This is a genomic window from Marivirga sericea (assembly GCF_900177665.1).
Lineage (GTDB): Bacteria > Bacteroidota > Bacteroidia > Cytophagales > Cyclobacteriaceae > Marivirga > Marivirga sericea.
The window spans coordinates 1-57,671 of sequence record NZ_FXAW01000005.1; the positions used below are offsets into that span (position 1 = coordinate 1).

Annotated in this window: 42 protein-coding genes (1 of these 42 running past the window's edge); 31 read left to right on the forward strand and 11 right to left on the reverse strand. The window is 35.8% G+C overall.

All coding sequences use genetic code 11. The features are described 5' to 3' along the window. From B9Y84_RS11905 to B9Y84_RS11935, 7 genes are all read left to right on the forward strand, one after another. Positions 1-4,743, forward strand: a 4,743-nt coding sequence (locus tag B9Y84_RS11905) for a PKD domain-containing protein (protein WP_139828023.1), incomplete at its 5' end; no start/stop codon positions are given. Between the two features lie 196 nt (positions 4,744-4,939). Then, positions 4,940-6,226: a citrate synthase gene (locus B9Y84_RS11910; RefSeq protein ID WP_085517534.1), complete on the forward strand. Its 1,287-nt coding sequence runs from the start codon at positions 4,940-4,942 to the stop codon at positions 6,224-6,226. Positions 6,227-6,312: 86 nt separating this feature from the next. Then, positions 6,313-6,573 (forward strand): acyl-CoA-binding protein, encoded by a 261-nt coding sequence (locus B9Y84_RS11915; RefSeq protein ID WP_085517536.1) that lies wholly within the window; start codon positions 6,313-6,315, stop codon positions 6,571-6,573. A gap of 10 nt (positions 6,574-6,583) precedes the next feature. After that, positions 6,584-7,777, forward strand: coding sequence for an aspartate aminotransferase family protein (locus tag B9Y84_RS11920; protein ID WP_085517539.1), 1,194 nt, complete (start codon positions 6,584-6,586; stop codon positions 7,775-7,777). A gap of 44 nt (positions 7,778-7,821) precedes the next feature. Further along, on the forward strand, positions 7,822-8,493 hold the full coding sequence (locus B9Y84_RS11925; protein ID WP_085517541.1) for a hypothetical protein: 672 nt from the start codon (positions 7,822-7,824) through the stop codon (positions 8,491-8,493). Next, positions 8,486-9,058 carry a TlpA family protein disulfide reductase gene (locus tag B9Y84_RS11930; protein WP_085517544.1) on the forward strand — a complete coding sequence of 191 codons (573 nt, stop codon included), beginning with the start codon at positions 8,486-8,488 and terminating at the stop codon, positions 9,056-9,058. Before B9Y84_RS11925 ends, B9Y84_RS11930 begins: the two co-directional genes overlap by 8 nt. A 101-nt stretch (positions 9,059-9,159) precedes the next feature. Then, positions 9,160-10,239, forward strand: a complete 1,080-nt coding sequence (locus B9Y84_RS11935; RefSeq protein WP_085517546.1) for an alkane 1-monooxygenase — start codon at positions 9,160-9,162, stop codon at positions 10,237-10,239. A gap of 2 nt (positions 10,240-10,241) precedes the next feature. Here the strand turns inward: B9Y84_RS11935 and B9Y84_RS11940 are convergent, their stop codons facing one another. Further along, the gene (locus B9Y84_RS11940) at positions 10,242-11,399 is read right to left on the reverse strand and encodes an MFS transporter (RefSeq protein ID WP_085517549.1); all 1,158 of its coding nucleotides are present in this window, start codon (positions 11,397-11,399) and stop codon (positions 10,242-10,244) included. 45 nt (positions 11,400-11,444) lie between these two features. Next, positions 11,445-11,660, reverse strand: a complete 216-nt coding sequence (locus B9Y84_RS11945; protein ID WP_085517551.1) for a PspC domain-containing protein — start codon at positions 11,658-11,660, stop codon at positions 11,445-11,447. Between the two features lie 154 nt (positions 11,661-11,814). On the opposite strand from B9Y84_RS11945, the gene B9Y84_RS11950 reads away from it, so the two are divergent. From B9Y84_RS11950 to B9Y84_RS11970, 5 genes are all read left to right on the forward strand, one after another. Continuing rightward, a complete protein-coding gene (locus B9Y84_RS11950; protein WP_085517965.1) occupies positions 11,815-13,611 on the forward strand; it encodes a tetratricopeptide repeat protein in 1,797 nt (598 codons plus the stop codon). Positions 13,612-13,788: 177 nt separating this feature from the next. Next, positions 13,789-14,769 (forward strand): pyruvate dehydrogenase complex E1 component subunit beta, encoded by a 981-nt coding sequence (locus B9Y84_RS11955; RefSeq protein ID WP_085517553.1) that lies wholly within the window; start codon positions 13,789-13,791, stop codon positions 14,767-14,769. Positions 14,770-14,990: 221 nt separating this feature from the next. Further along, entirely contained in the window at positions 14,991-15,620 is a 630-nt protein-coding gene (locus tag B9Y84_RS11960) for an RNA polymerase sigma factor (RefSeq protein ID WP_245830860.1), read from the forward strand. Continuing rightward, complete coding sequence (locus B9Y84_RS11965; protein ID WP_085517555.1) at positions 15,577-16,125, forward strand: hypothetical protein; 549 nt, start codon at positions 15,577-15,579, stop codon at positions 16,123-16,125. The genes B9Y84_RS11960 and B9Y84_RS11965 overlap by 44 nt, the downstream gene beginning before the upstream one ends. Beyond that, positions 16,109-17,167 carry a hypothetical protein gene (locus tag B9Y84_RS11970; protein WP_085517557.1) on the forward strand — a complete coding sequence of 353 codons (1,059 nt, stop codon included), beginning with the start codon at positions 16,109-16,111 and terminating at the stop codon, positions 17,165-17,167. The genes B9Y84_RS11965 and B9Y84_RS11970 overlap by 17 nt, the downstream gene beginning before the upstream one ends. 73 nt (positions 17,168-17,240) lie before the next feature. Here the strand turns inward: B9Y84_RS11970 and B9Y84_RS11975 are convergent, their stop codons facing one another. From B9Y84_RS11975 to B9Y84_RS11985, 3 genes are all read right to left on the reverse strand, one after another. Next, positions 17,241-17,639, reverse strand: a complete 399-nt coding sequence (locus B9Y84_RS11975) for a DUF1573 domain-containing protein (RefSeq protein WP_085517558.1) — start codon at positions 17,637-17,639, stop codon at positions 17,241-17,243. Between the two features lie 104 nt (positions 17,640-17,743). Next, complete coding sequence (locus B9Y84_RS11980; RefSeq protein WP_085517560.1) at positions 17,744-19,147, reverse strand: ATP-dependent DNA helicase; 1,404 nt, start codon at positions 19,145-19,147, stop codon at positions 17,744-17,746. Beyond that, positions 19,140-19,601 (reverse strand): PaaI family thioesterase, encoded by a 462-nt coding sequence (locus tag B9Y84_RS11985; protein ID WP_085517967.1) that lies wholly within the window; start codon positions 19,599-19,601, stop codon positions 19,140-19,142. The genes B9Y84_RS11980 and B9Y84_RS11985 overlap by 8 nt, the downstream gene beginning before the upstream one ends. Before the next feature lie 40 nt (positions 19,602-19,641). Between B9Y84_RS11985 and B9Y84_RS11990 the strand changes: the two genes are divergently transcribed. From B9Y84_RS11990 to B9Y84_RS12010, 5 genes are all read left to right on the forward strand, one after another. Continuing rightward, positions 19,642-20,148: an NUDIX domain-containing protein gene (locus B9Y84_RS11990; protein WP_085517562.1), complete on the forward strand. Its 507-nt coding sequence runs from the start codon at positions 19,642-19,644 to the stop codon at positions 20,146-20,148. Between the two features lie 40 nt (positions 20,149-20,188). Then, positions 20,189-20,761: a hypothetical protein gene (locus B9Y84_RS11995; protein WP_085517564.1), complete on the forward strand. Its 573-nt coding sequence runs from the start codon at positions 20,189-20,191 to the stop codon at positions 20,759-20,761. Positions 20,762-20,765: 4 nt separating this feature from the next. Continuing rightward, the gene (locus tag B9Y84_RS12000) at positions 20,766-21,653 is read left to right on the forward strand and encodes a DUF3822 family protein (RefSeq protein ID WP_176223788.1); all 888 of its coding nucleotides are present in this window, start codon (positions 20,766-20,768) and stop codon (positions 21,651-21,653) included. A 2-nt stretch (positions 21,654-21,655) separates the two neighbouring features. After that, positions 21,656-22,120, forward strand: a complete 465-nt coding sequence (gene coaD / locus B9Y84_RS12005) for a pantetheine-phosphate adenylyltransferase (protein ID WP_085517567.1) — start codon at positions 21,656-21,658, stop codon at positions 22,118-22,120. A gap of 215 nt (positions 22,121-22,335) precedes the next feature. Next, positions 22,336-22,569 carry a hypothetical protein gene (locus B9Y84_RS12010; RefSeq protein ID WP_085517569.1) on the forward strand — a complete coding sequence of 78 codons (234 nt, stop codon included), beginning with the start codon at positions 22,336-22,338 and terminating at the stop codon, positions 22,567-22,569. Positions 22,570-22,811: 242 nt separating this feature from the next. Here the strand turns inward: B9Y84_RS12010 and B9Y84_RS12020 are convergent, their stop codons facing one another. Beyond that, the gene (locus B9Y84_RS12020) at positions 22,812-23,684 is read right to left on the reverse strand and encodes a hydroxymethylglutaryl-CoA lyase (RefSeq protein ID WP_085517572.1); all 873 of its coding nucleotides are present in this window, start codon (positions 23,682-23,684) and stop codon (positions 22,812-22,814) included. Positions 23,685-23,824: 140 nt separating this feature from the next. Here B9Y84_RS12020 and B9Y84_RS12025 point away from each other — a divergent pair, with 140 nt between their 5' ends. Then, positions 23,825-25,309, forward strand: a complete 1,485-nt coding sequence (locus tag B9Y84_RS12025) for a lipopolysaccharide biosynthesis protein (protein WP_085517574.1) — start codon at positions 23,825-23,827, stop codon at positions 25,307-25,309. Here B9Y84_RS12025 and B9Y84_RS12030 read toward each other — a convergent pair. Beyond that, entirely contained in the window at positions 25,299-26,384 is a 1,086-nt protein-coding gene (locus tag B9Y84_RS12030) for a DegT/DnrJ/EryC1/StrS family aminotransferase (protein ID WP_085517576.1), read from the reverse strand. The genes B9Y84_RS12025 and B9Y84_RS12030 overlap by 11 nt on opposite strands. Positions 26,385-26,561: 177 nt before the next feature. Between B9Y84_RS12030 and pfkA the strand changes: the two genes are divergently transcribed. The 4 genes from pfkA to priA all read left to right on the forward strand — a co-directional run bounded on the left by pfkA (position 26,562) and on the right by priA (position 33,154). Next, positions 26,562-27,533 (forward strand): 6-phosphofructokinase, encoded by a 972-nt coding sequence (pfkA, locus tag B9Y84_RS12035; protein ID WP_085517577.1) that lies wholly within the window; start codon positions 26,562-26,564, stop codon positions 27,531-27,533. A gap of 101 nt (positions 27,534-27,634) precedes the next feature. Then, positions 27,635-28,624: a GSCFA domain-containing protein gene (locus B9Y84_RS12040; RefSeq protein WP_085517578.1), complete on the forward strand. Its 990-nt coding sequence runs from the start codon at positions 27,635-27,637 to the stop codon at positions 28,622-28,624. Beyond that, positions 28,605-30,635, forward strand: coding sequence for a thioredoxin domain-containing protein (locus B9Y84_RS12045; protein ID WP_245830861.1), 2,031 nt, complete (start codon positions 28,605-28,607; stop codon positions 30,633-30,635). Before B9Y84_RS12040 ends, B9Y84_RS12045 begins: the two co-directional genes overlap by 20 nt. Further along, complete coding sequence (priA, locus tag B9Y84_RS12050) at positions 30,632-33,154, forward strand: replication restart helicase PriA (RefSeq protein WP_085517583.1); 2,523 nt, start codon at positions 30,632-30,634, stop codon at positions 33,152-33,154. The genes B9Y84_RS12045 and priA overlap by 4 nt, the downstream gene beginning before the upstream one ends. A 135-nt stretch (positions 33,155-33,289) precedes the next feature. Here the strand turns inward: priA and B9Y84_RS12055 are convergent, their stop codons facing one another. Then, entirely contained in the window at positions 33,290-33,478 is a 189-nt protein-coding gene (locus B9Y84_RS12055) for a hypothetical protein (protein ID WP_085517585.1), read from the reverse strand. A 34-nt stretch (positions 33,479-33,512) separates the two neighbouring features. Further along, positions 33,513-38,153: a T9SS type A sorting domain-containing protein gene (locus B9Y84_RS12060; protein ID WP_085517587.1), complete on the reverse strand. Its 4,641-nt coding sequence runs from the start codon at positions 38,151-38,153 to the stop codon at positions 33,513-33,515. A gap of 515 nt (positions 38,154-38,668) precedes the next feature. Between B9Y84_RS12060 and fahA the strand changes: the two genes are divergently transcribed. The 7 genes from fahA (at position 38,669) to B9Y84_RS12095 (ending at position 49,662) form a co-directional block, all read left to right on the forward strand. Next, on the forward strand, positions 38,669-39,943 hold the full coding sequence (gene fahA, locus B9Y84_RS12065; RefSeq protein ID WP_085517589.1) for a fumarylacetoacetase: 1,275 nt from the start codon (positions 38,669-38,671) through the stop codon (positions 39,941-39,943). Between the two features lie 120 nt (positions 39,944-40,063). After that, a complete protein-coding gene (locus B9Y84_RS12070; protein WP_085517592.1) occupies positions 40,064-40,363 on the forward strand; it encodes a DUF6922 domain-containing protein in 300 nt (99 codons plus the stop codon). Continuing rightward, on the forward strand, positions 40,318-40,932 hold the full coding sequence (locus B9Y84_RS12075) for a nucleotidyl transferase AbiEii/AbiGii toxin family protein (protein WP_085517594.1): 615 nt from the start codon (positions 40,318-40,320) through the stop codon (positions 40,930-40,932). Before B9Y84_RS12070 ends, B9Y84_RS12075 begins: the two co-directional genes overlap by 46 nt. Positions 40,933-41,042: 110 nt before the next feature. After that, the gene (locus B9Y84_RS12080; protein WP_085517596.1) at positions 41,043-43,670 is read left to right on the forward strand and encodes a valine--tRNA ligase; all 2,628 of its coding nucleotides are present in this window, start codon (positions 41,043-41,045) and stop codon (positions 43,668-43,670) included. Between the two features lie 126 nt (positions 43,671-43,796). Then, complete coding sequence (locus B9Y84_RS12085) at positions 43,797-44,201, forward strand: hypothetical protein (RefSeq protein WP_085517598.1); 405 nt, start codon at positions 43,797-43,799, stop codon at positions 44,199-44,201. 47 nt (positions 44,202-44,248) lie between these two features. Beyond that, positions 44,249-48,568: a CusA/CzcA family heavy metal efflux RND transporter gene (locus B9Y84_RS12090; protein WP_085517599.1), complete on the forward strand. Its 4,320-nt coding sequence runs from the start codon at positions 44,249-44,251 to the stop codon at positions 48,566-48,568. Further along, the gene (locus B9Y84_RS12095; protein ID WP_085517601.1) at positions 48,565-49,662 is read left to right on the forward strand and encodes an efflux RND transporter periplasmic adaptor subunit; all 1,098 of its coding nucleotides are present in this window, start codon (positions 48,565-48,567) and stop codon (positions 49,660-49,662) included. Before B9Y84_RS12090 ends, B9Y84_RS12095 begins: the two co-directional genes overlap by 4 nt. Before the next feature lie 275 nt (positions 49,663-49,937). On the opposite strand, the gene rlmF is transcribed toward B9Y84_RS12095, so the two are convergent. After that, positions 49,938-50,852 carry a 23S rRNA (adenine(1618)-N(6))-methyltransferase RlmF gene (gene rlmF / locus B9Y84_RS12100; protein WP_085517602.1) on the reverse strand — a complete coding sequence of 305 codons (915 nt, stop codon included), beginning with the start codon at positions 50,850-50,852 and terminating at the stop codon, positions 49,938-49,940. Between the two features lie 387 nt (positions 50,853-51,239). On the opposite strand from rlmF, the gene B9Y84_RS12105 reads away from it, so the two are divergent. Continuing rightward, positions 51,240-52,499, forward strand: coding sequence for an erythromycin esterase family protein (locus tag B9Y84_RS12105; protein WP_085517604.1), 1,260 nt, complete (start codon positions 51,240-51,242; stop codon positions 52,497-52,499). 198 nt (positions 52,500-52,697) lie between these two features. On the opposite strand, the gene B9Y84_RS12110 is transcribed toward B9Y84_RS12105, so the two are convergent. Next, on the reverse strand, positions 52,698-56,087 hold the full coding sequence (locus B9Y84_RS12110; protein WP_085517606.1) for a methylmalonyl-CoA mutase family protein: 3,390 nt from the start codon (positions 56,085-56,087) through the stop codon (positions 52,698-52,700). A 549-nt stretch (positions 56,088-56,636) separates the two neighbouring features. Here B9Y84_RS12110 and B9Y84_RS12115 point away from each other — a divergent pair. Further along, positions 56,637-57,671 carry the beginning of a helix-turn-helix domain-containing protein gene (locus B9Y84_RS12115; protein ID WP_085517608.1) on the forward strand. It continues 1,191 nt past the right edge of the window, so only the first 1,035 of its 2,226 coding nucleotides appear in the window; it begins with the start codon at positions 56,637-56,639; its stop codon lies off the right edge, out of view.

The window sequence follows — 57,671 nt, forward strand, 5'->3', positions numbered from 1 at the left end:
GGTACTACTGTAACTTTGACCATGACCGTCTCTGGTAATGGAAGCTGTGATCCTGCTGTGGATACGAAAGATTTGATTATTAATGCTTTGCCTACCGCTAATATCACCACAACAGCTACAGAGGTCTGCGAAGCTGACCCGTTTACTTTATCTGGTACAATTGGTGGTGGTGCTGATACCGGTGAGTGGAGGTTCAATTCAAGCCAATCCACGCAAGCTTTAAATTCAGGCACGCTTTCTTCAACTACAAATAATAGTGGAACTTGGGAAGCTGTATTCACCCCCAACAGTTCTCATACGGGAAATAATGTCATTTTTGAGTTTGTCGCATCGGGTTCTTTAACTTGTTCTGTTGATGTAAAAGATATCACATTAAATATCAGATCCCTACCAAGTACAATTGATCAATCATACTTCTTGTGTGAGGATGTTGCAGGGGACGGACTAACAAATGTAGACCTTACTGAATACAATGACGATGTTACAGTTGAACCAGCAGCAAACGTCACAATAGAATGGTATACTAACAGTACATTGACGAACATGGTGATTGATGAAACAGATGAAAATGTCAGCAATGGTTCAAGTTATTATGCTAAAATTACATTCTTATCAACCACTTGTTTTGACGTTGCAAAAGTTGATTTTGCAGTAAATCCACTTCCTTTAGTTAATGCTCTAACTAAGGCGTATTGCGAAGATGATTTTGAAGACAACCAAGCTACGGTAGATTTAACATTTTTAAATCCAGAAATCAATAATCAAGCAGGAAATTATTCGTTTGAATGGTTCACTTCTTCTGATCTAAGTTCAGCTAATCAGATAACTGGTATAGATTTATCTAATTATATCGTTACCAATGCATTGCAGCTTTATGTAAATGTAATTAATGATGATACAGGATGCGAAAATAATACCACAGTGGATTTTCAGGTGTTACCTGAACCTGATCTTGATACTCCATCTGATATCACTGTCTGCTCTTTCGAGAACATCTCAACGAATTTCTCAACATCAAACTTAACGGGAGTAACTTATTCTTGGACGAACGATAACGGTGCTACTGGAATACCTTTAAGCGGAACAGGTAACATCAATGCTACCGTTAATGAAAACGTTACAGGAGCAGATATCGTGAGTAATATTACAGTAACTGCCACCAAAGACGGGTGCGTTGGTGATATTAAATCTTTTATTGTAACTGTTAATCCAAAACCAGTAATTACTACTGAACTTTCAAGACAAATATGTTCAGGAGATGAAATTTTACCCATTGGCTTTTCTGATGATTCAGGAGGAAGTAGTACGATCACTTGGACTGCAACTAATGCTGCTGCCATCGGTCTACCTGCTAGCTCGGGCTCAGGTAATACACCTGCATTTACAGCAAACACTAATAACACAACTGCAACTATTATTTCCAATATCACAGTCACTAGCAATTGGAATGGTTGCGTCAGTGATCAAATGAATTTTCAAATACGCTTACTACCTACACCACTAATAAATGCTGTTTCAGATGAAGTGCTCTGTTCTGGGGAAAATTATATCGTTAATTTCACTAATAGTTTGCCAACTGGTACTACTTATGATTGGGTCAATGACAACACCAATATTGGATTAGCAGCTTCAGGATCAGGAGATATAAGCTTCACAGCTCCAACAAATACCACCGGCACTAGTATCGTTGCTAATATAATTGTTACTCCATTTAATAATTCATGCGAAGGTCCTCAAGAAACATTTACGCTAACATTAAACCCAACACCGGTTTTTGTGCCATTACCAAATGTAGAATATTGCTCCGAAGAATTTGTATCTATACCTATTTCAACAGATTTAACGGATGTAAATTTAAGTCTGAGTGTTTCAGACAATTCTATATTTTCAACAGGTCCCGTTTTAAATGCAGGTAATATTGAGTTTACGACTGCTGTAAACACTTCAGGAGCTGATATTAATTCGAATATTATTGTCACAGCGGAAAAAAATAGCTGTCAAAATAGTGAGGTTTTTGAAGTTAAATTGAAGTACCGACCTGTTGTAAGCAGTGAATCAGATCTGCTTGATTTATGCTCAGGAGATTTGCTGCCGGCCATTAACTTCTCTCACGATTCCGGAATAGGAAATTTTACATGGGAGCTTACCAATTCAGCTTTAATTGGTGATAATACACCAGCGTCAGGAGCTGGTAATTTCCCTGGCTTTCAACTTGCTGAGAACTTAACTGGTTCTGAAATTGATGGATACATAAAGTATTTCAGCACAAATAGAGGTTGTATTAGTAGTACCGACTCCTTCAAAATCACACTTAAACCCGCCCCTGTAGTCCTAAATGAGGATGTAGTTTTCTACGCTGGTGACCAAGCCAACGTTGAATTTCTATCAAACACTGAGGAAGATACTGACTTCTATTGGAGCAATAATCAAACCTCAATTGGGATTAATAATGTGCAAGGAAATACTGAAAATATTGAAAACAACACTATAACTCCGAATGGATTTATTGCTACTAATCCATTTACTTCTGATGATAATATAGCAGTTATCACAGTATACGGAATAACTAATGGATGTAAGGGTCCTGACAGACAATTTAGAATAATCGTAAAACCAAACCCAGTAATTGAAATAAGCTATCAAAACGTATGCGAAATAGATAATGCTGTAAAACTCGGTTTTAATACCAGTTTTAACGATTTAGAATCAGATAGTATAGTTGCGTATAGTTGGAGTGTTCCTGATAATCCTGAGCTCGAAATTCAAAACGATACCGTCCAGTTTAATTCACCTGGAAGGAAGAATGTCCGTTTGGAAGTCCAAACAGCATTAAATCGAACTTTTACGTCAAACTATACGGTAGAGGTCTGGAATGTTGAAAATATTAATTTCACAACCACTAATGTGTCTACCAGTACTGCTGGAGACTCTACTGGAACAAAGTTTTCCCCTACTGTACAACTAGACCCGTCAATTTCAAATGATATTGTAGAACTCAGTTATGAATGGGACTTTGGAGATCCGACAAGCGGAACTAGAAATGTTTCTTCTGACAGAGAGCCTATTCATAATTACGAAACTCCAGGGGTATACAGTGTCACATTGTCTGTTATTGCTGAAGGATTATCTGAGGGCGCAATTGATTCTTGTGTGATTACACAAGTTAACCTGATTAACATTGTAGAATCGGTGGATGTATTTCCTTATATTGAAGATTTTGAAGACGGACCTGCCGGCTGGGGTTCTAATCCTGGCAGCAGTATTGGATCCTCATGGACTTATATTCAAGATAATACGGCTAACTACTTTAGTAATAGCAAAAATAATAGTAGGGTTTGGGGAACAGTTTTGAATGAAAGACAAGCAGGGTTTTTCAGAGATGAAAATTCATATCTACAAACGCCTAACTTTGATTTTTCTGGATTGGATAAACCCATGATCGCTTTTGATATGTGGCTAGATGTTGAAGACCAAAATAGAGCGGGTGCAATAATAGAATATTCTACAGATGATGTCAATTGGCAAATTCTAGGTGATATTGGTGATCCGTTAAATTGGTATAATACAAATACCTTGAATGCTATTGGGGGTGAAATTTCTAATGAAGATCAAATTGCATGGTCTTACTACCAAGACGAAGAATGGCAATGGAAAAGAGTAGCATATCCTCTAGATCAATTAAAAACATTAGAAAGTACTATATTTTTTAGAATTAATTTCAAGGGCAACGATAATGAGAATTCAAGTGGTATAGCTATCGATAACTTCTATGTTGGAGAGAGACAGAAATTGGTAGTATTAGAAAACTTCACCAATTTAAATTCAGTAAATTACATTAATAATCGCAGCAATTTACAAAACTTAAGATCATCTGAATTAAATAAAGACATTCTTCCGCTTAATTTTCACATATCCATCCCATCACCAGATTCAGTCAATTTGAGAAATTCTGTTGAAATGGATGCTAGGGCAAGTTTATACAGTATTGAAGAAAGCCCGAAAATTCACATAGATGGAGAATTGTTTGAAGAGGAAATTTACTTGGTAGGTGGTGAATTAACAAATGAAGTAAAGAATGTTATTACTAGCAGATCATTACTAGAACCTACTAATTTAGTGGATTTAAAAATTGACACAAGTGCAAATACAAATAGTATAAGATTCAGCGCGACTTTGGATCCTCACGTAGACACCACCACACTAATGGCTTATTTCTTCATTATTGAAAAATCTACAACCCCAGTGAGTGAGTTGAATAATATCGTGAGAAAAATACTGCCGAGTATCAATGGCATTACACTAAACGATCTTTCTGAGAGAACTACTATGAATTTTGAATGGGAGGTAAATTCAATTTATACTAATGACGACTTAGCAATAGTATCAATTGTTCAAGAGAGAAATACAAACAGAATAGTTGAAGTTAAGGTTAATGACATTGAAGAAATTAAAATCCCTGATAATATACTAAGCATTGAAGATGGCTTTAATTCAATCGGCATCAGCCTATACCCTAATCCTAGTAGAGGCAATGTAAATTTGAAATTTAATAGACAGTTAGACTCTGAGCTTAAAGTAATTGTTTTTGACACTAATGGTAAAATAGTAAAAACGACCTCTATTCTTAAAGGAAGTATAGAAACAGAACTTAATCTAAACGGAATAGCATCAGGAGTTTATCATATCATTACCAAAACTTCAAAGGGCCAATTAAATAGACAAAAAGTAGTCATATTGGATTAAGTTCTGAATTTTAAAAATGACTATCAAAAATATTCAAAATTCTAAACTATATTTAAATAGTGGCGTTATTTGACTTAAACAATTTAATATAGCACTGATAGGTGATAATGCATTCACAGTTTTATTAAAGTATTTTTTTACTTATTTTCGTGAATTCTTAAACCATTGTTTCAAAATTAATATAATTAGATTATACATGTCAGATCACGCAAAATTATCATACGCAGGAAAAGATTACGACTTACCAGTTATTGAAGGTAGCGAAAAAGAGATAGCTGTCGATATTAGTAAACTCAGAGCGGATAGTGGCCTTATTACTATCGATCCAGGCTTTAAAAATACTGGGTCTACTAAAAGTGCGATAACCTTTTTGAACGGTGAAGAAGGAATCTTGCGATATAGGGGATACTCTATTGAAGAATTAGCAGAAAAATCTTCTTTTCTTGAAGTGTCATATTTATTGATTTACGGTGAACTACCTACTAAATCTGAATTAGAACATTTTCAAAATGAAATCACAACTCACACATTAGTTCATGAGGATATTAAAAAAATATTAGACGGTTTCCCATCTAATGCACATCCGATGGGTGTTTTATCTTCTTTAGTGTGTTCATTAACAGCATTTTATCCTGAATCGTTAGATCCAAACAGATCTTCTAAGGAAGTAGATTTAAGTATTATCAGAATACTCTCTAAAATGCCAACTTTTGCAGCTTGGGCTTTTAAAAATCAAATCGGTCATCCTGTTAATTACCCAGATAATGAATTAGATTATCAGTCTAATTTCCTTAAAATGATGTTCGCTTTACCAGCCGAGAAATATAAGGTGAATCCAGTTGTGGCGAAAGCACTTAATACTCTATTGATTCTACATGCTGATCACGAGCAAAATTGTTCTACCTCTACTGTAAGAGTTGTTGGTAGTTCACAGGCAAGTTTGTATGCTTCCATTTCTGCAGGAATCAACGCTCTTTGGGGACCATTACATGGTGGCGCCAATCAAGCTGTGCTAGAAATGTTAGAGCAAATCGAAGAAGCTGGTGGAGATACTGCTAAATTTATTGCTAAAGCCAAAGATAAAAATGATCCTTTCCGCTTGATGGGATTTGGGCACAGAGTTTATAAGAATTTTGATCCTAGAGCTAAAATTATTAAAAAAGCAGCTGATGATGTATTAGATCAACTTGGTGTTGATGATCCATTATTAAATATTGCTAAAGAGTTGGAACAAATCGCATTAAAAGATGAGTATTTCGTTGAGAAAAAACTTTATCCAAATGTTGATTTCTACTCAGGTATTATCTACCGCGCGATGGGAATACCTACCGAAATGTTTACCGTTATGTTTGCACTAGGTCGTCTACCAGGTTGGATTGCTCAATGGAAAGAAATGAGAGAAAATAATGAACCAATTGGAAGACCAAGACAGGTATACACTGGTGAAAATTTGAGATCTTATGTTGATCTAAGCAAAAGATAAATAAAATCATTTCAGATATTTTTAAAGTCAATCTATGAATATAGGTTGGCTTTTTTAATTTTACAGAAATTATAAAACAATTACTTATGAGCATACAAGAAGATTTCAAAAAAGCAGCCGAAAGGTCTAAATCCAATATTAAAGAAAAACCTTCTAATGAAGATCTTTTAAAGCTTTATGCTTTATATAAACAAGGTGAAGAGGGTGATGTAAAAGGAGAAAGACCAGGTGGGTTTGACTTTAAAGCTATTGCAAAATATAACGCTTGGGAAGAATTAAAAGGTAAATCAACCGAAGAATCCATGAAAGAATATATAGACTTAGTAAATAAACTTGCAGAGGAGTAAAAGAATAAACTTGCAGAAATCTGAAAAAGACATATTTTTAAATAACATAGCACAAACCACTCCCTTTCCATTTCTTTTGGAGGTAGAGACTGCTAATGGTATTTACTTGCACACCACTGACGGAAAATCCTATATGGACCTTATTTCAGGTGTTGCGGTCAGTAACTTAGGACATCAACATCCTAAAGTAATTGATGCAGTAAAAAAACAATTGGAGAAGCATATGCACATCATGGTTTATGGTGAGTATGTGCAGTCTTCAGTTAATGAATTAGCTAAAATTCTTACGGATCATTTACCTCAACATCTCAATAGTGTTTATTTTTGCAATAGTGGGGCCGAATCTATTGAAGGTGCTTTGAAACTAGCTAAACGTGTAACTGGTAGAACAGAATTACTTTCCTTTCGTGGTGCCTATCATGGAAGTACTCACGGAGCCCTCAGCATTTCATCTAACGAAAAGAAAAAGTATAGATTTAGACCGCTCTTGCCCGATGTAGGATTTTTAAGATTAAATAATTTTGAGGATCTAAACATAATTACTGATAAAACAGCTTGTATTGTAATTGAGACGATCCAAGGAGATGCTGGAATCAGAATTCCTGAAAAGCAATTTCTAGAAGCACTACGCAAAAAATGTGACGAGACTGGAGCAATGCTGATTATGGATGAAATCCAGTCTGGTATAGGCAGAACTGGAAAGTTATTCGCCTTGGAACATTTTGGAGTGGAACCAGACATTTTATGTACTGCAAAAGCACTGGGCGGTGGATTACCCCTAGGGGCTTTTATTTCTAAAAAAGACTATATGGATTTGTTTACTAAAAATCCGATGTTAGGTCATATCAATACTTTTGGCGGAAATCCTATGAGTTGCGCTGCAGCTGTTGCTACAATTAAAGTGATTTTAGAAGATGGTTTCCTTGACGAAGTAGAACGAAAAGGAGCTAAATTTGAACAGCTCATTAATCATTCTGCTATTGTGGAAATAAGAAGAAAAGGAATGATGTTCGCCTTTGAATTTGAGAATGAAGAAATTGTAAGCGAAATCGTCAAAGAATGCTTAAGCAATGGAGTAATCTGCTTTTGGTTTTTATCGTGCCCTAATAGTTTTAGAATAGCTCCTCCCCTTACCATAAAGGATGAAGAAATTGAGAATGCTTGTCTAATTATTAATGATGCTATCGAAAAAGTCGTTAATTGAACAGTCTTATTCTAACAATCTTAGTTAATCATTAATTTTACTAAATGACTGAACAAAAAGTTTTAAAGGCATATGACAAGGATCAACTTGAAAAGTTATTAGAAAATCTTGAGCTACAGTACGGAAGTTTGGAATATGATAGTTTAAAACACCAGCTTTCATTTCCAGATAAACAATCATTATCAATCCGTTTGCCCTTTAGCTTCAATTATCTTAATGAAAAAGTAGTTCATTCAAATTTCCTTATTATTTTAATTCACTCAGGAGAAGCTAGTTTGGCATATTCTGAGGAAGATCAGATAGCGGAGCATAAAATGGTAAAGGCGTACATGGTTCGTCAAAAGCAAGGCAAAAGTCAAATCAAACACCTTAAAACAAAAGGGAAATCAAAGGCGGGATCAAGAGTGAGACTTGCAGGGACAGATCACTTCTTCGAAGAAATCAATGAAAAAATTACTGAGTGGGACGAATATCATGAGATTGAAAAAATTGCAATTAGCTGCAATAAAACTTTACAACCTTACTTTTTCAACAGACCCGATGCTGCACTACTTAAGAATGATAGCAGACTATTTAAAATTCCAAAACATATACAAGAAGCCAACTATGATAATTTAACTTCCATACACAACTATCTTATTTCAACAGAGTTTAAGTTTGATGATTCTTATAAAGAATTCATCACTAAATTAATTTCTGAAATAGATAATGAGTAAAAAAATAAATTGGAAGAAAGAGGCTATAAGCTGGGGCCTAATGATTGCCATTTTTGGAACTTTATATCTTACTGGTTGGCATACTCCAGTGATGGGTAAAATTCAGTCGTGGTTTTTGGCTACCCATATATTTACCCCTTCAATTGAAGAAGAACATAAAACTCCCTTCAATTTTGATGGCATTTTGATCACTCCAGAAGGAGAAAGAATTGCTTATAGTGAACTCAAAGACAAAACAATCTTTATCAATTATTGGGCAACGTGGTGCCCACCTTGTTTAGGCGAAATGCCTCATATTGAGAAGCTTTACTTACAACTAAAAGACAACCCTGACGTGGTCTTTTTAATGGTTTCAAAAGACAGTGAATTTAATAAAGCTATTAAATTCAAGGCCAAAAAGGAGTATGAACTGCCCATTTTTCAAGAATTGAAAAGCCCAACTCAGTTACAATCACAAATATTACCCACAACCTTTGTCATTAAAAATGAAAAAATCGCTTTTAGAAAAGAAGGCATGAGTAACTTTAATACCGAAGATTTTAAGAACTTCTTGATAGAGAATTAGATTTTCAAAAAGTTCATAATTAATTCAAATCCAAATTGGTTTATAACGGTAAACCCATTATTTTAGAACGAATATTAAAAAATCATATAAATTAGTTTGAGATGAGTTGGCTAAAGAAAATCGGTTATTTTAGTGCATTTATAATTCCAGCTTTAACAATTCTTGGATTCTATTTAGGCGGAATAGCCAATTTATCTACCTTGATCTTTGTATATGCATTGATTCCCGCAATTGATGCTACCGTAGGTAGAGATCATAGTAATGTTCCTAAAGAGGCAGTAAAGTCAGTTGCTAATGATTTCTATTATAGATTTATCACCTATTGCTGGACATATTTTCAGTTGGCTTTTTTAATTTGGGCAGTTTGGGTAGCTTCTACGAATACATCAACACCCTTTGAATGGATTACATTTACTATTGCAGTTTCTCTTTCTACTGGAGGAATTGGAATTACCGTTGCGCATGAACTAGGTCATAAAAAATCCAAACTAGAACGATTTTACAGCAAAGTGTTACTCATGACGGTGAGTTACATGCATTTCTATATAGAGCATAATAAAGGTCATCATGTGCGTGTTTCCACTCCAGAAGACCCAGCTACTAGTCGCGAAAATGAAAGCTTCTATGCTTTTTGGTGGAGATCTATCACAAAAGGTTATTTGAGTGCTTGGGAGATAGAAAATAAAAGACTCGAAAGAAAGAATAAATCAATACTCTCTATCCATAACCAAATGATTTGGTTTACTCTCCTACCCTTTATTTTTGCTGCTGCCTTAACTTTAGGAGTAAGTTTAGTAATTGGTCAATTTACCTGGATTCCTTTCGCTTTCTTTTTTGCGCAAAGCTTTCTAGCTTTCTCACTTTTAGAAGCTGTTAATTACGTAGAACATTATGGTTTAAGAAGAAAGAAAATAGATGAAAACAGATATGAAAGAGTAGAGCCACATCATTCTTGGAATGCTAATCATATGGTGAGTAATTTCTTTTTATTTCAATTGCAAAGGCATTCAGACCATCATTTTAATGCAATAAAACGATATCAAGTTTTAGATGATTATGAAAATGCCCCTCAACTTCCTGCAGGATATCCAACCATGATTTTATTGGCACATTTTCCACCCTTGTGGTTTAAGGTAATGAATCCAAAACTTCACCAATGGAACAACCTTAAATCAGCTTAAACTTAGGAATTTGAGCTACTTTTGATCTGAGTAGCTAAAATAGTTACACATAGTGCCATAATTGCTATAAAGGAAAATGAAGCCTGGAGATTTAACCAAGCTGCCAAATAACCAATTAATGGAGGACCTAAAAGAAACCCAAAAAATCCCATAGTAGAAACAGCAGCAAGAGCAACACTGGAGCCCATGTTTTTTGATTTTCCTGCCAAACTAAATACTAAAGGGATTACAGATGAAACTCCCGCTCCAACTATAAAAAAACCAATTAATGAAATGATTTTGCCAGGAAATATTATTAAAATTAGAAGGCCCGTAAAATTTAGCACCCCACTAAAAAAGACAACCTTTTTAACGCCATACTTACCAGTAAAATAATCCGCTACAAATCTAGTCCCTGCCATACTCACCATAAAGAAAGTATAGGCAAGTCCTAAAATATCTTTTGGTGCATTTACTACCTTTTTATAATAAACTCCACTCCAGTCAAACATGGTACCCTCACACATCATTGAACAAAAAGCAATAACACCTAATAGCAATAAAGATTTGTCAGGAATCACAAAAATAGGTTTATCTTGATCTTCATCTAAATCTTGCTTAATGAGGAATTTAAAACTTATATAAGCAGCAATTATACTTGCTGAAAAGATAATAGTATAATGATACTGAAGTAAAATTTCTTCACTAATCATAAATGCACCTATAATGGCGCCAAAGAATCCTGCCAAACTCCACATTCCATGAAAACTTGCCATTATATTCTTTTCGTATTCCTTTTCCAGGCTCACTGCCTGCGTATTAATAGCAATATTTACCATGTTTCCCATCAGCCCGAAAAGAAATAATACTACCCCTAACAAATAAATATTTTCTGAAAGAGAAATGGCCACTAAAGAAACTAGATAAAGTACAATGGAAAGGCGGGTCACTAAAAAACTGTTCCACTTAGCTACCAATATACCGGCAATCGGTAAAGAGATAAAAGAACCAATTGGTAACATGAGCAGCAATGTGCCAAGTTCAGCCTCTGAAAGTGAAAATTTTTCCTGAATACTTGGGATTCTGGATGCCCAACTTGCAAAAGTTAGACCGTAGCAAAAAAAAATTGTACTAACTGCCACTCTTGCCTTGACCAAGGAGCTTTTAAAAAATTGAGTCATTAGGGAAGGTTAATGAAAATATTATCGATTCCAATTAAATATTGTCTAATAATACCACTTTGACCGACCTCTTCTCAACATTTTTCGTACATCACGTATAAAAGCTAAGGCTAGGTATAATAAAATTGGAGAGCCAAAAGCCAAAAACGAGGAATAAATAAAAAATATTCTAATATGAGAAGTAGGAATATCCATCATTTCACCCAGTCGGGTACAGACGCCAAAGGCTTTATTTTCGATGAATTGTTGAACTTTTTTCATAATATCCCTTAATTTTAAACAAATAAGGCAAAAGCCTCGTTGATAATTCGATAAATTTAGAATTCTTTTTTTAAATTTACTAAATACATTGGAATAGTTCCAATATAAATATAATTTCGCATTAACTTCCAAACATAATCAAATAATGAATCAAATGAGACAATTATTTTACGCAGCTGTTCTCTTAGGAACAATGACTTTTTCAGGTTGTGCATTAAACAAGATGATGCAGGCCGCTGAAGAACAGGCTATCGATGTAACTCCAAACCCTCTTGAGCTTCATGGCGGAGAGGTAGCATTTACTGTAGATTTTCAGTTACCTTCTAAAATGCTTAAAGATGGTATCACATACACGGTAAATCCTTATTACGTATATGGCGACAAAGAAATTGCGCTTGATGCAGTTGATTTTGTTTATGCTGACTTTCCAAATAGTGACACAGAGCCTGTGAAGTCTAGTCAAGAATTTACGTTCAACTACGAAGAAGATATGAATGTAAAAGGTGAGCTAGTGATGCAAGGAACTGCCACTATTGAAAAAAATGGCAAAACAGCATCTACTGATAGAAAAACTTATGCAACTGGTATTATTACTACTTCTCAAATGGTTATGCCATCATATCATGCTGCTTATGCTGATCATGGATATAACAACAAAGAAGAGTTATTACCAACGAATGTGAACTTCTATTTTGACCAAGGTAGATCTGTTCTTAAATCTTCTGAATTAAGAAGTGATAGAGGTCAGAAATTCAACGCATTTATAGCTGACAAAAACGTGACAAGAACTGTTACAATTACTGGTACACACTCTCCTGAGGGACCAGAAAGAATTAACAGTAATTTATCTGAAGACAGAGCGAAAGCAATTGAAAACTACTACACAAGACAAATGAGACGTTATGACTACAAAGGCATGGCGGACTCAATTGAATTTATCTTAAAGCCAGTAGTTGAAGATTGGACTGACTTCAAAAAAGCTTTAGCTGCTTATGACGGAATTACCGATGCTCAAAAAAGCGAGTATACTCAAATCGTTAATGGTGCTGGAAGCTTCGAAGAAAAAGAAGATAGACTACAGAATTTAGCTACTTATAAAAAAGTATTTAAGGATGTATATCCGGACTTAAGAGCTGCTAAAACAGAGGTTTTAACTGTTAAGGAGAAAAAATCTGATGCAGAAATCTCTGTTTTATCTAAGCAAGTTGCGGCTGGAACTGCTTCTGCAGACACTCTATCTTTAGAAGAATTAATGTACGCTGCAAGCATGACGCCTTCATTAGAAGAAAAAGCTTCAATTCTTAAAGCTGCTACTAAGAAAAATGACGATAGCCCAGTTGCCCATAACAATTATGGAGCCGTTCATTTAGAACTAGCAATGGATGCAGAAGGGAACAAAATGACAACTTTAGTTGAACAAGCGGTTACTCAATTCGAAATTTCTAATAAGAAATCTGAGAATGCAGAAGCTTATGCAAATCTAGCTACTGCTTATACTATGCAAGGTAACTATGAAAAAGCTTATGATGCAGCTTCAAAAGCGAATGAAATGACGCTTAGCAGCGAAAACGAAAGAGGTTTGATGGGCGTTAAAGGTGCTTTAGAAATTATGATGGGTGATTACAGTGAAGCTTCAACTTCATTGAAAAACACATCTGACTCTGAAGTAAACATGTTCAACAAAGGCTTAGCTTTGATTCTTCAAGGGAACTATGAGAATGCTGTTAGTACATTAGAAGAAGTTGCTGGAAAAACTTCAGGTAAAGGTGTACATGCCAAAGCTCATTATTTAGCTGCTGTTGCAAGCGCAAGATTAGGAAAAGAAGGTGATGTAATCAGTCATTTAAAAGATGCGGTTACGGCTGATGCTGATTTGAAATCAAAAGCATTATCTGATCTTGAATTTGCAAATTACTCTGCTAATGAAAATTTTAGAAACGCATTGAAGTAATAGTTAATAACTTAGATTGAAAAGCATCCGCTATTTGGCGGATGCTTTTTTTTTTGCTCTTTTATAATTAAAATCTTTTTAAACCTTCTATATCAAGAAAAGTTAAGGAACTATCACGATTGAGTTGGTAATTGACAGTTGAATAACTATTTTTACCCTGTAAAATTTTCAAGATAGATGAGAGAAATTCAGTTTAGAGAAGCACTAAATGAAGCAATGTCCGAAGAGATGAGACGCGATGAAAACGTTTTCATTATGGGTGAGGAAGTTGCTGAATACAATGGTGCATATAAAGTAACCCAGGGAATGTTAGATGAGTTCGGCCCAAAAAGAGTGATTGACACTCCTATTACCGAATTAGGATTCTCAGGTATAGGTGTAGGTGCCGCTATGAACGGAACCCGCCCCATAATCGAATTCATGACTTTTAACTTTTCACTAGTAGCCATAGATCAGATCATTAACTCCGCAGCGAAAATGATGAATATGTCTGGCGGACAGTTTAACGTCCCAATTGTTTTTAGAGGAGCAACCGGTAATGCAGGCCAATTGGCTTCACAGCATTCCCAAAACTTTGAAAATTGGTACGCTAATACTCCAGGACTAAAAGTCGTTGTGCCTTCTAATCCGTATGATGCCAAAGGCTTACTTAAGTCTGCTATCAGAGATGATGATCCGGTTATTTTTATGGAATCAGAGTTAATGTATGGTGATAAGGGAGAAGTGCCTGAATCAGAGTATTTGGAACCAATCGGAAAGGCCAAAATAACCAGAGAAGGAACCGATGCAACTTTAATTTCTTTTGGGAAAATGATGAAAGTAGCTCATGCTGCTGCTGAAGAAATGGAAAAAGACGGCTATTCAATAGAAGTAATTGATTTAAGAACTGTCAGACCAATAGATTATGCTACTATTTTCGAATCTGTTAAAAAAACTAATAGATGTGTAGTAGTGGAAGAGGCTTGGCCCCTTGCATCCATTTCTGGTGACCTAACCTTTAATATTCAGAAAACTGTATTTGACTTTCTGGATGCGCCAATATTGAGAGTAAACAGTTTAGATGTACCTGTTTCTTATGCTCCTACCCTATTAGAAGCTGTATTACCTAATAAAGAAAGAACAGTAAAAGCTTTAAGGAGTGTTATGTATTTAGATTAAAAATAATTTAATCTAAATATAGATAAAGAGGCTAACCATTTGATGGTTAGCCTCTTTTTGTTTATAAATCACCTATTCCAAGGCTTCCTCCAAGCTAGTGACCAATTTCAATCATATCAAAACTATTCACAAAAAATACAAACCGCTAGCAGCTATCATTTGGCAAACTACGCTGTCTCAGTCCATGGAAAAATCAAAAATCTAATTTATTTTAAAGAATCATGCAACTACTTCAGAATCTTGGAGTCTTTGGTATAGATTTGAAAAGATTGGAAGCGAACAGTATACACATTCATAAAGACTTAATCATCAGCTGTAAAACTGGTGACCAGAAGGCATTTAAGCAACTATATATGCTTTATGCAAAATCAATGTTCAATGTAGCCTTAAGAATAGTAAAGTATAAAGATGAAGCAGAGGATGTTACTCAAGAAGCCTTTATAAAAGCTTACTATAAAATCAATCAATTTGATTTTCAAGCAACATTTGGTGCATGGTTGAAAAAAATAGTGGTAAACCAAGCGCTCGATCTTCTAAGAAGGGAAAGCAAGTGGGATATGGATCAGATAGGAGAAGAATCAATTTCTGAAGAAAGCGAAATAGACTGGGAAGGCATTGATCTGCAAGTTGATTTAGTAAAAAAAGCAATCCGCAATCTTCCTTCCGGATTTAGAACAGTAGCAACATTGTATTTATTTGAAGGATTTGAGCATAAAGAGATTGCGGAAATACTGTCAATATCAGTAAACACCTCTAAATCTCAATTTCACAGAGCAAAGAAGAGAATAAAAGATTTCATTCAAGATTATGAAAAAGGAAACAGACAAACTGGAGCAATTTATCAACAGTAATCAGAGCGAATTTGATTCAGAATTTAAGCCTGAGAATGGCTGGAGAAAGTTAGAGACGAAAATATCAACGAAAAATCGCAATAGTCAATCAATATGGATGATGGCTGCATCGATTGCAATATTGCTTTCTCTGGCCTGGATGCTTTATGATCGAGCGCAGTTAACAGATAAAATCTACGAATTAGAAAATCTTTCAGTGAACAATAAACCATATACTGAAATAGAAAATTTCTATCAACAGGATATTTATGAAAAGACGGTATTAGTAAATCAAATGTCAGTAAAAACTAATATTAAAATTGATACTGATTTAAAATCACTTAATAAAAAGTACGCAGATCTGAAAACAAAAGTCAAGGAACAAGGGGGTCATCCAAAGTTGATCAACGCTATGATCCAAAACTTACAAACACAAATTAACATCCTCGAACAACAGCTTAGAATCTTGCAAGATCTACAGGAATTTACTCACACTAAAAATCAAGAAAATGAAATATCTATCTAAAATAATAATTGCTATTTTAATATTAAACCAAACTGTCTCTTTAGCACAAAATGCACAGTACGAAATTTTTGATAAGTCATATGTACCAAATAGCTTACAAACTGAGTTACAGCTCGTCAATAACTTCGGCAACATCAACCTAGTAGTTTGGGAAAAGAATTCAATACAGGTAACTATTACACTAGATGTAGAAGGCTATGATGAAAAAGAAGTCAAAAAAATCCTAGAAAAAATTGATTTAAAAACCGCTGAAACAGCAGGGCTAATTTCTGTAAAAACAAATCTTAAATCTTATAATTCATCCTCCAGGAAGAAGACCTTCAAAATTAATTACCAAGTAAAAATGCCTGATGGTCACCCTTTGTCAATTGATAATGAATTTGGAAATATATTTTTGACAGATTACTCAGGAAAGTCAACTGTAAACTTGGAGTATGGAAATCTGATAGCGGGAAACTTAAAGCTACTTAACTTATCTCATGAATTTGGAAAAGGGGAAATTGAGTCTATCGAGCAAGGGAAGTTCAATTTGAGTTATGTAGATGGTTTTAGCTTACATACGGCTAACCAATTACAACTAACTGCTGAATTTTCAAAAGTCGAAATAAAAAAGATCACCTCTATTCTATTCGATCTAGAATATGGAAACCTAAGTGTTGAAGAGGTTTCTAATTATGACGGAGAAGCTGAATTCAGTGGGATTAGCATAGGCAAAGTACATGAAAATTTTGAACTTGATGCTGAGTATGCTAATGGAACTATAGAAATCAATCTTGTAAGTAAGGATATCAAATCTTTTCAGCTTAGTACTGAATTTTCTAAATCAGAAATCAGAATTGAATCTGGCGCCAACTTTACCTTTGAATCTGAGCATTCCTTTGGAAAACTTAAGACTGAAGGGAGCTCCATCAATTTTACTGAAAGGATAAAAGATATGTCTGATGAATCCTACCGTGGTACAATCGGAAATCAAACACAAAATATTAAAACTACACTGAAAATCGATACAGAATACGGAGGTTGCACCATAATTGCAGAATAAAAAAAGGCTGTTCCAATAAAATTGGAACAGCCTCAACTATTTCAAACTGTATAGTTTAAAAAAATCTCAAATCTCAAGAGCCACTTGGTAATACATTAGTTGTAATCCTCACGCTTCTTTCCTCACCAATATTTGAAACTATACGAACCACTTTGTTTTGCCTTCCCATTTTTCCTCTACTATTAAATTTCACTGTAATTTCACCAGTTGCACCTGGCGCAATTGCTTCACCTCGTGGGTAACTAGGAACTGTACATCCACAAGTTGTTTTAACATTGGAAATTATCAAAGGCTGCTTTCCAGTATTTTCAAACTTAAAAACATGTTCGACAACGTCACCTTGAGTAATATCACCAAAATCATGACTACTCTCTTCAAATGTGATATCAGGACTGTTTGTACTTTCAGTGCTTTGAGCTAATGCAGTACCTAAAATAAAAAATGATGCGAAAAATAATATTGCTTTTTTCATAATTGAAATATTTTTTTTAGACGATACGTAAAGTTACGAAAATTCGATAAAAATGATACCAAAATGGAATATTAAGAAAGTATGAACAATTTCAATTTCCATCTTCAAAAGAATTTTTGATGAAAATTCACTAAAAATAGCTCTTCAGTAGCTCTTGTTATAGCAGTATAAAGCCATCTAATATACTCTTTATTGACCATCTCATCTGTGAGGTAACCTTGATCCACAAAGACAGCATTCCACTGGCCGCCTTGCGATTTATGGCATGTTAATGCATAGGCAAACTTAATTTGTAGAGCATTGAGGTAGGGATCTTTTTTTATAGCCGCCTTCCGTTCCGTTTTTGAAGATAAATCCAGATAATCTTCCGCTACTTTATGATATAAATCTCGATATTCATCATTATTTAGAGAAGGACCAGTAGAATGCAAAGTATCAAGGATTACCTTAACTTGAAGATTAGGATGGTCTTCATAATCAGTCAATCTGATTTCCAAATCAGCAAATCTCAGACCATACATATCTTCAAAATTGATAACTTTTACAACCTCCATAAAGTCCCCATTTGCTAAAAAACCACCTGGTGTGTCTTCTGTCTGATAAACATAATTGTTCTTAACGATCATTAAGAAATCTCCTGCTTCCAACTCTCCTTCCATGAAATGAATTTGTCGCCTGATATATTTATTATATTGGACTGCCATCTTGTTTGACCGACAAATAATAGCAGTATTTTCAATACCGTACTTGTCGTAGGCATACCTTAAGCCGTCCTCTAATCGTTCACCTGTCATTCTAAAAATATCCTTATAAGAGTCGGTTTTAAAATGAATTTCAAAATCCTTTTTTAACAATTCACTTCTTAGCACTGTCGCATTATGCAGTATTCCTGAATCTTGCGCTTGACGCATTACTTCAGTTAAAACAGTTTCAATTACCTCTGCATGATAATTACTTTTTAAAAAAACGGCATCCAATCCTGCACTATTCAATTTACCAACTGGAGGGAGCTGGGCATCATCTCCTATAAATAGAATTCTATTCCCCTCATTTTTAAACACATAGCTAACAATATCATCTAATAGACTACTATTTCCAAAACCTTTTTCATCAGAAAGCATACTCGCCTCATCAATTATAAATAGTGTCTTTTCATGATAATTCTTCTGCAGAGAAAAACTTGTTTCACCACTTCCGACTTCCGAAGTCTGACGATAGATTTTTTTATGAATAGTGAGAGCTAGTCTCTTAGAGTAATTACTCATTACCTTAGCAGCTCTTCCTGTTGGAGCCATCAATACATATTTGTAATTAAATAAGGGTAAGAACCTCACCAGAGCACTAACTATGGTGGTCTTTCCTGTTCCAGCATAGCCTTTCAATAGCAGAATAGGCCTATCACCATCTTTAAGCTGAAAAAATGGATCCAGAGCCCTAAAGAATTGAGATTGACCGGGAGTAGGCTCAAAAGGAAATTTAGACCTTATAATACTTGAAGCACTAGGCATTCATCTTATGATTGATATCTTGAGGTGTAATTACTGCCATTGTAGTAGTTGCTTTTGCGATCAAGTTACGATTTTCGCCATCAACAGCCCAGATTTCTGCTTCACAAAAGTTTAATTTTCGACCTCTTTTAATCACATAACCAATCGCATGAAGTTTATCGCCCATACCTGCTTTAAAATAAGATACTTTAATTTCCGCTGTTACTACATGACAATCCATAGGAACCGTTGTATAAGCAGCAAAACCTGCTACTATATCAGCAATTGTAGCTGTAACTCCTCCATGAACTAATCCCTTTTGTTGCTTATGCATTTTATGTATATCAAGCCATCCTTCTGTTCTCCCTTCTTCAATCACAGAAAGATCAAAACCAATATGTTTCATAAACTCTTGGCGCTCTAAAAATTTTTCTACTCTTAACTTAAAGTCGTTTGTTGCTGTTTTTTCCTGCATTTTGTGTAATTTCAAATAATTTACAAATATAAGCATATTGATGACTGTAAATGCAAAGGAAAGTGTCAATCAAAAATTTCGAGGGAAAGCAAGAGTTAGAGTGGGAGGCATATTAATCGAAGATGATGAAATCTTACTTTTAAAACATGAAGGGGTAGGTCAAAAAGAATTTCTTTGGTCTCCTCCTGGCGGAGGCTTAGAATTTGGCGAAGATGCAGTAGAAAACTTGAAAAGAGAATTTTTAGAAGAAACTGGTTTGCATATTTGTGTCCATGAAATGCTATTTGTCAATGAATTCATTAGTGATCAAATTCATGCAATTGAATTATTTTTTAGAGTAAAAAAAACGGGAGGAATTCTTAAATTGGGAAGCGATCCTGAAATGGGTCAACAACAAATTTTGACCGAATTTGCATTTTTTGATGAAAAAAAAATACTAAATACAGAAAAAGAGTACTTACACAATATGTTTATTGGAATAAATAAACCCCAAGAAGTTTTAAATCTTACAGGATATTTTAAATTTGTGAATAATTCCATAAAATAGCGTTTCAAAATAATTTCTAATTAGAGAAAAAAATAAAAAGATGAGTAAAACAAAGATTTTTTCAATAGTTTTCTTCGTGGCAGCGGTAGTAATAGGCTACTTTTTTGTAGATAGTATCGCCTATGATATCCAACAAGAAAAAAAGATTAAAAGAGAAGAAGCTCGAGTAATTAATAAATTAAAACAAATTCGATCAGGTATGATTGCTTATCAAAGAGTAAATGGGCAATATACTAGTGACTGGGAAAAGTTAATAAATTTCATTGATACTGGCGACTTCTACTTAACTGAAAGATCAGAGACAATCATCCCTCGAGAATATGGCGGTGACAGTGTTGTGATTAATATTGATACTCTTGGTACAATACCAGTGTTTGATTCTTTATATGCTGATATTGAAAATTTCGAACTTCAAAAGTTACCATATAAACCAGGTACGAAAAAGAAATTCGAGATTTTCGCTGATAAAATCATCACAGGCTCTGTTAAAGTTGATGTTTTTGAAGTAAGGGACCCTGACCCAATTAATCCTAAGAGAAGGGAAGATAATAATGAAAAAGCATTAAGAGTAGGTTCTAGATCAGAAGTTACAACAACAGGAAACTGGGAATAATATTTTGGATATCACAAAGGAAAAAGTTTTTAAACCTATCAAGAAGATCAAAGATGATAAATTCTCTATTGATAAGATTGAGCAATATTGCTTAATCTTAGAGATTGGAGATCGAGATCTTCAGGTATCTATCATAGATATCAAATCGAATAGAGTATTAATCCTAGAAGATTATAACTTAAATAAGACTTCAGATGAGCATCAAAAAGTGCAAGTACTAAAAGCACTTTTTGATGAACATCACCTACTAATGGTGGGGTTTTGGAAAGAAGTAATTCTATGCTTCAAAACATCCAAATATTGCTTATCACCACTCTCCTACTTTTCAAAGGATAATGCCAGAGCAATACTCAAAATGAATTGTGAGGTAGATAAAGCTGATTCGGTTGGATATTACAAAGTGAATAGCAATGATTCCGTAAATATTTTCACTTATCAAAAGGAAGTTTTAAAATTTATTCGATCTATCTATGTAAATAGTAAGATTAAAGTTACTCACCAAAGCGGAATGTTGGTAAATGCAGTCTTGCACAATCCTCCTTTTTCCACTGAAAACGAACTCTCTTTATATATTGATCGGTTTTATTTACATGCAGCAATCACCAACAATGGCAAATTGCTCTATTTTAACTCCTTTAAAATTCAAAAATTTGAGGAATACACTCGATATATCAATTTGATTTGTCACGAGTTTAAAATCCTAAAAAAGGAAGGTATTATAAAGCTGTGGGGATACATTAAAAAAGATTCTTCTCACTTTGAGGCATTGAAAAAAAGTTTCCCTACTCTAGAGGTAGGAAACAGGACCAAGAAATTGAACTTTGGTTTTAAATTTGACGAAATACCAGATCATCAGTATTTTGATGTATTCGGCAATTATTTCAACTTATAAATATGCCTAAAAGAATTGCAATTTTCCCAGGATCATTTGATCCTTTTACAAAAGGACATTATGATATAGTGCAAAGAGGATTGAAAATCTTTGATGAAATTGTAATAGCTATTGGCTATAATTCTAAAAAACAAAATAGATATTTTGAAATTGATTTGATGATTGACAAACTAGAGGGCACATTTAAAGATGAGCCTAAAGTATCCGTAATCGTCTATAACAAATTAACTTCTAACTTAGCCAAAGATCTGGGTGCCGGGTTTTTATTAAGAGGCCTAAGAAATACTACTGATTTCGAATATGAAAACAGTATAGCGCAAGTTAATAAATATTTGAATGAAGGACTTGAATCAGTTTTTCTGATTACCTCTCCAGAATATGCAGCTATCAGTTCCACAATAATCCGAGAGGTCCACAAATTTCGTGGCGATGTTGATGAATTTCTTCCGTATAAAATTGAAAAGTAACTAGAGCTGCTTGGCAAGTACTAGAAAAAAGAGCTCAACATTTCTGTAATTTAATTTTCATATTTTAAGTTATTTAGTGCATTTTACTTAGTCTTAAAAGCTCTAAATACCCCTTTCATTAAATAATGTGCAAATTTTAAAAATTAATTCATACTAACTTCATACAACTTAATTAAAAATACGTTAGCTTTCTACGTATAAAATTAGATAATAAAATGGCACTTAATGAAGCATCGGATTTCGCCCAGTTTGACGAATACGATGACAAGGACTACGATGAGCTTGAAGACGATTTTTTTGATGACGACTCAGACGAAATCAAATTAAACGATGACGAGAACGACAATACTTGGCGATTTAAAATCGATGATGATTCAGATGAAGACATCAGTGATGATGATTTTGATTTTGATGACGATGATCTAGGAAAAGATTTAGATGATTTTTAAAATCAAATGGGTGTGTAAAATATTTACCACCCATTTTTCAATCCTTCTCCTTCAGATTCCGCAAATAGAAAAGCTGCTAATTAATGCCAGTACACCAAAAATTAAAGGCTCTTTTCCCAGCATAAATAGTAAGATTGTCAACATTAACAAATATCCCCTCCTGCTGATAACCAGTATAAGCAAGCAATTAAGAACATAAAATAAGCCGTTTCTTCGGCAAATTCGAAGCCATTATTGCAGCCTTACCGAACAGGAAAAACATCTAGAGCTAATTGCTGAGCTTTTTCAAAAGCTTCTTTATTGATGCCTAAGCCAATACTGTTTTGGTTGAAATACGACACCATATCTTCTGTCACCATATTTCCAACTAAATCATCTTTTGCCATAGGACAACCACCAAATCCTTTAATGGCTCCATCAAATCTTCTACAGCCTGCACTATAAGCGGCATCTACCTTTTCCCAAATAGTAGCAGGATTACTGTGCAAATGTGCGCCAAACTCTATATGCGGATATTGTGGTATCAATTGCTCAAAAATCCAAGAGATATTTGTAGGGTTCGATACTCCAATTGTATCTGATAGTGAAATCACTTTGACATCTAATTGATCTAACTCTTCTACAAATTTCTGAACAAATGTAGCATCATAAGGATCATTGTAGGGGTTCCCGAATCCCATAGAAAGGTACACTACTAGCGTTTTATCATTAGCAATTGTCAACTCTTGAATATCCTTGAGATTTTCCATTGCCGTGGCAATAGAGCGCTTGGTATTCCGCTGCTGAAAAGTTTCAGACAGTGACAAAGGGTATCCTAAGTAGGAAATCTGCTTGAAGTTTACTGCCTCAGACGCTCCGCGTTGATTAGCTATGATCGCTAACAATTTTGAACTGGTATTTTGCCAGTCTATACCATCAAAAACCTCTGCACTATCTCTCATCTGAGGGATGGCTTTAGGCGAAACAAAACTCCCGGCATCAATCGTATCAAATCCAACTTTTAGCAATTGATTTAAATATTCAATTTTACGCTTTGTTGGAATAAAATCATACAATCCCTGCATGGCGTCTCTAGGACATTCTATAAGTTTTATATTTTCTATATTCGTCTCCATCTTTCAAATCTAAGCAATAGCATTTTTAGCTGAAAGGATTATTTCCCATGATTGAATTTCCATTAAACAGAAAACATAACTATAATAGCATTTTATTGATTTCGTCTTATTAAATTTCAGTTTCGTTCAAAATAATATCAGTGGGAGTAGTCATCAAACAAAGTGCATATGCCTCTATAATCAACTACTTAGGAGTTGCGGTAGGTGCTGTAAATATGATTTTCTTATTTCCCGAATTTTTGAGCCAACAAGAATTGGGACTATTTAAGGCCATTTTTTCTATGGCCATTGTCATGGCTCCATTTGCTCAATTGGGTTTAGCCAGAAGTACTTTAAGATATTTCCCTAGATTTAATAAAGGTCCAAAATCTTCGGGGCGATTTTTTACTTTCATTCTCATCACGGCCTTCTTTACGATTTGCCTGTTTATTGGTCTCTTTCAGTTGATTGATCAGTGGATTTTCGGGTTTTTTGAAGAAAATGCACCTGAATTAGTCCAACAATATTGGCTAATTATTAGTCTCGCTAGCATATTGGTTTATATTTCAATCTTTGAAGCATACTATAAAGCCCAGCTAAATGTAGTTATTCCTACTTTTATGAGAGAATTCTTTTTGAGAATTTCGAGTAGTTTAGTAGCCTTAATCTACTTTCTGGATATAATCTCATTTGAGTGGTTTTTGCGACTATCCGTAGCCACTTATGCCTTAAGTTTATTTTTACTTTTAGCAATTTTACTTTTTAGAGGACAATTGCACTTTAATTTCTCAATCTTTCAGCTGAAAAAGCCATTCATTAAACAAATGTTTAAATACATGATCTTTATAATGGCAGGTGCTGTCGGCTCAGTCATTGTGCTGCAAATTGATCAACTGATGGTTACATCCTATTTAGGGTTGGAAAAAAACGCAATTTATGTTATAGCCTTTTTTATGGGTACCGTAATTGAAATTCCCAAAAGAAGTATCTCTCAAATGTCCGATGCTATTATCGCTAGTGCCTTTGAAAATGAAAGGCTTGATGAAATAAAAAAAATCTACAAGCAGAGTAGCATCAACCAATTAATTCTAGGGAGCTTTGTATTTATATTGGTAGTGATCAATCTAGATAACATTTATAATATTATGCCGAAAGGAGATGAATTTTCCAGCGGAAAATGGATAGTGGTTTTAATTGGGTTAAGCAAACTAATAGATATGGGATTTGGAGTTAATTCGGAAATTATAATCTCTTCAAAGCACTATAAAACAAATATCTATTTTGTATTGATTTTAGCACTTTTAACAGTTAGTCTTAACGTTCTATTAATCCCTCGATATGGACTAACAGGAGCTGCATTAGCCACTATATCTACTATATTTTTATTTAACCTGATGAAAATGGTTTATATTTATTACAGATTACAATTCCAGCCTTTTTCAATTCATACCTTGAGCACCTTGTTACTTTCTGGCTTATGTTTTACAATCATGAATTTTGTACCTCAATTGTCAAACCCATTTTTAAATGGTATATATTTAACAATTCTTGCCACTCTCCTTTTCGGAGTATTCATGTTGTTTTTCAAGCCTTCAAAAGAAATCACTAAAATTATTCAACCGATTAGAGATATGTTTAAACTTTAAAAAAGCTGTTTACGTTTTTCGCTACAAATTCTATTTCATCTTCGGAATGATTTGGATGAATAGGCAAAGACAGCACGGTTTTCGAAGCTAGAGTAGCATTAGGATACTTTTCCCCTGTACCAAAAATCTGCATATCTGAAAGAGCTTCTGGATAGTGGATATCTGTTTCAATTCCTCTTTCAATTAAGTACCTTTTCAATTCATCCCTCCTCTTGGTCCTGATCACAAACTGATGGTAGACATGATGCTCATTTTTTATTGGTAGACTGCAATGAGATTTCTCCAAAACAGAAAAATAGATTTCAGCAAACTTTTTTCTCTGTACATTATCTGCTTGCAGAAAAGGTAGTTTTGTACTAAGTACAGCGGCTTGTATTTCATCCATTCGGCTATTTCTACCCATTTGCAGGTGCTCATTACGACTGCTTTGCCCATGGTTCGCCCATAATTGGCATTTATCTGCTAGCGACTTTTGACTTGTTGCGATAGCTCCAGCATCACCCAAGGCCCCCAGATTCTTAGTAGGATAAAAGCTGAAAGCAGCTACATCCCCAAATGTTCCTGCATATTTTCCATTGAGACTAACTCCCTGTGCTTGCGCACAATCCTCAATCAACGCTAAATTATGATCATTGCAGAGCGCTGAAATTTTTTCAACGTCAGGATGAAGCAATCCAAATAAATGTGGAAGAATTAAAGCCTTTGTATTTGCATTTATCTTCTGTTCTAAATCTGAAATATCAAGTCCAAAATGATTGATATTGATATCGCAAAAAACTACTTTTGCATTTATAATTTTAATAACTGAGGCATCAGAAAACCAACTAAAAGCTGTAGTGATCACTTCATCACCCTCCTCAATTCCTAAACTTCTCAAAACTATTTCTAAAGCATCAGTACAATTAGCTGTGGGAATTACATGATCAAGCTTTAAATAATCAGAAAAATCTTCTTTGAAGCGCTTTAAATATACTCCGTTCATCAATACTCCATTAGACAACACCTCCTCTATCACTGTTTTAACTTCAGACCGAACGGGCGTTAATCGTAAAAAAGGGATTGACTTATGCTTCATATCTACTATTATAATTGGAATTTAAACAAATATATAACGATTTTTATTTGCATTAACAGCATCGCTTTTCCAACTTTAAAATTGTTTTTGAAGTAATAGAGCAATAAAAATCGTTAAATTGAATTTATTAAATTAATACTTCAAAGATTGAAATTTTTACTTAAAAACAAGTCATAAATGAAGAAAGTAGCAATAATGACCTCGGGCGGTGATGCACCTGGTATGAATGCATGCTTGAGAGCAGCTGTCAGAGGTGCAGTATATCACGGAGTAGAAATATATGGTATATACAGAGGCTATGATGGAATGATTGAAGGAGATATTGTGAAAATGGATTCTCATTCAGTTAGTAATATAATTCAAAAAGGCGGTACAATTTTGAAATCGGCAAGAAGTGAGGAATTCAAGACAAAAGAAGGAAGAAAGAAGGCATATGAGCAACTTAAAATATTAGGTATCGAAGGCTTAATCACAATAGGCGGAGATGGTACTTTTACGGGTGCTAAAATTTTCTTCGATGAATTTGGAATCCCTACAGTTGGTGCACCAGGCACTATTGATAATGATTTATATGGAACGGATTACACCATCGGTTTTGATACAGCTGTCAATACAGCTCTAGGTGCCATCGACAAGATTCGCGATACTGCAGATTCTCATAATCGCTTATTTTTCATTGAAGTAATGGGAAGAGATTCGGGTTATATTGCCATACGTTCCGGGATTGGTGGTGGAGCTGAACTAGTGATGGTTCCAGAAACCTCTACTAGCATTAAAGAAGTGATCAGTACTTTGCAAGAAGGTTGGGCTAGGCATAAGACTTCGTCTATAGTCGTAGTGGCTGAGGGAGACGAAGAAGGTAATGCCATGGAGATCGCAGAAAAAGTAAAAAAGGAAATCAGTCAGAAAGACGTTAAGGTATCTATTTTAGGACATATACAACGTGGCGGATCACCTAGTGCTCAAGACCGAATCCTTGCTAGTCGTCTGGGATTGGGAGCAATTGAAGGTTTAATCAAAGGCGAAAAGAATGTGATGGCGGGAATTATCAATGATAAATTGGTCTATACTTCCTTTGAAGATAGTATCACGAAAAATAAGCCTTTAAATCAGGAATTAATACACATGGTTAAAGTGTTGAGCGTCTAATTTAACTAAAAAAGCATTTAATATTAAGTGGAAAGGATTGCTCTCATATTCTCGATTTCACTTTACTAAATCCTATTTAAGAATCCATATAACTGGGGACAATGGAATTAAAAACTACGATCGAAATTAAGCCAACTGAAGAAAAAATTCATCCGCATGATAGGATCACTTCTATTGGTAGTTGCTTTGCAGATCATATTGGAAGCCGATTTGCAGAAATGAAAATGGATATTTTAAGTAATCCTTTCGGAATCATTTACAATCCAATCTCTCAAATGCGATTGATTAAGGCTGCATTAAACAATGAAGATCTCAATGAAGATCATATTATTGAGAATAGGGATATCTACAATCATCTAGATGCGCACTCAATCTTTGGTAAGAAAAATCTAATTGAACTTAAAGATGGAATTAGGGAGGCTACTTTCAAATTCAAAGAATATCTGGAAAGCTCTAAAGTACTTATTCTAACATTTGGTACAGCATGGGTCTATCGATATGAAAAAACCCAACAGATTATAGCTAATTGTCACAAACTACCCTCCCAAAATTTCCAAAAGGAATTATTGGAATTAGAGGATATAGTACAAGAAGTGACTGACACTTTGAAATTTCTTCGAGAGCAAAACCCTGATCTCAGGATAATTCTCACAGTTAGTCCTGTTCGACATATTAAAGATGGTATCCCTGAAAATATGCTGAGTAAATCAATATTGCGGCTAGCTACTAATAAAATTAAAACAGCAATAGACAAAACATACTATTTCCCAGCATTCGAATTAATGATGGATGATTTAAGGGACTACCGTTTCTATGCAGAAGACATGATTCATCCAAATAACATGGCAAGAAATTTTATTTGGCAGCGTTTTAGGGAAACCTTCTTCTCCGAACCATTATTTGCCTACTGCGACAAATGGCAGTCCATTAAGAACGATTTAAACCATAGGGTCATGAATCCGGGTTCAGAAGAACATGTCCAATTCTTGGAAGCTCTGCAGAAAAAGTTAAACCGATTCTCAGTAATGGGAAATGTGGAAGAAGAAATAAAACATGTTGAAAAAGAATTAGATGATGCCAAAAGCCAATAAACTTATTCACGAGAGTAGTCCTTATCTATTACAACATGCTCATAATCCAGTTGAATGGCAAGCGTGGGGTAAAGAAGCTTTAAATCAAGCGGCAACCGAAGACAAACCTATTTTGTTGAGTATCGGTTATGCAGCTTGCCACTGGTGTCATGTAATGGAACATGAAAGCTTTGAAGATGAAAACGTGGCAAAAGTGATGAACGAGAATTACGTGTGCATCAAATTGGATCGTGAGGAAAGGCCAGATATTGACCAAATCTACATGGATGCTATCCAAACAATGGGCCTGAACGGAGGGTGGCCACTGAACGTATTTTTGATGCCTAACCAAAAACCCTTTTATGGCGGCACCTATTTCCCTAAAACAAAATGGTTGGAAGTACTGGATAAAGTAGCTGTAGCATTTCAAAATAGCCGAACGCAATTAGATGAATCAGCAGATAAATTTGCATTAGCTCTGAACGCATCTGATAGCGAAAAATTAAATTTAGGATCACTCCAGGCAGATACTTTTGATGCAACAATACTATCAGAGGCCTATCAAAAACTAAGCAATTCCCTTGATTGGGACAATGGAGGCACTTTAGGAGCCCCAAAATTTCCAATGCCAGTTATTTGGAAGTTCCTTATGAATTATGCTTACCAAAGTCAAAATCCAGAAAGCAAAAAAGCTTTAGAATTCACATTGACCTCTATGGCTAATGGCGGCATTTATGATCAAGTTGGTGGCGGATTTGCACGCTACTCAGTAGATGCAGAATGGTTTGCTCCTCATTTTGAAAAAATGCTCTACGACAATGGTCAGCTTATTAGTCTTTTTGCAGATGCTTATCGATTTACAAAAAACTCCTATTTCAAAGAGATTTTTGAAGATAGCATTCGCTTTAGCGTGAGAGAACTCATGGACTCCTATTGTAGGTTTTACTCTGCTTTGGATGCTGATTCTGAAGGAGAAGAAGGAAAGTTCTATACCTGGACCTATCAAGAATTAAAAAAAATCTTAGGGGAAGATGCAAATGCGGTTCTAAAATTTTACAACGTTACTGAAAATGGAAATTGGGAAAACAATAGAAACATCCTATTTCGACATAGCACTATAGATGACTTTTGTAAAGTTGAAAAACTAGACCCCAAAGACTTTGAAGAAAAATTATCATCGACTAATGCTCAACTTCTGGAAGCCAGAGAAGCACGAATTAGACCTGCTCTGGATGATAAAATACTTACAGGATGGAATGCCTTACAAATGAAAGGGCTATGCGATGCTTATAAAGCAAATCAAGATGAAAAGTATAAAGCTATTGCGCAGGATAATTTTGTCTTCTTAAGTGAATTCGTATGGGATGGTAGTCAGTTATCTAGAAGCTTTAAAAATGGCCAGGCGAAATTAAATGGATATCTAGAAGATTACGCTCTCACTATTCAAGCGTCTTTAGCTCTTTTTGAAATCACTTCTGATGCTACAATTTTAGATTTTGCTGAAAAACTGGCTAACTACACCGTTAAAAATTTTTATGACGATAAGGAAAAGCTATTTTTCTATACCGATAAGTCAAGTGAAACACTGATTGCTAGAAAAAAAGAAATATTTGACAACGTAATTCCTTCTTCTAATTCAGTTATGATTGAAAATCTGCACTGGTTAGGAATTTTGAAAGGTAATTCAAGTTTCACTGATATTTCAGAGCAAATGTTAAAACAAATGCAGCATTTACTTCCCAGAGAGCCAAAATTTTTAGCAAACTATGCCTCTGCCTTTGCTCTAAAGGCTTACCAAAGCTTTGATGTCGTAATTGTGGGAAAAGATGCTAAAAAGTTACAAAAGAAATTATGGACTCATTATCTCCCCCATACTTTCATTATGGCAATTGAGGAAGAAAGTGACCTACAAGTAGTTTGGAAGGGAAAGGAAATCATCAACACGAAAACTACAATATATGTTTGTGAAAATAATGCTTGCCAGCAACCCGTGTATTCCGTGGAAGAGGCCTTAGCTCAATTAAAAAAATGAGTCAGCTGAGTTTGAATAGCATCGAAGAAGAAAGTTTACGAAAGACCTATTTCGTGCAGGTTTTGCTGCCCGTACCCATTCCAAAAACTTTCACTTATCGTGTGCCACAGAAATATGAAGAATTTATTCAGGTAGGAATTCGAGCTATTGTCCCATTTGGAAAGAAAAAAATTATCGCGGGAGTTATCAGTGCTATTCATGAAGAAGCACCTAAAGACTATGAAGCAAAGTATATATTAGAAATATTAGATGAATACCCAGTTGTTAGTAGGCAGCAATTCAAGCTATTTGAATGGATAGCCCAGTACTATATGGCGACAGAAGGAGAAGTGCTGAATGTTGGATTGCCATCCGGTTTAAAATTAAGTAGTGAATCTAAAATCCAATTGAACCCAGCTTTTCAATTGGATCAATCTCCTTACATTTTTAGTCAGATTGAAGAAGTGGTCATAAACCTCCTGAAAAAGGAAGGGCTTCTCTCCTACGAGCAATTTGCTGAAATCACCAATGCTAAACAAAGCAGTGTACTAATAAAAGAACTACTCAAAAAGCAGGTTATCATGTTAATTGAGCAAGTTCAGGAACGGTATAAACCTAAAACGGAAAAAAGATTGCGATTGCAAAAGGATTGGCTGGATGAAGCTCAGTTGCATGAGTTAATGCAACAACTTGATAAAAAGCCAAAGCAATTGGATGTACTTTTAAAATATTTACAGGAAGTCCCCGTATTTAATGATTCCAGTAAAAATGAAATAGGCGTTGCCAAAAGTATTTTCAAAGAAGAGCAATTTTCTACCTCTTCTATCAATACTTTAATAAAACATAAGATTTTTGAGGAATATGAAGTCATTACCTCTCGTTTGGACTATCTCAATAGACAGCAAAATCTAGATCATGAAATCACTTTAAGTACTGCGCAAGAAAACTGTAGAGATGAAATCAATTCAATTTTTGCCGAAAAAGATGTAGCCCTTTTACATGGAGTAACCGGAAGTGGTAAAACAGAAATATACCTTTCTCTTATTCGAGAGGTAATTGATAGTGGCTCTCAAGCGCTATTTCTTTTACCTGAAATAGCCATAACGACTCAAATGATCCAGCGTGTCCGGAAAATATTTGGTGACCAAGTGGGAATATATCACTCTAAATTTTCTGATGCTGAACGGGTAGAGGTTTGGCAAGGAGTAGCGGAAGGTACTATTAATTTTGTAATTGGTGTTCGCTCTTCTGTTCTATTGCCTTTTAACAACTTATCTCTGATTGTAGTAGATGAAGAACATGAAAGCAGTTACAAGCAGTATGAGCCGGCACCTCGTTACAATGCTCGTGATACAGCTGTAGTCTTAGCCAATATTCACAACGCAAAATTGATTCTGGGATCCGCCACACCTTCCTATGAAAGCTATTATAATGCCAAAACAGATAAATATGGCTTATCCATATTAACTGAAAGATACGGGGAAGGCAGCATGCCGTCTATTGAAGTCATTGATATGCGTAGACAAAAAGCGAAAAAGCTCATTAAGGATGATTTTAGCCACAGCTTTTTAGCCGCATTAGAATCTGAAATGAACAAGGGTAATCAAGCCATCATCTTTCAAAACAGGAGAGGTTATGCTCCTTATCTGCAATGCGAAACCTGTGGCTGGATTTCTGAATGTGAGAACTGCTCCGTGAGTCTTACTTATCATATGCACCAGCATGAGCTAAAATGTCACTACTGCGGTTATCGGCAAAAAAGTCCTAGTGCATGCTTAAGTTGCGAATCAACCGCGCTAGTCATGAAGGGCTTTGGCACAGAAAAGATAGAAGACGATTTAAAGCTTCATTTCCCCGAGGTAAAAATTCAACGAATGGATCGAGATACCACAAGGAAAAAATATTCCTATCAGCAGATAATCGAATCTTTTGAAAGTGGTGAAACACAAATACTCATAGGAACGCAGATGGTTACCAAAGGCTTGGATTTTGAAAATGTGAGCATAGTAGGAATAGTAGATGCTGACCGAATGATGTATTATCCTGATTTCAGAGCCCATGAACGTGCTTTTCAACTGATGCTGCAAGTAAGTGGAAGAGCAGGCAGAAGCCATAAAAAAGGGAAAGTTTGGATTCAGAGTTTTCAGGAGAATCATCCTTTATTTGATTATCTGTTAAAGTATGATTATGAAGGTTTTTATGAACTTCAGCTTAAAGAAAGACATTCGTTTTTCTATCCGCCTTATTGTCGATTAATTAAAATCGTATTGAAAGGTGCGCAGGCTAATGCAGTTAGAATTGGGGCAAAGCTATTGTACGAATCTTTAATTGGTCAGTTGGGTAATCAAAGAGTACTAGCTCCACATGAGCCCATGATTGCTAAAATTCGTAATATCTACCATATGGAACTCTGGATAAAATTGGAAAAGGGTTATCCACTAGAAAAAACTAAGCATCAAATTAAAGCCTCCGTCAGTACACTACAGGAAAACAGTCAATTTAGGAAATTGAGGGTCAATTATGATGTAGATCCGCAGTAAGAATCTAATTCAGGACTAACTATTTTCACTTTACTATCACAAATGCTTAACAGAGTAGAATTACTAAAAAAGAAAAAGCCACCCATAATTTGATTTATGAATGGCCTTCGATCGATGATTTAGATTGACTTAAACCTATTTCTTCTTTTTATCATATATTTTTTTTGCGCCAAATGCAGCTCCAGCAGCAATCAAATACTCGATTCCAGTAATTGGTACAGGATTATCTTCAGGCGGTCCGGGAGGTCCCGGTTGAGCGTTTAAGCTAAATCCACCAATGATAAGAAATACGGTTAAGGTCAATAGTTTTAATATATTATTCATTTTCACTCCCTATTGTTTTAAAGGCAATAATCAATTATTGCTTAATGACTCTTTTGGTAACACTCCCTTTCTCAGATTCAAATTGTATTAAATATGTACCCTTAGAAAATTTCGACATATCTATTTCCGATTGACTTGAATCTAATCTAAATCCATCAATAAATTTACCTGAAAGTGTAAAAATAGTAACTTCTACAGCACTAAAGTTATCAAACTCGACAAACATTTTTTCAATAACAGGATTTGGATAGAGTTTCAAAGCAGTTTCCAGTTCCTTATTAGCACTCAAAACCTCATCATTAAAAGTGAAAGTATCACTTAAAATACTACAATTTGATTTAGAAACTTCAACTGCATAGTTCCCTGTCTTCTCTGCAACAATAACTTTTCCGGTCTCATCAGCAACTAGGTCCCCATCCAAGTACCACTGATACGTTTCTCCCTCAATTGAACTTTCCAGAACTTTGCCAGACACTAATATCCCTGGCTTAGCTAAATCTGTAACTTCAACTGTAAAGTTGATTGAATTTGACTCACAACCGCTTTCAGGTTCACCTGTAATTGTGTAGGTAGTAGTTTCCGTAGGAGACAAGACAATGGATGAGCCCGTTTCATCCATAATTAACTCATCGCCTATAAACACTTGGTAAACACTCATTGGTAAATTTGCTGCTAAATCAATTGTAACACTTTCATTTAAACAAACACTTTGCGTTTCTATTTCCTCAATCACTGCAGAATTATAATTACCAAATTCAACTCGCTGAAAAGCCTTCACAGACTCACAATTTTGACCTTCGATTAATATGTCAAACTGATTTACCCCTAACTCAAAGTTAGATGAGTCTAATGTAAATGTAAGTGCACCATCTTTAGAAGCAGTATTACTCATAATGCTTTGATCAGCTTTCAACAGACTATAAGTCTTCTCTTCTTGCGCATTTTCTATTATTACAGTTACTTCCTGTACACCACAAATATTATTGGTAACTATATTTAAGTCGGCATTAATACTATCTTCTACATTTATTTCAATCTTGTTTTCAAAGGCATATTCTCCACATTCTCCATGCTTGGCTACGACATTAAATTCATTTAGCCCTACTGAAAGGAACTCTGTTGGGATTTCAATCGACTCATCCGTGCCTTCTCCTAATCCTGTAGCTACTAGTTCTTCCTTTTTATAAAATTGATATTCAACCTTATCTTGACTTAAAAAATTAATAGTAGTAGGATTTTCAATACATACATTAGATGCAGTAAATTCAATATCCTGATCGATGGTTAGGTTTTCTACAATGATTTTTAATTTATCTTTTAAAGTTCCTGACTGACAAGCATCTTTTTCTACTGCTACCACAAATTCATTCGTGCCATTCTTGAGGTTATTTGCAGAAATAAATCCATCAAATTGATTTCCTGTTCCTGTAAAAGACTCCAGAGTATCTTGGTTTTGCAAAATATAGTAATTTGCATTTATTTGTGTGGCAATACTAAATGATGCACGTGACTCAACTTTACAAATTGTGGACCCCAAAACTTCATTATTCAATCTCAGAGCTTCATTAACTTTGATTTGTGCGCTACCTACACTGACAGTATCACAACCACCAATAAATGATTTAAGAGTAAACTCATTTAAATTATCTGACAAATGCTCCTTGTCTATCTCTATTTCTAAATTACCTCCATTACCATCTGCAATGCTAACGATACCGTCATTTTTGTAGATCAAATAGGTGGCAAAAGCCTCTGTTGATTTTAACAGTACCGTACCGTTATCGTTTGGACAAACATCCATTGCAATAGATTCAACATTTACTGGAACTTTGGTTTCAAAACTTAATTCAAAGCGATTGGCTCCTTTTGAAGCTGCATCATCAGTAATATCAAATTCATAAATACTTCCTTCGCTTATGTTAATTACATCGTCTGTAAAATGATCTATCAATGAAATCGATTCACTCATTTGAATGCTGCTTAGTTCTTCAAATTTTAAGCTAAAATGACCTGTCGAACTTGCCCTAACAAATAAAGGAATAGATTTACCGCAATCACTTTCCGCATTCAGAGAAGCCATATGATTTACTTTTAAATCCTTGGAATCGGTTGATAATGTAGAAATGTTATGATCGTCATTTCTTAAGTTTGAGAAATCATGTCTCGGATCATATGCGTCAGTTGCTTCTGGATTAAACATGACATAGCTGTCATCTCTATGTTCATCGCCTTCGAAAATAATTTTAATTTTTTCTAGTGATTTTTCTCGGTAAAAAGCTGGAGTGCCTCCAGTGTATTTAACTGTTTCCTGGGCTGTCACTGTTCCGTTAGAAGTGGCTCTAACCCAAAATGCTTGACCTAGGGCAATATATTGATCAGTCGCTGCACTAACACCATCACTATAATATAAATTATCTCCTGAAGCAGGATCATAAACATAAAATCCATTTTCTATATTAGCTTTATTCCAGCCCACTGCATCAAAATCGATAGCAGATGGGAATTGGTTTGCTATTAAATTCCATCCATCATCTGGACCTCCTTGATCTGTAACATTCCAAGTCGCTTGACCAGTGTGAAATTCGCCAATAGTATTTGCAGTTATGGTCCCTTGTTCATCTCGAAGAGACACTGCATACCCTCTACCAACTTCAATTGGGGCAGCGCTAGAGGTAGTTGGATAAGATACCCATTTATCGTTAAGCCCCCCTGCCGATAGTTCATCATACACATAGATAGATGGAGTATTCGAATTTATACCTGGTCCTGAACTGGGATCTGAAAAGCCACCAGTAACATAAAACTCTTGCTGCCAATCAGCTATATCCGTGGCAATAGGTGATCCCATATAATGATAACTAGACTCACCCGTACCGCCGGTGATATATCGTTCAACTACTGCATTACCTTGAATGGTCGCTGATCCTATATTAGCTATAGCCGCATCTCTTGCAGCTGTTGATTTTACGGTGAAAGTGCCATTATCCGCAGAACCGTCAAAATCAATGGTTGGATTACCGGCAAATGTCATTACATTTTCTAAATCTACGGTACCGTTAACATTTATAGTACCTCCCTCTGCTGCTAAATTCCAAAATGAGGTAGTAGAAGTACCCGAAATTAATTTTGTTGGGGTATCAGTAAATCGTACTGTTCCTTGATTATTATTGAACGTACCATTATTAGCCCAGTTTCGGTGAACAGTCAGCGTTCCGTTTGGAGCGATTACACTTGCTACTGCATCAATGGTCACATCGAAAAATCCTCTGGTTCCTGATCCTAAAAATTCGGTCGTTCCATCAAATACAAATCCTCCTGGATTAGTCCCTGCCATTAAGGTTCCGTCAATCCGCATATCCCCTAAGACTGTCACTACTTGATCTGAAGGGTTGAATGAACAGGAAGGATCTACATCTAATTCTCCATTTATATCGATTCCAATATTATTTAGTGTTAATCCAGCAGTGTTACTAACCCTTAGACCACCTGCGAAAGTAATTTGATTAGCACCATTAATGGATTGAGGTGTAGAACCTGAAAAGATAACCCTTTGGGTAGGCGAAAAATTACCTAAGTTTTCAACATTACCCTCAATTTCGATTGGATTAGAATTAGGGGAAGTGTCAAAGGTGACATTTCCAGAATTCAATCTCAACAAACCTTGTACCAATAAATTACCACTTGATTGTAAAGATTTTACGGATGCTCCAGACTGAGATCGTAACCTTAAATTACCATATTCTTGGGCACCAACTACCTGATTAGCTGATGCATTATAAATGACTGTTGATGAAGGGTCTAAGGAAAATGTACCGGTGGGGCCAGCATTTTGATACCACCAGCCCTGCGTTTGATTGAGGATATCATTAAAATTGATGGTGAAGGTGCTTGTTGCTCCCAAAGTGAAATTTTCGGCATTTACATAGCCCGCAGTCCCTGTGGTTACATTGCCTTGAATATTAATATTATTTATTCTACTTGATGGTGAACCATCGCCAGTAATAGATCCATTAACAATTAAATTCGTTCCAGAACTTGTACTAATTGATGCATTAGATGCTTGAGAAATAGAATTTCCTGCCAATACCGTTAAAATACCATTTGTTAAATTTAAGGTGGAACCACCAAATAAATTAAAATTTTCTACCTCCATGTTTGTTCCTCCTGTTGCTCCATTGAAGGTCACGTTTCTAAGTGGAGAACCATTGCCCCACGAAGTAATTACGGGGTTAAAGGAAGTACTACCAAGATTAGCTCCTGTAAACACTAAATTTAGTCTTTGGTTCGTTTGAATCACACTAGTAGTTGGTTCTACAAAAGCTCCTGCTCCTAAAAAATCAACACCTGCCAATTGACCATTTATCGTTAATGTGAAAGTGGATAAGAAAAAACCTCCTTTCGACAATACATTAGGATTATCGTATTGAACATACACATCACCAACTGTTTGATTAGCTGTCAATAACACATTCCCACCTCCAGCACCATCTCCTAATATTACCGCGACATCATTTGGCCCAGGAATACCATCTCCACCTGTAAAATCATCACCTATATCCCAAGTTGCTGCGCTATTCCAATTACCTCCAGCAGGAATTGAAAAATAGGTAGTCTGCCCAAACCCAAAACTCACAACCCCAACAAATAAAAATATAGAAAGTAAAAATCTTTTCATATTGAATTTTAATTAAAATCTGTTGGACTATACCTTAATCAACAGCATTAATATAAGTTACAAAATTACGAATATAATTACACATAAGGTAAGCAACCAACTACAATATCTTACATTTAATCGAAAAATATATTAAAAGCAGTAGTTCTAACACTTTTTCTACTAAATGACGTACGAATTCGCAGAATAGTTGGATTGGGTTTAGCTATTGGAGTGAATAGGTTTACAGCTGGTTAGCTTGTTAAGTGTTGAAGAGGTCCACTTGGCATATTTTCAACTTAACAGTTTGGAGGGCAATAAGTTGGCAGAATTAAGGTTACTTAAAATGCTTTAAGTCCTACCCTTTGGTAGTTAGAGGGCTACTACTGGCTGGGAGACTTCCGGTCTGACATTCGGTGCAGCCCGCATTTCTTGTTGCCAACTTCCCATTTCTAACTGTCAGCCTTTTTCCCCTTTCAACAAATTTTCAGATATTAGCATTTCAAAATTTAAGACTACTAAAACGACTTTTTGATATGACTTATAAAGCTAATGACCCAACATTAAAAAGCTGGGTAGAAGTGCCACAAAACTCAGATTTCCCTATTCAAAACCTTCCTTATGGAATTTTTTCAACGAAAGATAAATCACCTCGTGCCGGAGTAGCAATCGGTGACAATATTTTAGATTTAAATGAAATCCAGTATGGTCAATTATTTAAGGACTTAAATTTGCCAGATCGGATTTTCGATCATCCAATTCTGAATGATTTTATGGAACTGGGAAAAGAAGTGACAGTTCCAGTAAGAGAAAGAATTTCTGAACTTCTGCAATATGACAATCAAGAGCTTCAAGGCAACGATCAATTAAGAAATAAAGCCTTGATTCCTCAGAAAGAGGCTACTATGCATTTACCCATACGTGTTGGCGATTATACAGACTTCTACTCTTCTGAATCACATGCCACAAATGTGGGCACCATGTTCCGTGATCCTGATAACGCATTATTACCGAATTGGAAACACATCCCTGTAGGTTATCATGGAAGAGCTTCGTCAATTGTTATTTCTGGAACTCCCCTGCATAGACCAAAAGGACAGACCATTGCACCTGATGCTAAAAATCCTGATTTTGGCCCAGCTAAATTGGTGGATTTCGAATTGGAGATGGCTTTCATCACTTGTGGGGGAAACACCTTAGGAGATGCCATCTCGACCAAAGAAGCTGAGAATCACATCTTCGGCTTCACTTTATTTAACGACTGGTCGGCAAGAGATATTCAAAAATGGGAATATGTACCCTTGGGACCATTCTTAGCCAAGAATTTCGGTTCTTCTATGTCGCCTTGGATAGTGACAATGGAAGCACTAGAGCCTTTCAAAATCCCAGGTCCAAAGCAAGAGCCTGAAGTTTTACCTTATCTGAAATTTGCAGGAGATTATCATTTTGACATTGACTTGCAAGTGGGGATTCAGCCGAAAGACTCTGAGGAAAAAGTAGTTACTAATTCCAATTTCAAATATATGTATTGGAATGTAGTACAGCAATTAGCACATCATACTGTTAACGGCTGTAACATTAATACAGGAGATGTTTATGCCTCTGGCACCATCAGTGGAAATGATCCTTCCTCCTATGGTTCTATGTTAGAGCTCAGCTGGAAAGGTTCTAAACCAGTCCAAATGGCTGATGGAACAGAAAGAAAATTCATCAATGATCATGACACGGTAATCATGCGAGGTCATGGCGAAAAAGATGGTGTTAGAATTGGTTTCGGTGAGGTTCGAACTGAGCTTTTGCCAACGAAGTAATTATGATTTAGAAATTACGAATTAGTAATCACCAACTTTTCCAGAGTTTTCGAACTTTGGAAAAGCTTTTTTACTTCTATTCGTTAAACAACTTAGAGACAAAAACTGTACATTTATCTAATGAAGTCATTATTATCAAAGCTTTCAAAACATTTATTTTGGGATGTAGAGGTTGAAAAAATCAATCCCGATACTCATGCATCATTTATAATTGAAAGAGTTTTAAAAAAAGGAACCCTTCAAGATTTTAATGTACTAAATCAGATTTTCAGTTCAGAACAGACTATTTCAATTGTGAAAAATCTTAAACACCTTGATCCTAAAACTGCCAATTTTGCTCATATTTATTTTGATATTCCAAAGAATGAAATGAAATGCTATACAAAGAATCAGTCACAAGTGAAACACTGGATTTACTAAAATCTTTATCAGAAGAAGACTTACTTGCAGATTTTTTTCTTGTTGGAGGTACATCCTTAGCACTTCAAATTGGCCATAGAAAATCAATTGATTTAGACTTTTTCAGCTTATCAGGCTTTGATTCTGACGAAATTCAAAATTTATTAATCCATAAATATCAGATTCAAATTGACTATTTGGCAAAGCATACAATTTCCGGACAAATTAGAGACGTTAAGGTTGATTTCATTTCTCATCAGTATCCTCAATTAGCTGCAGTTAAAACTGTAGAAGATTTCAGGCTAGCAGACCCAAAAGACATAGCTGCAATGAAACTAAATGCTGTGTGTAATCGTGGTAGCAAAAAAGATTTTGTTGATATATTTTACTTGATGGGATATTTTGAACTTGAAGAGCTCATCCATTTTTACCAGAAGAAGTACAATCAAAGCAATTCAATTATGGTTCTAAAAAGTCTACTTTACTACGATGACGCGGAGCTTGAACCAGACCCAGTATATCTAAAAAACCCATTACCTTGGGATCAAGTAAAATCAAAAATTACTGCTGAGGCAAAAAAGTCGTTTTAAAAATTAATTCTCTTCATTAATCGATAAGATTAAAAACATAAATACTTAATTTTGTTCTTTTACGGAATCACAAAAATTATCAATTACAATTTTTGAAATAAATATTATATATGTCACTGGCAACTAAATACAATCCTTCGGATATAGAAGATAAATGGTACAAACATTGGATGGAACAGAAGTTTTTCGCTTCCAAGCCTGATCCTAAAAAAGAGCCCTACACCATTGTAATCCCGCCTCCCAACGTAACAGGTGTATTGCACATGGGACATATGATGAATAATACCATTCAGGATGTATTAATCCGTAGAGCCAGAATGCAAGGCAAAGAAGCCTGCTGGGTACCGGGAATGGATCATGCCTCTATCGCTACTGAAGCAAAGGTGGTAAATATGCTAAAAGAAAAAGGCATCAACAAAAATGAAATCACCCGTGATGAATTCATGAAACATGCCTGGGAATGGAAAGAAAAATATGGAGGTATCATATTACAACAGCTTAAGAAATTAGGAGCTTCTTGCGATTGGGACAGAGAGCGCTTCACCATGGAAGAAGATATGTCCGCTGCAGTTATCGAAGTTTTTGTGGATTTGCACAAAAAAGGATATATCTACCGCGGCACTCGCATGGTAAACTGGGATCCTGAAGGACAAACAGCATTGGCAGATGATGAGGTGAACTTCAAAGAGGTCCAAGGAAAGATGTATCACATCCGATATCAAATTGAAGGAAGTGATGACCATTTAATAATTGCTACAACCAGACCTGAAACCATCATGGCAGATGCAGCAATATGTATCAATCCTAATGACGAGCGATTCACTCATTTGAAAGGAAAAAAAGCCATAATTCCATTGATTAACAAAGCTATCCCGATTATTGAGGATGATTATGTGGATATGGAATTTGGAACTGGTTGTTTAAAAGTAACCCCTGCTCACGATATCAATGACCACGAAATTGGATTGCGTCATAATCTGGAAGTAATCGATATTATTGCCGATAATGGAAAGCTGAATGACAAAGCGCAGATTTTAGTAGGTGAAGATCGATTTGTAGCCAGAAAGAAAATCGCCAAACTACTAAAGGAAAAAGACCAATTAGAAAAAGAGGAAGACTATACCAATAATGTTGGTCACTCGGAAAGGACTAATGCAGTGATTGAGCCAAAGCTTTCTACACAGTGGTTTGTAAAGATGGAAGAATTGGTGAAACCAGCTTATGAAAATGTGATGAATGACAACATCAAGCTGATTCCACCAAAATTCAAGAACACCTACAAACACTGGATGGAAAATGTGAGAGATTGGTGTATTTCCCGTCAATTATGGTGGGGACAAAGAATTCCAGCTTACTTTCTGCCAGACGGAGATTTTGTAGTGGCTCAAAATGACGAGGAGGCATTACAATTAGCAAAAGAGAAAACTGGAAATCAAGACTTAAAAGCGGATGACCTAAAGCAGGATGAAGATGTATTAGACACTTGGTTTAGCTCTTGGTTGTGGCCAATTTCTGTTTTCGATGGCTTTAAAGACCCTGATAATGAAGATTTCAATTACTACTATCCTACCAATGATTTGGTAACGGGTCCTGATATTCTATTCTTCTGGGTAGCCAGAATGATCATTGCAGGATATGAATTTAAAGGGGAACTACCCTTTAAAAATGTATATCTGACTGGAATTGTTAGAGATGATAAAGGCAGAAAAATGTCTAAGCAATTGGGGAATTCCCCTGATGCATTGGGCTTGATTGATAAACATGGCGCTGATGGTGTACGCGTGGGTTTACTGTTTTCAGCTGCAGCTGGAAATGATTTATTGTTCGAAGAAAAGCTTTGCGAGCAAGGCTGGAATTTTGGAAACAAAATCTGGAATGCCTATCGATTAGTAGAAGGATTGGAAGTAAAAGAAAAAGACACACCAATCGAGGCTATGAAAGCACGTGATTGGTTTGAAGCTCGTTTTCAAGATGCGTTGAGGGAAATTAATGACCATTTTAGCAAATTCAGAATATCGGATGCTCTGATGACCACTTATAAATTGATTTGGGATGATTTCTGTTCCTATTATTTAGAATTGGTAAAGCCTCCTTATGGAGAAGCCATCGATAAAGAAACTTATGAGGCTACCATCACTTTCTTTGAGGATATCTTAACTATTCTGCATCCATTTATGCCATTCTTAACGGAAGAAATTTGGCATCAAATCACAGACAGGGGTGACAAAGATTGTGTTATCGTAAACCATTGGCCAATCGAAAAAGATTATGATCAAGCCATCTTGCATGATGCCAAAACGGCCTTTGAATTAGTTTCACAAATCAGAAACATCAGAGCTTCTAAGGGAATTTCACCTAAAGAAGCGCTTACTCTTCATGTAAAAACTAAGAGCGAAATGATTTATCAAGAGTACATTTCTGTGATTGATAAATTGGCTAACATAGAAGAATTGGCATTCACTACTGAAAAAATCGACCAAGCAGTCAGCTTTTTTATAGGTTCAGATGAGTGTTTCATTCCGATGGAAGGCACAATAGACGTAGAAAAAGAAAAAGAAGAAATCCAGAAGGAACTAGATTATAACAAGGGATTCTTAAAGAGTGTGAAAAAGAAACTCGAGAATGAGCGATTTGTGAGTAATGCTCCTGCTCAGGTAGTGGAAATGGAAAAGAAAAAGCAGGCAGATGCAGAGGCGAAAATTAAGACCTTGGAAGATAGCTTAGCAAATTTAGGATAATGTCCACACACAGTGAAAGCATCCGCCTTCCAGCGGATGCTTTTTTTATCTAGAATACATTTGATCATTTTATAAAACATTAATTGAAATCTTAGCGTTTTAGAATAAAGTTATACATTTGTAGCAATGAGGAGAGTTTTAGGCATATTTCTAATTACCATATCAGTAAATATTTTACTGCTCCACAGCTTTGTGCCTCATCATCATAGTGAAAATGGGTTTAATCTTGATGAAATCCTCAAAAATGAGCCTGTAAACTCTGCTATTGATTTACTTAAAGTTGGCTTTCACATTAATCTGGGAGCTAACCATCTCGATAATTATCAAAACAACAATTCAGCATTAGCTAAACACGCTAGTCAACGAAGCCTGAGTAGTAATGATATATTGTTCTTCATTACTGCTGTTTCTGATTTTGATTTCTCGCAAGCAGGAAATGATATATTAACACAAGTTCAGTTTGACGATGAAGTTATTCAAACTTTATTCAACAGTAGCTTCTCTTACCGAGGCCCCCCTTCTCTTATTTAAGAATTCGTTTACATTTATTTTATTCTTAAATAGTCAAATAACATTTCATGTTTCAAAAAATTATTTCTTTCTCCGTAAAGAACAAGCTTATTGTGTTCTTTGGAGTAGTCGCACTAATTGGGGGCGGAATATATTCCATGACTCAACTGTCTGTGAATGCTGTTCCCGACATTACCAACAATCAAGTTCAAGTAGTAACAGTTAGTCCTTCATTATCTGCTCAAGAGGTCGAGCAGTTTATCACCTACCCTATCGAAATTTCCATGGCAAATATACCCATGGTCGAAGAGATCCGGTCTATCTCAAAATATGGACTATCGGTGGTCACCATCGTCTTCGAAGAAGATGTAGCCGTATTGGATACAAGGCAATATGTTCAAGAGCAAATCACCATTGTAAGTGATGAAATTCCAGCTAAACTAGGTGCACCTGAATTGATGCCCATTACAACTGGTTTAGGTGAAATTTATCAATACACATTAGAAGTGGATGAAGAGCTTCAGGAAGAATACGGTGCCATGGAGCTCAGAACGATTCAAGATTGGATCGTTAAAAGGCAGCTTTCAGGTATTAAAGGGATAGTAGAAGTAAGTTCCTTTGGTGGTTATTTAAAGCAATATGAAGTAGCAGTAAATCCTTCATTAATGGCCCAGCACAAAGTAAGTTTTCAGGATATTATTGAAGCGCTAAATGTCAATAATGAAAATTCAGGCGGTAGCTACATTGAGAAAAATCAAAATGCTTATTATGTAAGAACTGAAGGCATGATGGTAAATTTGGAAGATATCCAAAACACAGTACTCAAGCATGATTCACAAACTCCCGTCCTCATAAAAGACATTGGAACCGTTCAATTCGGTAATGCAAAAAGATTTGGTGCCATGACTAAAGATGGGAAAGGAGAAGCGGTTGGCGGCATTACTTTAATGCTCAAGGGAGCCAATTCTTCCGAAACATTGGATTTGGTGAACAAAAGAGTTGCCGAGGTGCAAAAATCATTACCCGAAGGGGTTAGAATCAAGCCTTATCTAGATAGATCTGATTTGGTAGGACGTGCTATCAATACTGTTAAAACTAACCTACTAGAAGGTGGTGTAATCGTGATTTTAGTACTGATTCTCTTATTAGGCAATTTCAGAGCAGGTTTAATTGTAGCCTCCATTATCCCGCTTTCTTTGCTCTTTGCCTTCATCATGATGAATATTTTTGACGTTTCTGCCAATCTGATGTCCTTGGGTGCCATAGATTTCGGGATAGTAGTAGATGGTGCAGTAATTATTGTCGAAAGTATTCTTCATATATTGTTTACTGTACATTTAGGAAAACAGCTTAACCAATCGCAAATGGATGAGGTAGTTGTAGATGCATCTCAGAAGATCTATAAATCAGCTGCTTTCGGTGTTTTGATCATTCTGGTAGTATTCTTACCTATCCTTTCCCTGACAGGAATAGAAGGAAAAACATTTAAGCCAATGGCTCAAACGGTCAGCTTTGCCATTTTAGGCGCTATGATTTTATCCATGACTTATGTGCCGATGATGACCGCTCTATTTTTAAAGAAAAACATTAAGGATCGAGTCACCTTTGCGGATAAGGTGATGAACCGGCTAAAAGTAGCTTACAAACCGGTACTAAGCTCCTCTTTGCGAAATCCTAAAGTCACCATCTCATTATCAGTGATTTTATTGGCAATCGCATTATTTATCTTCAACAGAATGGGATCTGAATTTATTCCACAGCTGGAAGAAGGAGATTTAGCTATGCAAATGACCTTACCTCCGGGTTCTTCTTTGGAACAAAGTATTGCTACAAGTACAAAAGCAGAACGTATTTTATTGGATAATTTCCCAGAAGTAGAATCAGTGGTATCAAAAATTGGTACTGCTGAAGTACCGACAGATCCTATGTCGATTGAATTGGCTGATATAATGATCATTTTAAAACCAAAAGATGAATGGACAACTGCTGAGGATCGCTTCGATTTAATTGAAAAAATGGAAGACAAATTAGCCGTTATTCCTACTGCTATCTTTGAATTTACGCAACCAATACAATTGAGATTTAATGAGCTAATTACTGGAGCAAAATCTGATATTGCAGTTAAAATTTATGGTGAAGATCTGGCTAAACTAGCGGATTATGGTCAGCAAGCATCGGATATTATAAAAGAGGTACCTGGTGCCGCTGATGTGAAAGTAGAGCAAACAGAAGGCCTGGCTCAGTGGGTGATCAGTTACAATAGAAAGAAAGCAGCACAATATGGCGTATCCATTGAAGAGCTAAACAGCATTATTAGGGCTGCTTATGCCGGTGAAAATGCAGGTTTCGTTTTTGAAGGAGAAAGGAAATTTGAATTGGTTGTTAGGCTGAAAGAATCGTTTAGAAATTCTATTGACCTTCATAAGCTGACTATTCAAGGTCAAAAAGGCTCTTTGATTCCACTGTCAGAGGTTGCTGATTTAGAATATAAGGAAGGTCCTTTACAAATTTCAAGAGATGACACTCGCAGAAGGGTTGTAGTCGGTGTGAATGTCAGAGATCGAGACATTGCGGGACTTGTGGCAGATATTGAAGCCAATCTTGAAAGTCAGTTAGATTTGGATCCCGGATATTCAGTGAAGTACGGAGGACAGTTCGAAACGCTGGAAAAGGCCAGTAAAAGACTAGCCATTGCTGTACCAGTAGCGTTAATATTAATCTTCATCTTACTCTATTTCGCTTTCGGAAAAGTGAAATACGCTTTATTAATTTACTCTGCTGTTCCTTTATCTGCAATTGGAGGTGTTTTGGCATTATGGATAAGGGGTATGCCATTTAGTATTTCAGCAGGAGTAGGATTTATAGCATTATTTGGAGTAGCTGTATTGAATGGCATCGTTTTAATCAGTCATTTAAATGATTTAAAAAAAGAAAAGGATATGGATTTAATACAACTTATCAAGATTGGTAGCACCGACCGATTAAGACCGGTATTAATGACCGCTTTGGTTGCATCTTTAGGATTTTTACCGATGGCACTCTCCACTTCAAGTGGTGCTGAGGTACAGAAACCTTTGGCTTCTGTGGTGATTGGAGGTTTAATTACTGCTACCTTTCTAACCTTAGTAGTTTTGCCGTCTCTATATTACTTGATGAATAAAAATAAAGGTAAATCAGGTTCCAAAGTAGCTACTATGCTGGTATTGATGCTATTTAGCTTTTTCTGCTTCCATCAAAATGCAAAGGCTCAAGATCAAAATCATGAGCCTGAAACATTAAAGATGATGATTCAAAATGCGATGGAACAAAACCCGCAAATTCAAAATGCAAAATTGAGAATTGAACAAGCAGAAACATTTAAAGCACAAGCTTTTCAGATCCCATCAACTAACATCAATTATCAAAGAGGGCAAATAGATGGGCCTGAGATTGACTATAGCTGGAATTTTCAGCAGTCTATAGGCAATATTCCAGCGAGTTTCCGAAGGCAAAAAATGGCTGGTGCACAAATTGACTTAGCTCAAAAGGAATATAATTTGGCTAAAAAAGAAATGTCGAGCGAAATTCGAAAAGCATGGAACAATTGGGTTTTTACCCTAAAGCAAGTGGATTTCCTTAAAGCGCAGGCAGACCTTCTAAAGACAAGCATGAGTCAAGCGGAAGAAATGGTCGAGAAAGGAGAAAGCGGAAAATTGGAAACCTTGAGTTTATCGGGACAATTAATGAGCATTGAAAATGAACTGATCAAAGGTAGGAGAATGCTGAATGATAATATTAAAGCACTCAAACAATTATGCTTCTGTGATCAGCTACCCGATTCTGCTACAACTTACAGCCGTTACGAATGGTCTGATTCCATAGATTCCTTGACTTTGGATGCTGCATTTACTCAACGCAATGAGCAACAGCTACTGGCAGCGACAACAAACATTAAGGTAGGCAAAGCTCAGTATTTCCCGAGTGCTTATGTTGGCTATGTGAATCAAAGTCTACAAAATATAACAGGTTATCAAAGTGTACAAGTCGGTATCAGTATTCCGATTGTTTACAATGGAGTGAAAGGAAAGATTGAGGAACTTAAAATCGAAAAGGATATACAGCAGTCTACCTTAGAGTGGCAGAATAATGAGAGAAATCAAAGGTTGATTAGTGCCAAAAGCGATTTTAAAAATTACAGTACTCTCATACAAAAAAGCAGTTCCATGATGGAAGAATTGGATGATCTCGAATCATCTTCATCTGAAGCACTCAAAATAGGAGAACTGAATTTCTATGAGTTTGTGCAAAATCTAAGCGCACTCTACAACATTCAAAAAACCAACTTAGAGCTCCAAAAAGAGATCGCCAACATTTCAATTGAATTACAATACTTAACAGAAAGAAAATGAAGTTTATCAATATAGTACTCATATCATCATTATTAGCTTTTGTAGCTTGTAGCGGACAAGAAGAAAGTCTATCTGAAGCAGAGACAGGGAACGAAAATCAAGTTTCTATATCAGAGGATCAGATTAAAAACACCAATCTTAAAGTTGGGAAATTAGAAAAAGCACCCTTAGACAAGCAATTATCGGTTTTTGGCCAATTAGCGGTTGCTCCTGAGGATATTGCCGAATTACATCTCGTTCACCATGCATTCGTAGAAGGAAGCAAGATTTTGCCGGGAGAAAGGGTAAAGAAAGGGCAGGTATTGGCTACTTTTTCACACCCTGACATACTTGTGCTACAAAGCAATTATTTGGCTGCAGTGAATAACTTAAAAAAATTAGAGGCTGATTACGAAAGGAAAAAGAGTCTGGTAGAAAATCAATCAATATCCGTAAAAAGCTTTCAAGAAGCTGAAGCGCAATACTTTGAAGCGAAGGTAAATACAGATAGCAAAAAAAGCATGCTTCAAAAACTAGGTGTCAGTACAAGCAGCTTGCAAAAAGGTAATTTACAGAATATATTAAGTCTAAGAGCTCCTTTTAGTGGAGTTGTCACAGAAGTGAACATCAGTAAAGGCATGATGATAGAACCTAATAAAAGCCTTTTTGAATTAGTAAATTTGGATGAAATGCATCTGGAGTTTAATGTATTCCCTAAAGATGTTGACCAATTGCAAGAAGGACAAAGGGTAAGTTTTAAACTTCCTGAAGGAACTCAATGGCATGAAAGCACCCTTCATTTTATTAACAAAAAAGTAAGTGGCAATAGCGTTTTAGCTCATGCAGATTTACCCAAAACCGTTAATCTTCCATTAGGAGCACAATTAGAAGTTCAGGTTCATATTAAAAGGGATAGCTTTTTATTGATGCCGAAAAAGGGTATTCTAAAGAAAGGAAATCAAATCTTTATTTTTGAGGAAATATCCAATGGTAATTATAAAAAGCTGGAAGTCAAAGCTTCAGTTGAAAATGAAGACTTTATCGGAATTAATCCCGAAGATTTAGATCAAAATAAAAGTTATGTGATGGAAGGCGCTTATTATTTGAATGAATAGTTGAAAGATTCTAGATTATAAAATAAACGATTCAAGGCTGTGAAATCAGTCTTGAATCTTTTATAGAACTCTAGCCAATTTTTTATGATAATTTCATTCTGAGATTTCATTTACTTTCTTTTTTCTTGACAAAAAAGAAACAAAAAGTCAAGACAAAAAGATGCTTCCTCGCTTCAATCCAGCTCCCTCCCCGCCTTTTTGTCCTCCTACCCACTCTCTTCGAGCCAATTTTATTTTGGTTTAGATATTTCGAAGTATTTTACAAGAGTACCACGCTATTTACTCAGGAAAGTCCAGGCCACAATCCGACTTGTTTTATTTCCGTGATTCATTTCAATGGTTTCAATCTCTTTAGCACCAGCTTGTTTAATAGCATCATAGATGCGTTTTAGATTGGATGATTTTGAAACTAAGCTCGTAAACCAACGCACTGAATGAGAATGGTACTTACTCTGAACCGCCATATTCGTTATGAATTTCAATTCTCCGCCTTCCGTCCACAATTCATTACTCTTGCCTCCGAAATTTAAAGTGGGCTTCTCCCCTTTTCTAAATTTCTTGAGGTTTTTCAGCTTCCTAGTCGTTCCTTTTTCCGCTTCTTCCGCTGAGCTATGAAAAGGCGGATTGCAAATACTCACATCATAGTATTCATGCTTTTTAACAATTCCTTTGAATATATCTGAGGCTTTGTACTGCTTCCTAATTTCGACTTTCCCTTCCAGCTTAGGATTCTCAGCAATGATTTTTTCTGCTGAAGCAGCAGCTTTAGGATCAATTTCTGAAGCTACAAAATTCCAACCGAATTGCTGCGAACCCAAAATGGGATAAATACAACTTGCTCCAGTTCCTATATCAAGGCAACTTATTAAGTCGCCTTTTATCTTCACTCCTTTTCGATTTTTAGTCAGAAATTCATCTATATGAAATAAATAATCTGCCCTTCCAGGAATAGGCGGACATAAGTAACCATCTGGAATATCCCAATACTTTAAATTATAGTGCTGCAATAATAGTGCTTTATTCAATGCCTTCACCGCTTTTGGATCAGCAAAATCAATCGTCTGACTGTCATACTGATTGGTAAAAATAAAAGCTTTCAAGTCAGGAAGCGTTTTGGCTAAACTTTCCAGATCATATCTTTTATTAAATGGATTGTTGGGGTGTAAGCTGGATTTTTGTGGAGTGGGCATTTGTGATTGTTAATGAATTTATGACAAAGATAGGGTTAATTAATTGGGCATTTGCCTAAAAGACTTTTAGAATATCTATTGGCAAATCTTTTGTTTCTCTTGGTAAAATGTCGGAAATACTTAGTATTCAGCAATCGCGAGTAGCGAGCGTTAGCGCAGTAAGAGTAAATAAATGAAGAATTGGTTTGTTTTAGGATTTGATTCAAGCAGAAAAGAACTTCAACTCTTGTTCCTTAATAGAATTCCCTGAGGCAGGCAGAATTATTCATGTACCTTTTTAACCTAACAATTTACAGATTGTGGATAATCATAAAGCAAAAAAAATAATCCTAAAAACATCACGTTGTAGTAGCTTAAAATCTATTCAACTTAAAAACCATTTGTTTTATGAAATTCAAATTATTAATTCTAAGTGCATTTTTATTTTCTAATCAATTAATCGCACAAGAAAAATTACCTCACATTCCTCTTGCAACCTATGATTACACTGAATCGACAGAAGAGCTTCACCAATTAGACCAGTATTTCACAGATGTTACAATTGTTGGCTTGGGTGAATCTACTCATGGTACCAGTGAGTTTACAAGCATGAGACATAGGCTATTCCGTTATTTGGTAGAGAAGCATGGATTCAACACTCTTTTTTTGGAGGAGGATTATGCGACCTGCTTAAAAGTGGACGCATATATTAAAGGAGCTGAAGGTAATGTACAAAACATCGTTAAATCTTTTAATCAGTGGCCCTGGATGACTCAGGAAATGGCTGATTTAATAAGTTGGATGAGAGAATATAATAAATCTAATAATGATCAGCAATTAAGTTTTGTGGGCGTTGATCTACAATACTACAAAACTACCCTGAACGTAATAGACAGTATTTTAATAAAACACTCTCCCAATTTAAAAACTGAATTAACTGTTTCTGAAACTACGGATAGAGAATTCATGACGAAATCTAATAATGATGGCCTTGAAAAATACAAAGCTATTGTTGCTGAAAGAAAAGCTTCCATGGACGAACTTAATTTGACTGAATCTGACAAAACTAAATTGAAGCACTTATTAAGAGGACTAAGTCTTATAATAGAAGAAAAAAACAACTTGGACTATGGTGCCTACCGAGACGTAAAAATGGCTGAAAACGTAATGGCTCATACAGAACAGGATATTACCAAAGCTATATTCTGGGCCAATAACACTCATGTCTTAAAAATATGTGGGAATGAAAAAAAAGGAAACTGCCGTGCAGGAGCAAATCTTAAAAACTGGATGGGCTCCAAATACTTTTCAATAGCATTGGATTTTGACCAAGGAGGTTTTAACGCCTATTACCTTTCAAATAAAGCTGGTGATAAAAACGATATTACTAGTTACACCCTAGGTGAAGTGGCTGTTGACCCTGCTATAGAAAATTCGATTGCACATTATTTCCGAGACTCCTATGAGTCCTCAGTTTTTATTCCAACCGAAAGCTTTCAAAAAAGAAAAGTTAGAAAACTGGCTGGACGATTTGTAGGAGCAAGCTTTAATAATATGTCTAAAACAGGACAGCAAACCTATTTTGAAAATTGGTACAGTAAAAAGTACGATGCCATTATTCTTATTAAAAATACCACTCCCACTCTTTTACTGAGTCACGAAAACTAATTGTATTACCTATGGTTTTTTAAAACTCAAGCAACAAATAACTTACTTGATATAATCACATAAAAACAAAAAAGCACGGCTTGCACCGTGCTTTTATTTTATCTATAATCTCAGTTCTAGACTCTAAAATCTAAACCTACATATTTCTACGGTATTGTCCACCTTATCCGCTAGCGAGCGGATCTCCGGCCAATTAGATTACATATTTCTACGGTATTGCCCTCCGACCTCGAACATCGCCTTGGTAATTTGACCTAAAGAACAGAATTTTGTGGCTTCCATCAGCTCAGCAAATAAGTTCTCGTTTTTGATAGCGGCATCTTGCAATCTGTCCAGACTCTCTTTTGCTTCTTTCTCAAATCGCTCATTCAGTAATTCTAATGTCTCAATTTGATACTCTTTCTCTTCTTTCGTTGCTCTAATTACCTCACCTGGTGTTACAGTAGGCGACCCTTTGGAATTTAAGAAGGTATTTACTCCTACGATTGGGAATTCCCCTGTATGCTTCAGCATTTCATAATGCAAGCTTTCTTCTTGTATTTTACCGCGCTGATACATGGTTTCCATTGCTCCTAAAACACCACCTCTTTCCGTAATTCTATCGAATTCTGTCAATACCGCTTCTTCAACAAGGTCAGTCAATTCTTCGATTATAAAAGAACCTTGTATTGGATTTTCGTTCTTCGCTAAGCCTAATTCTTTATTAATAATCAGCTGAATCGCCATAGCCCTTCTCACTGAGTTCTCAGTTGGCGTAGTAATGGCTTCATCATAAGCATTGGTATGCAAAGAGTTACAGTTATCATAAATCGCATACAATGCTTGCAAAGTAGTTCTGATATCGTTGAAATCAATCTCTTGAGCATGCAATGAACGCCCGGAAGTCTGGATATGATATTTCAACATCTGAGCTCTTGAATTCGCTCCATATTTCTGCTTTAAGGCTTTAGACCAGATTCTTCTGGCTACTCTACCAATTACCGCATATTCCGGATCGATACCATTTGAGAAGAAGAAAGATAAGTTTGGACCAAATTTATTGATATCCATTCCTCTGCTCAAGTAGTATTCTACGTAAGTAAACCCATTCGCTAGGGTAAAAGCCAACTGCGTAATTGGATTTGCTCCCGCCTCCGCAATATGGTAACCTGAAATAGAAACAGAATAGAAATTTCTAACCTGATTTTCAATAAAATATTCCTGCACATCTCCCATCAATCGCAAAGCAAATTCTGTGGAGAAAATACAAGTATTTTGTGCCTGATCTTCTTTTAAGATATCAGCCTGCACAGTCCCACGAACAACAGCCATGGTATCTTTCTTAATTTTCTCGTAAGTCTCTTTAGGAAGTATCTGATCTCCGGTTACACCCAAAAGCATCAAGCCTAAGCCATTATGACCTTCTGGCAAATCGCCTCTATATTGTGGCCTATCTGCTCCTCTATCTTTAAAAATTTTATCTATTTTCTTATTTACTTCAGCTTCTAAGCCGTTTGCTTTAATGTATTTTTCACATTGCTGATCTACTGCCGCATTCATAAAAAAGCCTAGCAACATAGGTGCAGGACCATTAATCGTCATTGAAACGGATGTCATAGCATGTGCTAGGTCAAAACCTGAGTATAACTTCTTGGCATCATCTAAACAGCAAATACTTACCCCTGAATTACCGATTTTTCCGTAGATATCTGGTCTGTAATCCGGATCGTTTCCGTACAGCGTAACAGAGTCAAATGCAGTGGATAAACGCTTAGCAGGCATATCCATACTCACATAGTGGAAACGCTTGTTGGTACGCTCTGGCCCACCTTCTCCAGCAAACATTCGGGTTGGGTCTTCACCTTCTCTTTTGAAAGGATAAATTCCAGCTGTATAAGGAAATTCGCCTGGAACGTTTTCCTGCAAATTCCACCTTAATAAATCACCCCAGCTTTTGTATTTAGGCAATGAAACTTTTGGAATCTGAGAGTGAGATAATGACTCTGTATGAGTATCTATATTAATTTCCTTGTCTCTTACTTTGAAAGTATAAACCGGGTCTTTATAAGTTTGAACTTTTGCGGCCCATTCTTCTATCAAGAGTTTATTCTTAGGATCAAAATTAAGCTCTTCTTTGGCATAAGCTTCTTCTAATCCTTTGATTAAACGATCTTTATCGTCTAAATCTGAACCCTGTAAAGTCTCAATTGATTTTCTGTAACCGTAAAGCTTATCTGCTACTTCTGCTTGTTGGTCTACCCACTCGTCATAACCTCTATTGTTTTCTGAAATTTCAGACAAATAGCGTGTTCTCTTTGGCGGGATAATGAAGATTTTTTCCGACATCTCATCGGTAATTTCAAAAGTCGTTTTTAAATCAGCTCCTGACTTTTCTGCCACTTTTCCCATCAACTCTTTGTAAAGAGCATTCATTCCCGGATCGTTGAATTGAGAAGCAATAGTACCATAAACCGGCATATCATCTACTTTGGATTCCCATAATCCGTGGTTTCGCTGATATTGTTTTTTAACATCTCTCAATGCATCCAACGCACCTCGCTTATCGAATTTATTCAGAGCAATGATGTCGGCAAAATCCAACATATCAATTTTCTCTAGCTGCGTTGCCGCACCATATTCCGGTGTCATTACATAAAGCGATGCATCAGAATAATCTAAAATCTGTGTATCAGATTGACCAATACCTGACGTCTCTAATATTATTAAGTCAAATTTTGCCGCTTTCAATATCGAAACAGCATCCTTCACATATTTGGAAATGGATAAATTACTTTGACGAGTAGCTAATGAACGCATATACACCCGTTCGTTATTGATAGCATTCATTCGGATTCTATCGCCCAATAAAGCACCACCCGTTTTCCTTTTCGAAGGATCTACTGAGATAATACCAATATTCTTATCCTTAAAATCAATTAAGAATCTACGGACTAGTTCATCTACTAATGAAGATTTTCCTGCACCACCAGTTCCTGTAATACCTAAAACAGGTACTGATAAATCTTTTGCTTTCTCTCTGATTTTTTCCAGTTCGATATTGCTTTCTTCAGGAAAATTCTCTGCAGCAGAAATCAATCGAGCAATTGCTTTTACATCTTGCTTGTCAACACGACCTACTTCTCCATTTAAATTCTGACCGGTAGGATAATCACTTTGCTTGACTAAATCATTGATCATCCCTTGCAAGCCCATTTCTCTACCATCATCTGGAGAATAAATACGTGAGATGCCATAATCGTGCAATTCTTTGATCTCTTCCGGCAAGATAACTCCGCCTCCTCCACCAAAGATTTTGATGTGACCTGCTCCTTTTTCTTTCAGCAAATCGTGCATGTATTTGAAGTATTCCGTATGACCACCTTGATAAGACGTCATAGCAATGGCTTGTGCATCCTCTTGAATGGCGGTATTGACTACTTCTTCAACAGCACGGTCGTGACCAAGGTGAATTACTTCACAGCCAGTGGACTGAATAATTCTTCTCATCACATTGATAGCCGCATCATGCCCATCGAAAAGGGAGGCAGCGGTTACTATGCGAACGTTATTTTTAGGTTTATAAGGAGCTACAGTTTGATGTGCAGACATATTTTTTAGTCGTTTAATTCCAATTACGAAATTACAACAATAAAGCTAAAGATTAAAGTCATTGCCAAACATTCGTTAGGATCAGATATTGTAAAAATTATATTTTAGGGAATTTGTATTTAGGTTAATGTTTTACTCTATACTCTAGTGTTCTTGCAGTGTTTTCTTTTGCACTGTCAATTGCAATATACCACCCTTGCCCGGCTTTGGTTGTCCGTTTTTGGGAAGAGTACCATAGTCTGACCCGATAGGGCTATAGTTTGTAGTGAATGTCCTGCAGAGAAACCTGTGGGTGTTTATAATTGATTTAGATTAAAACAAATTTTCTACAAGTCCCGTGTTGCAAAGTGATTCTGACAACGCTCCTTCGCCCTCTAAGGGCGGTCAGATTAAGCCGCTTGCCTAAGTCCGAATCGCCATTGTTAATCACAAAAAATTTCTGACCGAGGAAAATCTTATCAATCCTAAAATTTCCATCCCTCCTATTTTTCTAGAAAACCCATTTTACCTACATTTACATTCAACTAGAAACCAAAACCCACTTCAACTATGGCCCAACACAAACTAACCGAAATTGCCAAAATTGCTGTTCGTTATGTGAACACTACAAACCGATTAATTTTTCTAACGGGTAAGGCAGGTAGCGGCAAAACTACCTTACTACGCTACATTATTAATAATACCTATAAAAATGTAGCTGTGGCTGCCCCGACAGGAATTGCTGCTATCAATGCAAAGGGCGTTACGCTGCACTCCCTCCTACAACTTCCTTTTGGTACTTTTATTCCCGAAGATAACGGAGTTGATTTCAGCCGAACAAGCGAACAAATTAACACTCCAAAGACCTTTCTTCAGCAGTTTAAAATGTATGGCAATAAACGCCAGATTATTCGCAATCTAGAATTGTTGATTATCGATGAGGTCAGTATGTTGCGGGCAGACATACTGGATTGCATGGACCTGATTTTAAGAATGGTTAGAAAGAATCCTGAACCTTTTGGAGGCTTGCAAATAATGTTCATAGGAGATTTGAACCAGTTACCCCCTGTGATTCGTCAGCATGAGTGGCAATACTTAAATAAATATTATAAAACTGCTTATTTTTTTGAAGCCTTAGCTTTACAGAAAACGGAGATGGTTTATATAGAGCTGGACAAGATATTCCGTCAATCAGATCCTGAATTTACATCTATACTGAATCGCTTAAGAGATAATCATCTTTCTGAAACAGATATCGAAAAGCTTAATCAACATTATGAGAAAGAAGTAGAAGGGTCACAAAAGGACGGCTATATCCATATCACCACTCATAACCGAAAGGCCGATCTACTTAACGAAAAGTCATTAAAATCGCTGGATGCGGAAGAACGCAGTTATAAGGCTGAAATTGAAGGGGACTTTCCTGAAAACATGTACCCACTACCTGAAAAACTCAATTTCAAACTAGGTGCTCAGGTAATGTTTATTAAGAATGACAGCAGTGGAGAAGCCAGGTATTTTAATGGGAAAATCGGTGAAATATCTGAGATGCATGATGATACCATTAAAGTAAAACTAAAAGACCCTAAGGATGAAGTAACCGTA

Bases quoted from the DNA above. Each gene is read 5' to 3' on its own strand.
- B9Y84_RS11910 (WP_085517534.1), top strand. From the start codon at position 4,940: ATGTCAGATCACGCAAAATTATCATACGCAGGAAAAGATTACGACTTA.
- B9Y84_RS11915 (WP_085517536.1), top strand. From the start codon at position 6,313: ATGAGCATACAAGAAGATTTCAAAAAAGCAGCCGAAAGGTCTAAATCC.
- B9Y84_RS11925 (WP_085517541.1), top strand. From the start codon at position 7,822: ATGACTGAACAAAAAGTTTTAAAGGCATATGACAAGGATCAACTTGAA.
- B9Y84_RS11930 (WP_085517544.1), top strand. From the start codon at position 8,486: ATGAGTAAAAAAATAAATTGGAAGAAAGAGGCTATAAGCTGGGGCCTA.
- B9Y84_RS11935 (WP_085517546.1), top strand. From the start codon at position 9,160: ATGAGTTGGCTAAAGAAAATCGGTTATTTTAGTGCATTTATAATTCCA.
- B9Y84_RS11940 (WP_085517549.1), bottom strand. From the start codon at position 11,399: ATGACTCAATTTTTTAAAAGCTCCTTGGTCAAGGCAAGAGTGGCAGTT.
- B9Y84_RS11945 (WP_085517551.1), bottom strand. From the start codon at position 11,660: ATGAAAAAAGTTCAACAATTCATCGAAAATAAAGCCTTTGGCGTCTGT.
- B9Y84_RS11950 (WP_085517965.1), top strand. From the start codon at position 11,815: ATGAGACAATTATTTTACGCAGCTGTTCTCTTAGGAACAATGACTTTT.
- B9Y84_RS11955 (WP_085517553.1), top strand. From the start codon at position 13,789: ATGAGAGAAATTCAGTTTAGAGAAGCACTAAATGAAGCAATGTCCGAA.
- B9Y84_RS11960 (WP_245830860.1), top strand. From the start codon at position 14,991: ATGCAACTACTTCAGAATCTTGGAGTCTTTGGTATAGATTTGAAAAGA.
- B9Y84_RS11965 (WP_085517555.1), top strand. From the start codon at position 15,577: ATGAAAAAGGAAACAGACAAACTGGAGCAATTTATCAACAGTAATCAG.
- B9Y84_RS11970 (WP_085517557.1), top strand. From the start codon at position 16,109: ATGAAATATCTATCTAAAATAATAATTGCTATTTTAATATTAAACCAA.
- B9Y84_RS11975 (WP_085517558.1), bottom strand. From the start codon at position 17,639: ATGAAAAAAGCAATATTATTTTTCGCATCATTTTTTATTTTAGGTACT.
- B9Y84_RS11980 (WP_085517560.1), bottom strand. From the start codon at position 19,147: ATGCCTAGTGCTTCAAGTATTATAAGGTCTAAATTTCCTTTTGAGCCT.
- B9Y84_RS11985 (WP_085517967.1), bottom strand. From the start codon at position 19,601: ATGCAGGAAAAAACAGCAACAAACGACTTTAAGTTAAGAGTAGAAAAA.
- B9Y84_RS11990 (WP_085517562.1), top strand. From the start codon at position 19,642: ATGACTGTAAATGCAAAGGAAAGTGTCAATCAAAAATTTCGAGGGAAA.
- B9Y84_RS11995 (WP_085517564.1), top strand. From the start codon at position 20,189: ATGAGTAAAACAAAGATTTTTTCAATAGTTTTCTTCGTGGCAGCGGTA.
- coaD (WP_085517567.1), top strand. From the start codon at position 21,656: ATGCCTAAAAGAATTGCAATTTTCCCAGGATCATTTGATCCTTTTACA.
- B9Y84_RS12010 (WP_085517569.1), top strand. From the start codon at position 22,336: ATGGCACTTAATGAAGCATCGGATTTCGCCCAGTTTGACGAATACGAT.
- B9Y84_RS12020 (WP_085517572.1), bottom strand. From the start codon at position 23,684: ATGGAGACGAATATAGAAAATATAAAACTTATAGAATGTCCTAGAGAC.
- B9Y84_RS12030 (WP_085517576.1), bottom strand. From the start codon at position 26,384: ATGAAGCATAAGTCAATCCCTTTTTTACGATTAACGCCCGTTCGGTCT.
- pfkA (WP_085517577.1), top strand. From the start codon at position 26,562: ATGAAGAAAGTAGCAATAATGACCTCGGGCGGTGATGCACCTGGTATG.
- B9Y84_RS12040 (WP_085517578.1), top strand. From the start codon at position 27,635: ATGGAATTAAAAACTACGATCGAAATTAAGCCAACTGAAGAAAAAATT.
- B9Y84_RS12045 (WP_245830861.1), top strand. From the start codon at position 28,605: ATGATGCCAAAAGCCAATAAACTTATTCACGAGAGTAGTCCTTATCTA.
- priA (WP_085517583.1), top strand. From the start codon at position 30,632: ATGAGTCAGCTGAGTTTGAATAGCATCGAAGAAGAAAGTTTACGAAAG.
- B9Y84_RS12055 (WP_085517585.1), bottom strand. From the start codon at position 33,478: ATGAATAATATATTAAAACTATTGACCTTAACCGTATTTCTTATCATT.
- B9Y84_RS12060 (WP_085517587.1), bottom strand. From the start codon at position 38,153: ATGAAAAGATTTTTACTTTCTATATTTTTATTTGTTGGGGTTGTGAGT.
- fahA (WP_085517589.1), top strand. From the start codon at position 38,669: ATGACTTATAAAGCTAATGACCCAACATTAAAAAGCTGGGTAGAAGTG.
- B9Y84_RS12070 (WP_085517592.1), top strand. From the start codon at position 40,064: ATGAAGTCATTATTATCAAAGCTTTCAAAACATTTATTTTGGGATGTA.
- B9Y84_RS12075 (WP_085517594.1), top strand. From the start codon at position 40,318: ATGCTATACAAAGAATCAGTCACAAGTGAAACACTGGATTTACTAAAA.
- B9Y84_RS12080 (WP_085517596.1), top strand. From the start codon at position 41,043: ATGTCACTGGCAACTAAATACAATCCTTCGGATATAGAAGATAAATGG.
- B9Y84_RS12085 (WP_085517598.1), top strand. From the start codon at position 43,797: ATGAGGAGAGTTTTAGGCATATTTCTAATTACCATATCAGTAAATATT.
- B9Y84_RS12090 (WP_085517599.1), top strand. From the start codon at position 44,249: ATGTTTCAAAAAATTATTTCTTTCTCCGTAAAGAACAAGCTTATTGTG.
- B9Y84_RS12095 (WP_085517601.1), top strand. From the start codon at position 48,565: ATGAAGTTTATCAATATAGTACTCATATCATCATTATTAGCTTTTGTA.
- rlmF (WP_085517602.1), bottom strand. From the start codon at position 50,852: ATGCCCACTCCACAAAAATCCAGCTTACACCCCAACAATCCATTTAAT.
- B9Y84_RS12105 (WP_085517604.1), top strand. From the start codon at position 51,240: ATGAAATTCAAATTATTAATTCTAAGTGCATTTTTATTTTCTAATCAA.
- B9Y84_RS12110 (WP_085517606.1), bottom strand. From the start codon at position 56,087: ATGTCTGCACATCAAACTGTAGCTCCTTATAAACCTAAAAATAACGTT.